The sequence below is a fragment of the uncultured Methanobrevibacter sp. genome (assembly GCF_900314615.1).
Classification (GTDB): domain Archaea; phylum Methanobacteriota; class Methanobacteria; order Methanobacteriales; family Methanobacteriaceae; genus Methanocatella.
This window is the reverse complement of sequence record NZ_OMWA01000017.1, coordinates 1-45,579: the sequence shown is the minus strand read 5'-3', so window position 1 is coordinate 45,579 and position 45,579 is coordinate 1. Positions and strand designations below refer to the sequence as shown.

Annotated in this window: 48 protein-coding genes and 2 tRNA genes; 30 read left to right on the top strand and 20 right to left on the bottom strand. The window is 33.9% G+C overall.

The genetic code is table 11. From position 1 onward, the window contains the following. The first annotated feature begins 85 nt into the window (after positions 1-85). From mer to QZN33_RS06620, 4 genes are all read left to right on the top strand, one after another. Complete coding sequence (gene mer, locus QZN33_RS06635; protein ID WP_296790183.1) at positions 86-1,048, top strand: 5,10-methylenetetrahydromethanopterin reductase; 963 nt, start codon at positions 86-88, stop codon at positions 1,046-1,048. A 141-nt stretch (positions 1,049-1,189) separates the two neighbouring features. After that, the gene (locus tag QZN33_RS06630; protein WP_296790181.1) at positions 1,190-2,272 is read left to right on the top strand and encodes an archaeosine biosynthesis radical SAM protein RaSEA; all 1,083 of its coding nucleotides are present in this window, start codon (positions 1,190-1,192) and stop codon (positions 2,270-2,272) included. Positions 2,273-2,303: 31 nt separating this feature from the next. Continuing rightward, complete coding sequence (locus tag QZN33_RS06625) at positions 2,304-2,786, top strand: DUF308 domain-containing protein (protein WP_296790165.1); 483 nt, start codon at positions 2,304-2,306, stop codon at positions 2,784-2,786. 23 nt (positions 2,787-2,809) lie between these two features. Beyond that, a complete protein-coding gene (locus QZN33_RS06620) occupies positions 2,810-4,078 on the top strand; it encodes an adenylyltransferase/cytidyltransferase family protein (protein WP_296790164.1) in 1,269 nt (422 codons plus the stop codon). On the opposite strand, the gene QZN33_RS06615 is transcribed toward QZN33_RS06620, so the two are convergent. From QZN33_RS06615 to QZN33_RS06590, 6 genes are read right to left on the bottom strand one after another with little or no spacing between them, the layout of a single operon-like run. Next, positions 4,068-4,802, bottom strand: coding sequence for an NAD(P)-binding domain-containing protein (locus QZN33_RS06615; protein ID WP_296790163.1), 735 nt, complete (start codon positions 4,800-4,802; stop codon positions 4,068-4,070). The two genes, QZN33_RS06620 and QZN33_RS06615, sit on opposite strands and share 11 nt — an antisense overlap. A 12-nt stretch (positions 4,803-4,814) precedes the next feature. Next, positions 4,815-5,675, bottom strand: a complete 861-nt coding sequence (locus tag QZN33_RS06610; protein ID WP_296790162.1) for a DUF89 domain-containing protein — start codon at positions 5,673-5,675, stop codon at positions 4,815-4,817. Beyond that, positions 5,676-5,879: a MoaD/ThiS family protein gene (locus QZN33_RS06605; RefSeq protein ID WP_296790161.1), complete on the bottom strand. Its 204-nt coding sequence runs from the start codon at positions 5,877-5,879 to the stop codon at positions 5,676-5,678. A 4-nt stretch (positions 5,880-5,883) separates the two neighbouring features. Next, positions 5,884-6,801: a TIGR00269 family protein gene (locus QZN33_RS06600; RefSeq protein ID WP_296790160.1), complete on the bottom strand. Its 918-nt coding sequence runs from the start codon at positions 6,799-6,801 to the stop codon at positions 5,884-5,886. Positions 6,802-6,810: 9 nt separating this feature from the next. Then, the gene (locus QZN33_RS06595; protein ID WP_296790159.1) at positions 6,811-7,965 is read right to left on the bottom strand and encodes a VWA domain-containing protein; all 1,155 of its coding nucleotides are present in this window, start codon (positions 7,963-7,965) and stop codon (positions 6,811-6,813) included. A 1-nt stretch (position 7,966) separates the two neighbouring features. Then, positions 7,967-8,821, bottom strand: coding sequence for a MoxR family ATPase (locus QZN33_RS06590; RefSeq protein WP_296790158.1), 855 nt, complete (start codon positions 8,819-8,821; stop codon positions 7,967-7,969). Positions 8,822-8,935: 114 nt separating this feature from the next. Between QZN33_RS06590 and QZN33_RS06585 the strand changes: the two genes are divergently transcribed. After that, positions 8,936-9,328 (top strand): hypothetical protein, encoded by a 393-nt coding sequence (locus QZN33_RS06585; protein ID WP_296790157.1) that lies wholly within the window; start codon positions 8,936-8,938, stop codon positions 9,326-9,328. A 2-nt stretch (positions 9,329-9,330) separates the two neighbouring features. Here QZN33_RS06585 and QZN33_RS06580 read toward each other — a convergent pair whose 3' ends face one another. After that, positions 9,331-10,935: a dihydropteroate synthase-like protein gene (locus tag QZN33_RS06580; RefSeq protein WP_296790156.1), complete on the bottom strand. Its 1,605-nt coding sequence runs from the start codon at positions 10,933-10,935 to the stop codon at positions 9,331-9,333. Positions 10,936-11,220: 285 nt separating this feature from the next. On the opposite strand from QZN33_RS06580, the gene QZN33_RS06575 reads away from it, so the two are divergent. The 7 genes from QZN33_RS06575 to QZN33_RS06545 are packed head-to-tail and all read left to right on the top strand — an operon-like array spanning position 11,221 to position 15,681. Further along, the gene (locus QZN33_RS06575) at positions 11,221-11,742 is read left to right on the top strand and encodes a pyruvate ferredoxin oxidoreductase subunit gamma (protein ID WP_296790155.1); all 522 of its coding nucleotides are present in this window, start codon (positions 11,221-11,223) and stop codon (positions 11,740-11,742) included. 12 nt (positions 11,743-11,754) lie between these two features. Next, entirely contained in the window at positions 11,755-11,997 is a 243-nt protein-coding gene (porD, locus tag QZN33_RS06570) for a pyruvate synthase subunit PorD (RefSeq protein WP_292746633.1), read from the top strand. A gap of 13 nt (positions 11,998-12,010) precedes the next feature. Further along, the gene (porA, locus tag QZN33_RS06565; protein ID WP_296790154.1) at positions 12,011-13,159 is read left to right on the top strand and encodes a pyruvate synthase subunit PorA; all 1,149 of its coding nucleotides are present in this window, start codon (positions 12,011-12,013) and stop codon (positions 13,157-13,159) included. 2 nt (positions 13,160-13,161) lie between these two features. Next, entirely contained in the window at positions 13,162-14,031 is an 870-nt protein-coding gene (gene porB / locus QZN33_RS06560; RefSeq protein WP_394347051.1) for a pyruvate synthase subunit PorB, read from the top strand. A gap of 9 nt (positions 14,032-14,040) precedes the next feature. Continuing rightward, a complete protein-coding gene (locus QZN33_RS06555) occupies positions 14,041-14,541 on the top strand; it encodes a 4Fe-4S dicluster domain-containing protein (RefSeq protein WP_296790153.1) in 501 nt (166 codons plus the stop codon). Positions 14,542-14,548: 7 nt separating this feature from the next. Beyond that, positions 14,549-14,788, top strand: a complete 240-nt coding sequence (locus QZN33_RS06550; RefSeq protein ID WP_296790152.1) for a 4Fe-4S dicluster domain-containing protein — start codon at positions 14,549-14,551, stop codon at positions 14,786-14,788. Between the two features lie 50 nt (positions 14,789-14,838). Further along, on the top strand, positions 14,839-15,681 hold the full coding sequence (locus QZN33_RS06545; protein ID WP_296790151.1) for a fumarate hydratase: 843 nt from the start codon (positions 14,839-14,841) through the stop codon (positions 15,679-15,681). A 32-nt stretch (positions 15,682-15,713) separates the two neighbouring features. Here QZN33_RS06545 and QZN33_RS06540 read toward each other — a convergent pair whose 3' ends face one another. The 5 genes from QZN33_RS06540 to QZN33_RS06520 all read right to left on the bottom strand — a co-directional run bounded on the left by QZN33_RS06540 (position 15,714) and on the right by QZN33_RS06520 (position 18,453). Continuing rightward, a complete protein-coding gene (locus tag QZN33_RS06540) occupies positions 15,714-16,598 on the bottom strand; it encodes a PhoU domain-containing protein (protein WP_296790150.1) in 885 nt (294 codons plus the stop codon). An 8-nt stretch (positions 16,599-16,606) separates the two neighbouring features. Further along, positions 16,607-17,506 (bottom strand): hypothetical protein, encoded by a 900-nt coding sequence (locus QZN33_RS06535; protein ID WP_296790149.1) that lies wholly within the window; start codon positions 17,504-17,506, stop codon positions 16,607-16,609. A gap of 354 nt (positions 17,507-17,860) precedes the next feature. Next, positions 17,861-17,933: transfer RNA gene (locus QZN33_RS06530), tRNA-Thr, on the bottom strand. A 26-nt stretch (positions 17,934-17,959) separates the two neighbouring features. Then, positions 17,960-18,042: transfer RNA gene (locus QZN33_RS06525), tRNA-Leu, on the bottom strand. A 57-nt stretch (positions 18,043-18,099) separates the two neighbouring features. Continuing rightward, entirely contained in the window at positions 18,100-18,453 is a 354-nt protein-coding gene (locus QZN33_RS06520) for a hypothetical protein (RefSeq protein ID WP_296790148.1), read from the bottom strand. A gap of 140 nt (positions 18,454-18,593) precedes the next feature. Between QZN33_RS06520 and QZN33_RS06515 the strand changes: the two genes are divergently transcribed. From QZN33_RS06515 to QZN33_RS06485, 7 genes are all read left to right on the top strand, one after another. Further along, complete coding sequence (locus QZN33_RS06515; protein ID WP_342764142.1) at positions 18,594-18,761, top strand: 4Fe-4S binding protein; 168 nt, start codon at positions 18,594-18,596, stop codon at positions 18,759-18,761. A gap of 8 nt (positions 18,762-18,769) precedes the next feature. After that, positions 18,770-19,537 carry an adhesin gene (locus QZN33_RS06510; protein ID WP_296790147.1) on the top strand — a complete coding sequence of 256 codons (768 nt, stop codon included), beginning with the start codon at positions 18,770-18,772 and terminating at the stop codon, positions 19,535-19,537. Positions 19,538-19,549: 12 nt separating this feature from the next. Beyond that, complete coding sequence (locus QZN33_RS06505; RefSeq protein WP_296790146.1) at positions 19,550-20,830, top strand: oligosaccharide repeat unit polymerase family protein; 1,281 nt, start codon at positions 19,550-19,552, stop codon at positions 20,828-20,830. A 259-nt stretch (positions 20,831-21,089) separates the two neighbouring features. Continuing rightward, the gene (cbiM, locus tag QZN33_RS06500; RefSeq protein WP_296790145.1) at positions 21,090-21,722 is read left to right on the top strand and encodes a cobalt transporter CbiM; all 633 of its coding nucleotides are present in this window, start codon (positions 21,090-21,092) and stop codon (positions 21,720-21,722) included. Further along, positions 21,715-22,029 carry a PDGLE domain-containing protein gene (locus tag QZN33_RS06495; protein WP_296790144.1) on the top strand — a complete coding sequence of 105 codons (315 nt, stop codon included), beginning with the start codon at positions 21,715-21,717 and terminating at the stop codon, positions 22,027-22,029. The genes cbiM and QZN33_RS06495 overlap by 8 nt, the downstream gene beginning before the upstream one ends. A gap of 112 nt (positions 22,030-22,141) precedes the next feature. After that, positions 22,142-22,972, top strand: coding sequence for a cobalt ECF transporter T component CbiQ (gene cbiQ, locus QZN33_RS06490; RefSeq protein ID WP_296790143.1), 831 nt, complete (start codon positions 22,142-22,144; stop codon positions 22,970-22,972). Between the two features lie 9 nt (positions 22,973-22,981). Beyond that, positions 22,982-23,821 (top strand): energy-coupling factor ABC transporter ATP-binding protein, encoded by an 840-nt coding sequence (locus QZN33_RS06485; RefSeq protein ID WP_296790142.1) that lies wholly within the window; start codon positions 22,982-22,984, stop codon positions 23,819-23,821. Here QZN33_RS06485 and QZN33_RS06480 read toward each other — a convergent pair. The 3 genes from QZN33_RS06480 to feoB all read right to left on the bottom strand — a co-directional run bounded on the left by QZN33_RS06480 (position 23,818) and on the right by feoB (position 26,453). Continuing rightward, positions 23,818-24,021, bottom strand: coding sequence for a hypothetical protein (locus QZN33_RS06480; protein WP_296790141.1), 204 nt, complete (start codon positions 24,019-24,021; stop codon positions 23,818-23,820). The two genes, QZN33_RS06485 and QZN33_RS06480, sit on opposite strands and share 4 nt — an antisense overlap. Positions 24,022-24,075: 54 nt before the next feature. Next, on the bottom strand, positions 24,076-24,306 hold the full coding sequence (locus QZN33_RS06475; protein WP_342764141.1) for a FeoA family protein: 231 nt from the start codon (positions 24,304-24,306) through the stop codon (positions 24,076-24,078). 128 nt (positions 24,307-24,434) lie between these two features. After that, positions 24,435-26,453: a ferrous iron transport protein B gene (feoB, locus tag QZN33_RS06470; RefSeq protein ID WP_296790139.1), complete on the bottom strand. Its 2,019-nt coding sequence runs from the start codon at positions 26,451-26,453 to the stop codon at positions 24,435-24,437. Positions 26,454-26,700: 247 nt separating this feature from the next. Here feoB and QZN33_RS06465 point away from each other — a divergent pair, with 247 nt between their 5' ends. After that, on the top strand, positions 26,701-27,711 hold the full coding sequence (locus tag QZN33_RS06465) for a lipopolysaccharide assembly protein LapB (protein WP_296790138.1): 1,011 nt from the start codon (positions 26,701-26,703) through the stop codon (positions 27,709-27,711). A 719-nt stretch (positions 27,712-28,430) separates the two neighbouring features. Here QZN33_RS06465 and QZN33_RS06460 read toward each other — a convergent pair. After that, positions 28,431-28,928 carry a hypothetical protein gene (locus tag QZN33_RS06460; RefSeq protein WP_296790137.1) on the bottom strand — a complete coding sequence of 166 codons (498 nt, stop codon included), beginning with the start codon at positions 28,926-28,928 and terminating at the stop codon, positions 28,431-28,433. 74 nt (positions 28,929-29,002) lie between these two features. Here QZN33_RS06460 and QZN33_RS06455 point away from each other — a divergent pair, with 74 nt between their 5' ends. Next, on the top strand, positions 29,003-29,464 hold the full coding sequence (locus QZN33_RS06455; protein WP_296790136.1) for a MarR family winged helix-turn-helix transcriptional regulator: 462 nt from the start codon (positions 29,003-29,005) through the stop codon (positions 29,462-29,464). Here the strand turns inward: QZN33_RS06455 and QZN33_RS06450 are convergent. Then, positions 29,461-30,165 carry a hypothetical protein gene (locus QZN33_RS06450; RefSeq protein WP_296790135.1) on the bottom strand — a complete coding sequence of 235 codons (705 nt, stop codon included), beginning with the start codon at positions 30,163-30,165 and terminating at the stop codon, positions 29,461-29,463. The two genes, QZN33_RS06455 and QZN33_RS06450, sit on opposite strands and share 4 nt — an antisense overlap. A gap of 142 nt (positions 30,166-30,307) precedes the next feature. Between QZN33_RS06450 and QZN33_RS06445 the strand changes: the two genes are divergently transcribed. The 3 genes from QZN33_RS06445 to QZN33_RS06435 are packed head-to-tail and all read left to right on the top strand — an operon-like array spanning position 30,308 to position 32,600. After that, positions 30,308-31,561 carry a tripartite tricarboxylate transporter permease gene (locus QZN33_RS06445; RefSeq protein WP_296790134.1) on the top strand — a complete coding sequence of 418 codons (1,254 nt, stop codon included), beginning with the start codon at positions 30,308-30,310 and terminating at the stop codon, positions 31,559-31,561. Positions 31,562-31,570: 9 nt separating this feature from the next. Continuing rightward, positions 31,571-32,338 (top strand): ATP-binding protein, encoded by a 768-nt coding sequence (locus QZN33_RS06440; protein WP_296790133.1) that lies wholly within the window; start codon positions 31,571-31,573, stop codon positions 32,336-32,338. Beyond that, positions 32,331-32,600: an STAS-like domain-containing protein gene (locus QZN33_RS06435; RefSeq protein ID WP_296790132.1), complete on the top strand. Its 270-nt coding sequence runs from the start codon at positions 32,331-32,333 to the stop codon at positions 32,598-32,600. The genes QZN33_RS06440 and QZN33_RS06435 overlap by 8 nt, the downstream gene beginning before the upstream one ends. A gap of 1 nt (position 32,601) precedes the next feature. Here the strand turns inward: QZN33_RS06435 and QZN33_RS06430 are convergent, their stop codons facing one another. Continuing rightward, positions 32,602-33,375 (bottom strand): methyltransferase, encoded by a 774-nt coding sequence (locus QZN33_RS06430; RefSeq protein WP_296790131.1) that lies wholly within the window; start codon positions 33,373-33,375, stop codon positions 32,602-32,604. 257 nt (positions 33,376-33,632) lie between these two features. Here QZN33_RS06430 and QZN33_RS06425 point away from each other — a divergent pair, with 257 nt between their 5' ends. Beyond that, entirely contained in the window at positions 33,633-35,060 is a 1,428-nt protein-coding gene (locus tag QZN33_RS06425) for a CpaF family protein (protein WP_296790130.1), read from the top strand. 4 nt (positions 35,061-35,064) lie between these two features. After that, a complete protein-coding gene (locus QZN33_RS06420; protein WP_296790129.1) occupies positions 35,065-35,979 on the top strand; it encodes a type II secretion system F family protein in 915 nt (304 codons plus the stop codon). A 10-nt stretch (positions 35,980-35,989) separates the two neighbouring features. Here QZN33_RS06420 and QZN33_RS06415 read toward each other — a convergent pair whose 3' ends face one another. Continuing rightward, positions 35,990-36,709 carry a DUF4012 domain-containing protein gene (locus tag QZN33_RS06415; RefSeq protein ID WP_296790128.1) on the bottom strand — a complete coding sequence of 240 codons (720 nt, stop codon included), beginning with the start codon at positions 36,707-36,709 and terminating at the stop codon, positions 35,990-35,992. 905 nt (positions 36,710-37,614) lie between these two features. On the opposite strand from QZN33_RS06415, the gene QZN33_RS06410 reads away from it, so the two are divergent. From QZN33_RS06410 to QZN33_RS06400, 3 genes are read left to right on the top strand one after another with little or no spacing between them, the layout of a single operon-like run. Then, positions 37,615-38,382: a TFIIB-type zinc finger domain-containing protein gene (locus QZN33_RS06410; RefSeq protein ID WP_296790127.1), complete on the top strand. Its 768-nt coding sequence runs from the start codon at positions 37,615-37,617 to the stop codon at positions 38,380-38,382. Positions 38,383-38,401: 19 nt separating this feature from the next. Beyond that, on the top strand, positions 38,402-39,523 hold the full coding sequence (locus QZN33_RS06405; RefSeq protein WP_296790126.1) for an SPFH domain-containing protein: 1,122 nt from the start codon (positions 38,402-38,404) through the stop codon (positions 39,521-39,523). Between the two features lie 27 nt (positions 39,524-39,550). Beyond that, a complete protein-coding gene (locus tag QZN33_RS06400; RefSeq protein ID WP_296790125.1) occupies positions 39,551-40,816 on the top strand; it encodes a hypothetical protein in 1,266 nt (421 codons plus the stop codon). A gap of 408 nt (positions 40,817-41,224) precedes the next feature. Here the strand turns inward: QZN33_RS06400 and QZN33_RS06395 are convergent, their stop codons facing one another. After that, complete coding sequence (locus QZN33_RS06395; RefSeq protein ID WP_296790124.1) at positions 41,225-44,761, bottom strand: C1 family peptidase; 3,537 nt, start codon at positions 44,759-44,761, stop codon at positions 41,225-41,227. A 456-nt stretch (positions 44,762-45,217) separates the two neighbouring features. On the opposite strand from QZN33_RS06395, the gene QZN33_RS06390 reads away from it, so the two are divergent. Next, a partial coding sequence (locus QZN33_RS06390; protein ID WP_296790123.1) for a transposase occupies positions 45,218-45,579 on the top strand: 362 nt, incomplete at its 3' end.

Here is a 45,579-nt window from a genome sequence, read left to right as displayed (position 1 = left end):
CCTATTTAATATATAAATCTTTCTATATTTTTTAAATAACAAATACTTTATAAGCTAGACAACATAATAAAAATTGGTGATAAATATGAAGTTCGGTATCGAATTTGTTCCAAATCAACCTTTGGAGGAAATTGTAAAATTAGTAAAATTAGCAGAAGACGTCGGTTTTGAATACGCATGGATCACTGACCACTACAACAACAAAAACGTATACGAAACCTTAGCATTACTTGCAGCAAACACTGAAACCATTAAAATGGGTCCTGGTGTAACCAACCCATACGTAAGAAGCCCTGCAATTTCTGCTTCTGCAATCGCAACCATTGACGAAATCTCAGAAGGAAGAGCAACCTTCGGTATTGGTCCTGGTGACAAAGCAACTTTCGATGCTTTAGGAATCGCTTGGGAAAAACCAGTATCCACAATTAAAGCAGCAATCGCTGACATTAACACTTTATTATCCGGTGGAAAAACCGAAGCTGGTGCAGCATTAGGTGGAGCAAAAGCTGTTCAAGAACACATCCCTATTTACATGGGTGCTCAAGGACCTAAAATGTTAGAAACCGCTGGAGAAATCGCAGATGGTGTATTAATTAACGCTTCTAACCCTAAAGATTACGAAGCAGCTATGCCTATGATCAAAAAAGGTATCGAAGCAGCTGGTGGAGACAAAGCATTTGACGTAGGTGCATACACTGCAACTTCCATTGGTGCTGACTCTGACGCAGCTAAAAACGCTGCAAAAATCGTTGTTGCTTTCATTGCAGCAGGTTCCCCTGCTCCAGTTATCGAAAGACACGGATTACCTGAAGGATTCAACGAACAAATGGGTGCTTTCTTAGCTAAAGGTGACTTCGGTGGAGCTATTGGTGCTGTAACCGATGAAGCACTTGACGCATTTTCCGTATGTGGTACTCCTGATGAGTTCATCCCTAAAATTGAAGGCTTAGCTGAAATGGGTGTAACTCAATACGTAGCAGGATCCCCTGTTGGTAAAAACGTAGAAGAATCCATCAAATTATTAGGAGACGTAATTGCAAGTTTCTAAACTTGCTTTCTCTTTTCTTTTTTTATTTTTTTAAACCATTACACACAACTTAATAACCAACTATTTTTATGAATAAAAATTTTTAATTATAAAAAAATCTTAATAATATAATATTACATTTATTATATTGTAGGTATTATAATGGAAATTGAAAAGTTAACTAAAGATATAAGACAATATGCTTTTGAGCGAAAAGATCCGAAAACTCCAGAACAGGTTGGTGCAAGCTGGTACAATGATGATTTAACTTATGATGGTGTTGCAAAAACATTATTTATCATACTGCCGACACCAGGTTGTGCATGGGCACTTGGAGACAGCGGAGGATGTACAATGTGCAGCTATGTTTCAGACTGTACACTTGAACCGATTGATACTGACACTATCCTTAAGATATTTCACGAACATCTCGAAAGACATCCGATAGCTGAAGAGGAAAAAATTTCAGTGAAACTATTTGCATCAGGAAGTTTTCTAAATCCCTATGAACTTCCAAAAGATGCACGTGATGAAATTTTAAAAACTTTAATTGACTTGGGCAATGTTACAGAAATCATTGTTGAGTCAAGACCTGAATATGTTAAAGAAGAAGTTCTGGATGAAATATTTGAGATAATTGGAGATACATTATTTGAAGTAAGTATCGGTCTTGAAACATCAAACGATTACACCCGACTTAAAAAAATCAATAAGGGTTTTACACGTCAGGACTTTGAAGATGCACATAATTTAATGCAAAATCTAAAGAAAACAAAAGGATACAATTTAAAAACAAAAGCATATATCTTCGTTAAACCTATTTTAGTATCTGAAGCTCAGGCAATAACCGAAGCAATAGAAACAGCAAGATACTGCAATTCAATTGGAGTCAACAGACTGTCATTCTGTCCTGCAACAATACACAGCGGAACTGTGATTGAAAGGTTCTGGAGAAAAGGTGCTTATCAGCCTCCATGGATCTGGTCATGTGTTGAAATAATCAATACCGTCCGTGATGAATTAGATATACCTGCACTTTTGGACACTTCCGGATTCGGCTCAAGGCGTGGACCTTATAACTGTAAGAAATGCAATAAAGATTTGAAACATATGATAATAGCCAACAATCTTACACAGACAAAGATTGAATATGACTGTGAATGTAAAAGTGAATGGTTAGCTGAAGTCAATAATTCAGATATGAACTCATCTACTGTTGAGATTAAACATATCCCATTATATTAAATAATAACTATAATAATATTAGGAGGCAATTATGAAAAGGACATTTATCAGTTTACTAGCTATAATTTTCGGATTAATAATAATCATTTTTCCAGTAATGGGACTAATCGGAGTTAGTTCATTGATTGGTTTATCCGTATTGCTGATGTCAATTTACCTGTTCGTTTTAGGCGTATCCATAATTGACTACAACACTTCAGGAGCAATACTTGATTTGATACTTGCAATATTGCTGCTATTCCTAAGTTTCGGATTAATTTTCAATCCGGCATTGCTTGGATTTTTAACTGAAATTACAATGTATATTGCAGGAATTATGTTAATAATAGTTGCAGTGGCATCCTTAATTAACAACCGCAGTTCAAGATACGGATTTTACGTCGGAATTTTTGGAATTGTTTTAGGTTTGCTCTACATTGTAATCGGAACTTATCTTTCAAACCCTATCGTTTTAGGTGCATTAATCGGAATATGGTTAGTGATAAGTGGTGTTTTAAATTTCGTGGATAATTAAAATTATCCTATTTTCTTTTTTTGGTGTTAATATTGATTGGAATTAGTGCAGATTTTGACCCTGTTCATAAAGGTCATGAAAAATTAATAAAAGAAGCTCGTAAACTTGCAGATAAGCAAAACAAGAAAGTGGTCGTATACCTGAATAAAGGATTCAGTGCAAACCATGCACCCTTTTTCACAGATTTTGATGCCCGCAGTGAAATGGCACTGGCATTGGGTGCTGATGAAATAAGGTCCTTTGAAGGGCTTCATCACAGACTGGTTCTCTCTTACAGCGTTCCCATCAGACTTAAACAGATGATTGATGACGGCGTGACTGACTACATTACCTCTGCAAGCATTTCTCTGGATGAAATCAAAGCAAAAGCGCAGCCGTTTATTGATGAAGGCAATTTTGTTGGAATGCCGAAAAGCTACACCAACAGAAATGAAATCAGATGGTATGCGATAAATGAGTTTCTAGGATCCAAACTCAACTACCATATTGTAAAGGAATTCAACAAGGATAAATATTCCGGAAGACTAATCAGGCAGTCAATCATAGACAATGATATGACAATAACTGATGACATAAAAAACCTGCTTCCAAAAACTACTGTTGAGATTCTTGAAAGGGAAATTGAAGCTGGAAATGTTCCCGGCGAGAGAAACTGGAAAGACATCTACAAGAGAATGAATACCTACTCCAGAGGAAATCTCGAAAAAATAGCTTACCTTAACGGAAATACAATTAACGAGATAATTAAAAGAAGAGTGTATAGGGACCCTGAATCAATATGGGCAGTTTTCAGAAGATCAGACTACGGACCTGTGATGACCAGACTGGCCGTAAGTGCAATTGAGATGGAAGTTACCAAAAAAGAAGTTATGGATTTGATGAAAAGCTATGAATCACAGGGAGTGATTCCAGACAATCAGAAAGTTCAAAGAGTCATCGACAGAGCGTGGTTTGTTGCAAGCAGCAATCTGGACGGTCGTGAAGCAAATGAGAAATTCAGAAGTGAAAACATCGAGGTTGATGCTCCTTTAACTCTTGAAGCCGGACTTAATCTGACAAAATTTGAAACTAAAATTACCAAAGAGGGAATAAATACCGATTTGTACGTTGACAAAAACGGTAAAATCTCTGTCCAGTTCAAAAGTGAAGGCAAAAAGATAAAGACAAATTTGAGACTTCCTGCTGTTGAAGTGACATATCTCAGATATATTATGGATTCCCATTTTATTCCTGTGAGCGGAAGTATAAAAAAAGCTAAAAAAGGTTTTAAGGTTAATGTAGTTATCGGCTGAGCTTTTCAAGTGCTGCTTTAACCATTACCAAATCATTTTTATTGAAAAATTCTATAATCTCTTCCAGTTCTTCGGATTTTCTTTTTGAACTGTTTAATGTATTGCTGATTCTTGAAAGTGATTTTTGCCTGAACTCATCACCTTCAGTCAGTGCCAGTATATCAAAAAATTCATCTTCAAGACCATATGTCTTGGAGATTTCAAAAGATTCTATAAGCAATGCGGATAAGCTTTTGGTGTATGTGCTTCTAAGCATTTTAAGAATGCTCACATCACCGACATTGTCACTGATTTTTTTAACAGTTATGAATTCATTTAAAAACAACAGTTCATCTGCTTTTTTACCTGAAATATACATTACAGGATTATCCGAATCTATTTTTCCGATGATAGCTCCGTCGACCAGATTTTTTACAGTTTTGCCGATTTCATCAGTTGTGTCAGGAGATATGTTATTTAAATCAAGGTATATTCCCTGAGCATACCTGCCGTATTTTAGAGCTACATCCGGTGCTGATTTCGGTGATGTTGCTGAAATTAGAATATCTGATTTAATAGCCACTTGCTTAAAAGTGTCTAAAACTTCAATATTTTCATTTTTAATGCTGTTTTGAGTTTCAGCGGATCGGCCTTCCATTGATGTGATAAATTTTACATCCTTCGAAGATATTAATTTTAAGAGAGTTCTGGAAACCTTGCCAAATCCGATGAAACCGATTATCATGAAAATCACAGTTTATTTTTTAAAAAGCAGCATGTCATGGAGATTGACTCCAATGTCTTTTGATATTGTATTGCATTTTGCACATAACAAGAAAAAGAGCTCCTTATCATCCAGATTAATTTCAGTCAGACCTTCATAATTTCCCATGCCTTTGGAAATAATGAATTTGTGATTGTTGAAAATTTCTCTAAACTCCTCTGAAATTTCACTGTCCACATAACCTACAGTGCCGGCACCTATCTCTACAATTTCGCCGTATTTGTCAAGGCCTGCTTCAAGAGCTTCTTTCATGCAGGCATCATTCAGTATAGGTTCTGATTTGACTGCAATAGTAATGTCCAAATCATATTCTTTGATTTTTGAAAGCAGTAACTTGTCAAAAACTATTTCACCAGTGTTGTCTACAAGATACAATACTTTATCATTTGTTTTAAGAGATTCTTCAAACTCTTCAATATCTTTTATGACAAGGTCTTTTTCAAGGGATTCCTTTATTACGCCTTCAATATCATCATCCAATGTGAATGCCCCAAAATCAAGAATATTTCCAATAATAGCTATTTTAACATAGTTTTCAAGGCTGTCATCCTCTTCAAGTATCTTTTTAACATCAGGCAGATATTTTAATGCTATTTCATTGCCTTCAATTTTTTCCCTGTAATAAGGATCCCTGCAGCAGGTTTTCTGTTTTATCATGTTATGCATTTTAGAACCGGTACTGTTTGAGTTAGCACCCAGTTTGAAATTATCATTTAAAAACTTGAAGATTTCTTCCATTATCTCCATTTTAAGCATTTCATCATCTGTGGATAAATCCATAGCTTCTTTTGCCTGTCTTAAAAAACAGGGCCCGCATTCATAACTTATCTTCACTTAACCACCATAGATAATTTGAACCAGTTGTATTTCATCATCGTTTTCAATTACAGTATCCTCAATGACCAGTTCACCGTTCTGTTTGGATACAATTGTCTGAGGTGACAATTCCATATCATCAAGTAAATCTTTGATAGTGTAATTTTCATTAGGGATTTCCCTTTTTTCATTTAAATTCTTATAAATTAATGTAAACGCCATATTATCACAATCCAAATTCTTCTAAAAATGAACATGCTTTGCATAATTCATTAGCTGAAGGCTCACCGCAGCGTGCACATCTTTTCTGAGGATATTCCTTTTTAAATTCATCTTTTAAAACATTTTTAATTTTATCATAACCTCGTAGAGTGGAATATTTTATAGTAGGATGCTTTTCTGCAAGCTGATTAATAACCTCTGAAACTTCCCCTCTAAATGACTGCATTGCATACGGACAGCTGTCAAAGTGAACTTCAAGTTCCTTTGCAACTACATACAATCCGATTTCCCTTTCGGGAATTTCACGCAGAGGCTTGATTTTAGGTGTGAATTCCTTGGCTTTGGATTCACTTTTAGCACCGAGCTTGGTGAGATTATCCATATTTCCTTCAAGATAGTTCATCATGATTGCCTGAACTTCATCATCAAGATTATGTCCTGTGGCGATTTTTGTAGCCCCCATTTCACGGGCGGCTTTATTGATGATTGTTCTTCTGAATACTCCGCAGTATGTGCATGAGCCTTTATGATTGTCTTTCTGCATTATTTCATCAAGAGTAATGCCGTAATCCTCCTTTAAAGAGACTACCTTATGTTCAATTCCAAGTCTTTCAGCATGTCTTTTTGCAATATCCACACCTTCCTGGCGGTAATTTGCAATGCCTTCATCGACAGTTACTGCACAGATATCAATAATGTGCATTTCACGAAAGCTGTTTAGGATTTCCAGTGTTGTTACACTATCCTTTCCTCCGGAAAGTGCAACCAGAACTTTATCTCCTTTATCAAGCAGTTTTTCCTTTCTTACTGTTTTGATAACTTTGCTTTCTATTGATTCAATAAAACAATCCTTGCACAGTAACTGACCGGATTGCGGTTTTTTAATAATGACTTTAGGATTTCCACATTTACTACATTGCATATTAACTACCTACATCTGTTCTACGAACTTGGCCAGCTGGTTTAATGTATTTACTTCAAAAACATGTGCGCCGGCTTCCTCATACAGTGACACGCAGCTGTCCACTACATCCCATTTGTTCTTATCTTCAGGATTCAGGATTACGACCTTTTTAGAATCCCTGACTATTTCTTCCAAAACTCCTACACTTGCAGGAATTCCGTTGACTTTCGGTCCTGACCAGTCCCTACAGTCAGATAAAATAATTACATAAGACTTGTTATTTATATTTGCCATGTCCTGAAACTTGGTAAAAGCCGAATACATGTCAGAGGTTCCGTGAACCATCATGTTCTTTACTCTCATGTCTTTAACCTTAACGAATGAATCTATGAGATATTCCTCTTTCAGAGCTTTTGTAGTTTCAATTACTTTGTTGTCAAATTCGAAGGTTCTAGATCTTTTAAATGCAGTTTGGGCTGAAAACATTAGCATGAAAAACCAGCTGCTGATCCATTCACATGACCCGCTGATATCATTTAAAAACAAATGTTCATTTTTATGAGGCCTTGGCTTTGCCTTTACAAGCTCAACAGGGACTCCGCCATACTTCAGGTTGGCTCTTATTGTTTTTCTCATGTCGATTCTGTTGGAACTGGATTTGACTTTACGTCTTGAACGCTTATTGGCTATTCTTTTACCCAACCTCTGACAGATTTCAAGCATCCTCGGGTCGAATCTGTTGAGTTTGGTCAAATCCTTGTTCATCAGCTCACCGTCCCTTTCAAGCTGTTTAACTTCTTCAAGGAGGGGCTGGCCGGAAAGCATCCTCAACTTTTCATTGTTTATTTTTTCCTTTTGAAGTTTCTGGAATGCGGTATTCTGCTTTTTGATAATGTATTTATTGGATTTCGGACCTGCTCCTCTGTAAGCCTTGCTGTGTTCAAGCGGATCAGATGCTTTATTCTGGACTTCCTCTTTGAAAATCTTTTCAAAAATCTTGTTGAATTTAGGAATGTCATATCTGTCCTTAACATATACCGCCATGAGAGCTGTTTTTAAAAGTAACCTGTCATCCTGACCTAAATCCTGATAGATTTGTACGGCAGATTGAGTGCTTCTGATACTTACAGGCAATCCTTCATCCCTTAACTGTGCAGACAGATTAGCAATTTTGGCAATCATTTTATCTTTTATGTAAAACGTCTTTGATAACTCTTTTCTTGTCACTTTCTGTTTTGATAGCAACGCCTATGCTGCTTTCAAGTGATTCATCGAGATTTTTAGTTCCAAGATTTGAAACTGATTTGACCCAGTCAACAGTTCCCCTTACAGAAGGCTTTTTCATCAGATTTAAATTACGGATGTTTTGAACCAGTTTTACAACAGTTGAAACAACCTCTTCATCTGCTTCAGGTATTTTGGATTTGACAATTTCTATTTCCCTTTCAACTGTAGGGTATGGAATGTATAAGAACAGACATCTGTCTTTGGTTTCATCAAGAAGTGACCTTTGGGAGTTGGATGTCAGTATAACTATCAAATCGTTTTGAAGCTGGAAGGTTCCCAAATCATTGATTGTGATTTCCCTCTCACCTAATGCCTGAAGCAGGAAACTTTCAACTTCTTCATCGGCTTTATCGATTTCATCAATAAGCAATACTGAATCTTTTTGGTTCATGAATGCGTTGAGAAGAGGTCTTTGTATGAAATATTCCTCATCAAAAATCTTTTCTTCACTGTTCTTGTCGTTTCTGGCAGCTTCAAGATGGAGCAGTTGTTTTTGATAATTCCACTCACCGACAATCTGTTCAAATGTTATTCCCTCATAACACTGAATCCTGAAAAAATCCCTTTCAAATGATTTTGCAATTACTTTAGCAAGTTCTGTTTTACCTACACCTGGTGGCCCTTCAATAAGCATTGGCTTTCCAAGTAAAAATGACAAATATACTGTTGTTGAAATCTCATTGTTTGAAACATAATCAGATTCCAGAAGCAGTTTATCAATATCTTTAATTGTAATATTTTCAGTCTGCAAAATTTAACCTTCTTAATTTTTATTATAAAGTAAATATATAATTATAAAATCATATAAAGTTATGTAATTAATTATATATTAACCTACATTAAATATTATAAACGGAGGTAAAATATGGATAAAGGCAATGCAATAATTATAATACTATTAATTTTTATTGTTATTAGTGCAGGCGCATATTTGGTTATTACAGGTGTTGGAATATCACTTAACCACAATAATCAAACTGAGCCTACTGTAAATACAACCCATACAAATACAACAAATACAAGTCTTAATACAAGCAGCAGTTCCCAGGACACCGCTAGAGATACAGGAATTTATGCTCCGGATTCATCTCAGAGCAGCAGTTCATCCAGTAGCAGCAGTAGTGTCAGCAGTGACAGCGGATACAGTTCCCAGTCATCCAGCAGTCAATCTTACACCCCAAGTTCTGACAGCAGTGCTTCTTCAAGCCAGCAGGCGGGACAGTCTGAAGGAAGCGCCAGTTCAGGAGACTTTGATTAAGACTAATTTTTAAACTCGTCAGGATTTTTGAACAATTCAAAATCCTGAACATATTCTTTTCCAGTAATCATCGCTATTTCTGCTTTTTGAAGTTCGGAACCTAAATATGCCGCATGTTCCATTCTTGTTACAAGTTCTTTTGAGATAATTTCTTCATAAACTTCTTTTGCAGAGTGACCGACAATAACCAGGTCGGCTTCGTTTTTCTTAAAATGAGTAGCAGTAATTCTGCTTTCAGCAACTGTTGTGCCGTAATCAACATTGATTTTAAAGCTTCCGGCTTTATCTCTAATGAATTTTAACGGACGTTCCTGTTTAATTTCTTCAACTCCGTCCAGTTCATTTAAAATTATATCGTTTCTTTTATGCTTGTCTTTAAATGCAACCAGATTAATTCCCAAATCTTTCGGAATGGATTTTCTGTGCTTTGCAAGAAACATCATTTTTGAAGCGGTGGCAAGTTCATACACACTTCCTCTTGTTTTTCCGCTTTCTTCCGGAGTAAAAAGAATGCTTACTCCAAGTTCCATTCCGATTCCTGCCAGAAGAACATTGACACCGCCGGAATCGGCATCCATAAGTTCAGTAACATTACCGACACCGAAAAACATCGGCGCAGGATTTGTTTTATGAAATTCATTGCATGCTATGATGGATTCCACTATACTTGAACTGTTTACCGGATCCAAAATCAGATCTGCAACATAGCGTAATCCTTCAGTATCCTTAATCAGCTGATGCATTGCCTCAACACGTTCAGCCGGAGATTTAGGTGATTTGCCCTGTGAAAAATTAGTTGGAAGCAATACTGCAGGAATATCCTTTTCCTTTAAAATTTCCTGAACTTCACTGTTGTTTCCCAAATCAAGGCTTAAAACAAAATCGATTCCATTTTCAGCAGCGACCTGTATTTCTTTAGGATTTAATGTGTCTATACTCAGTGGCCTGTCACCAACAATAGGTCTTAAAGTTTTTATCAAATCAGGGATTTTATCTGAGAAATCCTCTCCTGCAGCCATTCCGATATCAATCATGTCTGCTCCGGAATCTACAAAGTACTGGCATTTGTTGATTAATGCTTCTTTTGATAAAAATGGCGCATTAGCTATTTCAGAGAGAACCCTCATCGGAAAATCCTCACCGACAGGAAGATTTCTGATTTTGATGTTGTTTGGCTTTTGGAGAAGTTTTTCAATGTTTTCAGCATCATTTTCAAATTCTTCAATGAATTTGAAAGCTTCTTTACGTTTTTCCTCTTCAATCAACTTATCAGCAGGTTTATCTTCTGACAAATCAATGCTTCCCACCAGATTCAGCACCATTGCAAGATCTGCACCATCTGTGGAGCCCTTGAATGTTGGAATTCCAAGTTCCTTTGTGATTTCTTTTGTTCCTTTTTTAATCAGACCAGGAACTAGAATCATGTCTATTTCCTCCAGATGGTCAGAAAAACAGTTTTTGACTTCTTTAATAATTTGTCTTGGAGTCAGAAACGCTGCCACTTGAGTATTATCTGCAATATGGACAATAATATCTTCTTTTGAACCTGAAACTACTTCCTTAATCAAAGGATATGCCAACTCACCAGTAATTATTAAAACTTTCATATAACTCCAACCAAATTTTTTATAATAATTATTAGATTACTCTATTATATTAATATTATTTAATTTTATATTTCTCAAAAATTATCATCATATCTAAAAAGATTATAAAAATTCTATTAAAAAAGAATGAAAATGATAAAGCCATTATTAAATTTATAAACAAAAATCAAATGATTAAAACAAAAAAAATTAAACAAATTTATTCAAAAATTAAATTTAACATAAGATTTATATATTTTTAAATTTATAATGATTATACATGATAAATAATATGGAGGAGAATTAATGATTGAAATTCGTTTTCATGGTAGAGGCGGACAAGGTTCTGTAACTGCTGCTGAAATTTTAGCAAAAGCGGCTTTCAAAGACGGAAAATTTGTTCAGGCTTTCCCATTTTTTGGAGTTGAACGTAGAGGAGCTCCAGTTATGGCTTTCACAAGAATTGATGATAAGCCTATCGACTTAAGATATCAAATCTACAACCCAGACTATGTATTAGTTCTTGATGATGGATTATTAAATGTAGTCGACGTATTTGCTGGAATTAAAGACAATACTGAAGTAATTATAAACACCCAAGACTTTGAAGGTAGTGGAGAACACGTTGTCCACAGCATCGATGCAACCGGTATTGCACTTGACCTGTTAGGACGTAACATCGTGAACACAATTATTTTAGGATACTTTGCTAAAAAAACCAACTTAGTAAGTATTGAATCACTTATTGCAGTGATTAAAGAAACATTCCCTGGAAAAATTGGAGAGTTAAATGCAGATGCTACCAAAAAAGCTTACGAAATGGGATAATAAGGTGATATTATGGTAACTATAGGATGTGTAATTAAAACACCAGGAAGTAGTAAAAATAATAAAACTGGAAGTTGGAGAACTTTCAAACCTATATTAGACAAAGAAAAATGTATTGATTGCGATAACTGTATTGTATTCTGTCCAGATTCCAGCGTAAACAAACAACATGATATTGATTACGATTACTGTAAAGGATGCGGAATTTGTGCACACGAATGTCCTTCCGATGCAATCGAAATGGTAAAAGAATAAAGAGAGTGATTTAATGATAAGAGAAGTAATGACCGCAAATAAGGCTGTGGCAGAAGCTGCAAGATTAGCTAGACCTCAAGTTATTCCTGTTTATCCAATTACTCCACAAACTACAATTTCAGAGTACTTAGCACAATATGTTGCAGATGAAAAAATTGATGCTAAATATGTTAAAGTAGAATCAGAACACAGTGCAATAAGTGCTGCTGTTGGAGCTAGTTGTGCAGGAGTAAGAGTATTTACAGCAACATCCTCACAAGGATTAATGTTAATGCACGAAATTTTATTTGCTGCAGCAGGTATGAGAGCACCATTTGTTTTAGCAGATGCAAACAGAGCAATATCTGCACCTTTAAACATCTGGAATGACCAGCAAGATTCTATTGCACAAAGAGATGCAGGATGGTTGCAAATTTATGTTGAAAATGCACAGGAAGCATTAGATACCACATTAATGGCTTATAAAATTTCAGAAAACCCTAATGTACTGCTCCCATCAATGGTATGTTTAGACGGATTTATTTTAACTCACACAGTTGAACCTGTAGAAATTCCTGATCAAGAACCAGTAGATGAATTTTTACCTCCATACAAACCAGAACATTCATACCTTGATCCTAAAGACCCAATGTCTATCGGTAACTTAGCAGACCCTGATTACTATCTTGAAGCAAGACATGACATGCAGATAGCTATGGAAAACTCCATTGAAGTTATCCAAAAAACATGCGATGAATTTGCAGAAATATTCGGAAGACAATATGGTCTTGTAGAACCATACAAAACAGAAGATGCTGAAATCATCTTTGTTGCTATGGGTTCTCTCTGCAGTACCATCAGAGTTATTGTTGATCAGTTAAGAGAAAAAGGCGAAAAAGTAGGATTGCTTAAAATCAGAGCTTACAGACCATTCCCAGTTGAAGCTATTGATGAAGCTGTTAAAAATTGTGACAGATTAGCAGTTATCGATAAAAACGTTACTTTCGGAATTGGTGGAGCATTATACACTGATATTAAAGCTAAAATCCACAAAGATGCTTACGGATTTATTGCAGGTTTAGGTGGAAGAGACATTACACCTGAATCAATCTTAGAAGTATACGAAAAAACTAAAAATGTGCCTGAAAAAGAAGTCACATGGATTGGACTTAAGGAGGAATAAATATGGTGGACATACCTGATAAAAATTTATTAGCACCAGGACACAGAGGTTGTGCTGGATGTGGTGCATCAATTGCAGTTAAATTAGCTTTAAATGCATTAGGTGAAAATACCGTAGCTATTTCCGCTACAGGTTGTCTTGAAGTTATGACTACACCATACCCAGAAACAGCTTGGGAAGTTCCGTTCATTCACGTAGCATTTGAAAACTCCGGTGCTGTAGCATCTGGTGTAGAAAGTGCATTAAGAATCCAAGGAAAAGATGATGTTAATGTTATTGCTTTCGGTGGTGACGGAGGTACTGTAGATATCGGTCTTCAATCATTATCCGGAGCTATGGAAAGAGGACATAACATGACCTACATCTGTTATGATAACGAAGCATATATGAATACAGGTATTCAAAGAAGTGGAGCAACTCCATTCGGTGCAACTACAACTACCTCACCTAAAGGAAGCGCTAGTTTCGGAGAAGACAAACCTAAGAAAAATATGCCTATGATTATGGCAGCACATGGAATTCCATATGTAGCAACTGCATCCATAGCTTATCCAGAAGATTACGTTAAAAAAGTTAAAAAAGCAGCTGAAACCAAAGGACCGGCTTACATCCACTTACAGCAACCTTGTACTACAGGTTGGGGATTCGGTTCCGATAAAACTATCGAAATGGGCAGATTAGCTGTTGAAACCGGATCTTGGATTTTATATGAAATCGAAAACGGTGAATTTGAAATTACCTACAGGCCTGAAGAAAGAAAACCTGTAAAAGAATACTTAGCACCGCAAAAAAGATTCAGACACTTAGATGATGAACTTATTGAAAAAATCCAAAAATACGTCGATGCAGAGTGTGAAGAATTAGGATTATAAGGTGGTACAATGGAAAAAATTTCTGTAAATAGCAATTTATGTGACGGATGTATGAACTGTGAAAACATGTGCGCATCTGTTCATAAGGCTAGTAGAATAAAAATAGTAGAATACCATTCTTCTTTTTATTCCATTGTATGTCAACACTGTGAAAATGCACCATGTATTACAATCTGTCCGACAGAAGCTATTTCAGATGACGGCGTCGATATTACAAAATGTATCGGATGCGGATTATGTGTAATGGCATGTCCATTTGGTGCAATGACATTTGAAGCAAATATTGCTGAAAAATGTGACCTCTGTGCTGACAGAGAAGAAGGACCAGCATGTATCAAAGCATGTACTAAAAGAGCTATTAGTATTCTTGATCCTGCCAAAGTCAAATCCAAAAATCAGGAAAAATTCCTGGCTAAAATGGCTGGATTATATGAACCTAATACCAGAAAAAGTGGCTTTGTCCATGTGTTAACAAGTCAAGCAAGAGCAAGACTTGTTCTAGAAGAATAATAAAATTATGTTTAATACAGGAAATTGTACTGACTGTACAACCTGCGGAAGCTGTCAACAAACACCAAATGTTGACACTCCATCTTTATTTTGTATGCACTGCCAACCATCAGAAGCGCCATGTATGAAAGTCTGTAGTGAAAATGCTGTTGAAGTACTGGGCGGAGCCATAACCATCAACGGTGAAAAATGCACAAAATGCCGAGATTGTGTTGAAGTTTGCCCGATTAATGTAATTAAAATATAAATATTTCAAAAACCAAAAATAACATTAATTAATTTTAAAAGGTTTTTATTTTGATTACTAAAGAGATTATTAAAGATACTGTTTATGAACTTTACAGGCAAGCTGCTATCGTTCTTGGTGACGATGTAAAAAAATCACTTGAAGATGCTCTTAAAATAGAAGAACATGAACTTGCCAGGCTAAATATTGAAGCTATTTTAAAAAATATTGAACTTGCAAAAGAAAAAGGTATTCCGATGTGCCAGGATACAGGTCTGCCAGTAGTTTTTGTCAAGTTAGGTAATGTTGAAGTTGAAAATTTACGTGAAGGAATCGAAGAGGGAATTAAAAAAGCCACAAAAGAGATTCCGATAAGGCCGAATATTGTTGATCCTCTGACACGTGAAAATACAAACATCAACATCGGAGACTACATTCCTCCAATCGATATCGAACTGGTTGACGAAGATTATCTTGAAATAACAATATTGCCTAAAGGATTCGGTTCTGAAAACAACAATGCACTGAAAATGGCACTTCCTGCAGAAGGAATTGAAGGAATTAAAGAGTTTGTTGTTGAGTCAGTCCTTAAAGCAAAAGGAAAACCATGCCCTCCAACAGTAATCGGTGTTGGAATCGGAGGAACATCAGATTTATGTTTAAAATTAGGTAAAAAAGCATTGCTTGGAAAAGTCGGTGAGAGAAATCCTGACCCTGAACTTGCAAAACTTGAAAAAGAAATTTTAGATGAAATCAATGCATCAGGAATCGGACCTATGGGCCTTGGAGGTAAGACCACTGCATTGGATGTTAAAATATTAAAAGCCCACACCCATACTGCAGGCCTTCCTGTCGGAGTATGTGTACAGTGCTGGGCAGACAGGCATGCTACAAAAAGAATATACGATAATTAATTAACCAAAAAAACCATCGCCAGATATTTTTTTTATCTAAATGACCTTGGAGTGATTGGTCTTGGAATATTTTCATGAAATTCAATGGCTACATCCATCATTTCAACGGAAATATCTCCAATTCTTTCAAAGGCTTTGATAACCCTAAATAAATATATAAAATAGTTTGAACGCTCTTTTTCATCAAATGAAAGTTCAGCCATCTGGGTTGCGATAAGGTTTATGGATTTTGACTGAAGGATATGAATTGAATCTTCCAGCTCCATCAGGTCATCCCTGATGACAGTATCTCCTTCAATGAAAGCCTTCATAGCCAGACGAATCATTTTTTGAGCTGTCTTGTACATCTTTTTCAGTTTTCTCAAGACATTTTCATCAATTTCATAAACATCATTGATTACGAATTTGGCAATATGGCCGCAATAGTCTCCAATACGCTCCAAATCAGATGCGATTTCAGTGTAAAGCATTGATTTTGAAAACTCGGAATGCTGATTAATGCTTACAATAGTTTCAACAGAGGTCCTGACTTTTTCAACTAAATTGTTTGTAGTATAGTCCATCTCCAAAGCCTTATTTGCCTTTTCCACATCATGGTCAACAATGGATTCAAAGGATGCCTCAAGCTGAGAGTGGACATGACGTGCCATGTTGGCCAGCATGTCATTGATTAAAACATTACCGGGACTATTTTTTGGACTGGAATACTCTTCAAATGTTTCAGAGAATTTTTCATAGCTTTTCAAATCAATCATGTATGCCCTTTTTATAGTTCCGTCCTTAACAAGCGGCTGGAGAAGTTGGGTTACATATCTGCGGGAGATGCCCAGCTTTTCAGCTATCTCGTCCTGTGTTGAGGGATTTTCATACAAAATCAAATCCAGTATCTCTTTTAGTGTTTTGTCCCGTTTACTCATAGTCACCACTATTTTTTATAGTCATCCAACAAGTCATTTGATTCAAAATGAATCTTATCTGAAGATTTATTAACACCGCTTTGAGGTTTTTGATTGGATACCTGATTGTTTTCACGGATATTCCTGTTGAATTTAACATTTGCTGATTGCTGCGGCCTGTTATGTGAATGTCTTACAGTGCGTTTAGGATATTGTTTTTTTACTGTCCTTTGATTGTTAGCGTAATCAGTTTGAGCTGCTTTGTGATGAACATGCTTTGGAGCATCATGAAAAACAGTTTTATTTATCGGATTATGCTGTACAGGTTGAGCGTCATTATCAGAGTTTCCTGCCAGATTCAAAATTCTCAGTATTACAACTGAAAGCAATATGAATGCAATGATAGCTATAGGCAAATCAAAGTATCTGAATACTACATCATAGAGATTTGTTATAACATTGCCCGCATCAACAAATCCTCTAGCTAAAAATATCAGCCCTACAAAGACCAATATAATACCATGTTCCTTTTTAACAAATTCAGGTTTCAATACTAAAGGATATGCACTGATAACCAGTAATGCAAGACCTAAAATCCTATATAAGTTATTATTTACTAAATTCTGAATAATCATATAGAAATTTACAAATCCATAAGGTAACAGTCCACTCTCTGCAAGTAAAGCGAAAATTAATAATAGCTGAATTATTGCAATGACGACCAGAGGGAACACATATGCAACTTCCCATTCAAAGCTAGGTTTGAATGATGCATTTGAAACAGGATGTTCAAGCGCTTCGGAAAGCATATTATATAGAACAGATGAAATTACTGATCCTATAACAGTACCTGCAACTCCTAAAATAGAGGTCAAAATTGCAACAAATGCAGAAATACAACCAACTAAAATAAGTTTTTTATAATTCATAATTTTCACCTTAATAAATTTTAATAATTAATATAATTTTTAACCAATTTAAAGTTTAAGATTAATGAATAATTTAAATTTTTTGATTTTGGTTGAAAAATAATAAGCTCAGAATATTGACGAATGTCTAAAAATAAGTAGGTGTGATGGGATTCGAACCCACGAAGCACTAAGCAATAGGCCCTGAACCTATCTCATTTGACCACTCTGACACACACCTATACGATTGATTTTAAGTCTCATAATACTGAATCATAATCATTCCTGATTTGAAATGATTCAATTGAATACTATAAATTTGATTTGAATAAAACATTGTAATAAATTCAAAAATAGTATTAAAAACAAAATGAGAGCTTTAGGGGGGATTCGAACCCCCGACTTCCACCTTACCAAGGTGGCGCTCTACCGGCTGAGCCACTAAAGCAATATCGAGAAAAATAATATAAATAGTGCAAGGGAAGGGATTCGAACCCTCGAAGGCCTATACCAGAGGATCTTAAGTCCTCCCCCTTTGGCCGCTCGGGCACCCTTGCATACAATATTGATATTGTACCCCATAGTATATAAACGTTACGGTAAAACCATGAAATTTAAACTAATCCATTATTGAAGGAATATAACCATAACGAAACAGAAGTTAAAATTAAAATCACAATGAGCCATACAACAATAAATACTTTCTTAGGATCTGATTCGCCCTTTGTAATATATTTTTCACCCTTTACATCGCTTGATCTCTCACGAGTATTCTTGTAGAAATCATCATTTCTAAGATAGTTGTAAAATACTCTTGTAATGAGATAGAAGAAAAAAAACATTGCAATGCCTATGATTGGGAGCAAACCACCATTGAGAAACATGACAGAAACTGCTGAAAATAAAAGTCCCAGAAATATAAAAAACAGGGCTGAGAGAATCATTGAAATAGTCTTGTTGAAAATCATATGTTCACCATATAACACATTGGCGTTCATATCTAATAAAAGTTTAGGAATGCCTAATTAAATTATTACTAAAAAACTATATAAATCTTAAGATAATATATTTAATTATATTTTTTTAAAAATTTTTAATGGTGTATCAATTGAAAGTAGATATGGAAGAATGCGGAGTTTGTGAAGATTGTATTGATGTATGTATGGAAGAAGCTATCACTAGAAGAGCTTACACCATAATTATTGACCCTGACAAATGTGATAACTGCGGAGAATGCGTGGATGTCTGCCCAGTTGGCGCAATATATGAAGAATAACGATTTTTATGAAAATTAAATTTACATTAATTGATTATTTAATAATCATACTGGTAATATGTGCTGTGATATTTGCATTTATACATATTACAACAGACGACTCATCAGACATTAAAAAAACTGCTTTTGATGCATCGACAATGAATAAACTACCTGAAACCTACCTGAATTATTATAAAGACGGATATATTGTAAAATCCAACGTTAAAGGTTCCAATTCAACAAATGGAGAAAAAGTATCCCTGAACGGTACAGTGAAATGGGTAGATGAAGGATCATCCGTTAAAGTTTTAATTGAATCAGATAATGGCACTTACATTACAGGACTGTATAAAAACGTTCCGGAAGCAGACATTTACATAGATTCAATATCCCTTGAAACTGACGGCAGCGTTTATGACAATTTAACCGAGTTCAAAGTTAAATCACAAAACATTACTTCTTTAAATGATTTGAGAAAGAATCTGACCAATGACCATTATGATATTTCCACAACAGTTGCACTGGATTCACTTGACAGCGCAAAAATGCAGGAACTTGAAAATGCCCTCGCAGAACACAGCAAAAGATTTGCAATTAAGACTACAACTTCAGAATATGATAATCAGCTTATTATAACAAAAGCAGATAAACAGACTTTGGATGATGGAAATTCAATCTTAGGTAATGTAAACGGCATGACTAGTGAAATTTTCATTAGAATTTACAATTGCAGTGACAAAGACATAGAAAACATTAAAAATAACTATGATGTAATCAATATTCGAAATTTTTAAGTTGTGTAAACTATGAGTGTGATTTATTCTACTTTAACATCCTTAATAAATAAAATAAGTGATGAATTTCACAAATCTTTTTTATTTACCGCAATATTTACTATTTTAGGATTTATAGAAAATCAATGGATCAACAGCTTTTTTAAAAAACTCTATCCTAGTGAAAACTTTCTGAATTTTTTAAATAAGAATCAGATTCTGAAAAATCACATTTTCAATCCGCTTATTGTGCTTTTTGTCTTTGCAGTATTTCTATTGCTGGCACTGAATTCCGTTTCCGGAAGTTTAGCCATTACATTAATGCTGGCCTTTGCAGGTTTTTTTATTGGATGCGCCATACTTCCAAGATATTTCCTAAATGGAAATACGGAAAAAATTTTGCAATTTAAAAGAAAAGACATGTATTCAATCGGATTCTGTCTGATATTGGTCAGTATCGTATTTTTCTTTATAAGCGTTGCTTCAGTTGGAGGAATCCCTCTTTTAAAACCTTCAATTAGATATTTATTAAAACCAATCTTTACAATGCCCGTATTTTTAATTATACCCGGAACCTGCCTTGTTGCAAGTGCATATCTGAAGGATTATCAGGACAATGAAATCACCCGTTCACAGGCAAGATTCAGATTCCTATTTTTACTCGCTATTGACTGTGCATTTTTATTGCTTCTAGGTTATAGGACACCACTACTTGCAGCATTTCTCATCATAATTATCATAGGTTTCTATGGAAATATTGTTTCTCTTTGGGAAGTTGTAATTGGAGCACTGCTTGGTATAGGTGCAATCATTGGGATTGGTTATTTTCGTTCACTTGGAGAGATGACAATAACATCATCAACAAGTCCAATATATTCTCTTCAGTCAAGAGCAGACTTTACCCTGCATGTTTTAAACCTACTTGATTTTATTGGAGGCAACTTCGGACTTACACATGGCAAAATGTTGGCCAGTTCAATTCCAGGCAGCGATCTTGGACCAAGAATGATGGTGGGAAAACTTATTGCATGGAGAACTGAAGTAACAGTAACCCCAACACTTATAGGCCAGATGGTGGTTGACTTCGGTAAAGCTGGTGTCCTTATAGAGATGGGCATTTTAGGTTTCGTATTGGGCATAGGATTTAAAATTATGAGAAAAACTAAAAATTATTTTTATATAGGAATTTACTCTTTAATTTTAACATACTCCATTTTAGGCATTGAAACCGGAATTCTGGACATTCAAGTCCTGATATATTTCATAATTGCAATTCTAATTTATTTAATTAACATCGTAAAAACTAAAAACTAATCTTTTTTTGAACTTTGAAGTAATACATTCATTAAAAAATAATACTAAAAAGTATTACTTTAATAATCTTTATATACCAAAATAAAATTAAAATATTAAATGTCAAGCAGAAAAAAGGGTTTTTTAACCATTATACTTAATAAAACTCAAAATTAACTTGATATTACTAAAAAGATTAAAAAATAATACTATTGAGTAATACTTATTTATAAATAAAAATTTTAAAAAGTATTACTCACATAAAATGGAGGAAATTAATATGCATATACCTGACGGATTTATACCTATTGCACAATGTCTCGTATACTACGTAATACTTATTGTTGCATTATACTTCTCTGTGAAATGGGCAAGATCCAATTTAGATGAAAAACGTATACCTCTCCTGGCAGTTCTTGCAGCAGGTATTTTTGCTATCATGTCCATGAATATGCCAATTCCATTCGGTACAAGCGGACATATGGTAGGTGGAGCTTTAGTTGCTATCGTATTTTTAGCTCCAGAAGCTGCAGTATTAGTATTTACAGTGGTTTTACTCATCCAAGCATTAATATTTGGAGATGGAGGAATTACAGCCCTAGGAGCAAACGTACTAAACATGGCCATCATTGGAGGTTTTGTAGGATTATACACCTTCAAAGGATTGAACGGAGCTATTGGAAAATATCCTGCTTCAGCTGTCGCAGCATGGCTTGCAACAGTTGTTGCAGCATTGGCATGCGCTATTGAAATGGGAATTGCAGGAACATTCCCAATGAATATCGGTATTCCATCAATGGTATTATACCACTTATTTATTGGAATAATCGAAGCAGTATTGACTGTGATTGTTCTTGCAGCATTAGACAAATTCAGACCGGATTTACTTGCATGGAACAAAGGAGATGCGTAAAATGGATAAAAAAGACAAAACATTAATAGCAGTCGCAGTTGTAATTTGCATTGTGATTTGTGTCCTCTCACCATTCTTAGCATCTGGTGATCCCGACGGACTTGAAAAATCAGCTGAAGATTCAGGACTTGCAGAAGACTTTTCAGTTGAAGAAATTAAAGGAATTCCAGAAGCGGCTTTCCCAGATTATGCATTTGCAGATAATCCTGATAACCAAGGATTACAAATTGTAGCCCTGGTTATAGGAGTTATAATAACTCTAGTAGTAGGATTTGGAGTTGCATACGTAGTGAAAAGTAGAAATTAAACTTAATTTCTATCTTTTTTCTTTTTTTTAAACAGCAATTGAAAATTACTAAAAATTACATAACAAAATAATAATATATTATAAATTTTTAATATTATACTAGTGAATAAATATGGTCGATATAACACAAATAATGAGATTTGATGATTTGGCATCAAAAAACAGTCCCATACACAATTTAGAGGGAAGGATAAAATTAATCTCAACAATTTTCATCATATTAGTCTGTGTTATTTCAAAAGAGTTATTTATTCCAATAATGCTTGAAATATTTTTACTAATCATACTTAAGTTAGCCACATTATCCTATTGGGATTCTGCAAGAAGACTGTTAATGTTACTGCCATTTGGAGGAGCAATTATAATTTTTCAGCCTTTTATTCAGCCGGGAAACATAATATGGAGCTACTCATGGTTACATATCACTGATTTTGGACTCAACTGGGCAATTTTATTATTAGTCCGTATGATTGTATCCTTAACTACAATCATCATATACTCATCAACAACACCGCTTCAGGAAATGGCAAGTTCTTTTAGGAAACTAAAAATGCCCAGAGACCTGGCAATGATTTTATCAATTATGGTGAGATTTCTGTTCTTATTTGTTGATGAACTTGCAGCAATACGCAAAAGCCAAAAATCAAGAAACTTTAACATTCATTCTAAAAACACACCATATAAATGGAGAGTAAAACAGGTAGGATACACCATAGGAATGATGTTTCTAAAAGCATATGAACAGGGAGAGAGAGTTCACAAAAGTATGGTAAGCAGAGGATTTTCAGATACCTCAGAAATGTTTGATGAAAAGAAATCTCCTGAAAGAAGCGATTATTTATTCTTACTTTCAATAATCATTATAGTAATTGCTCTGGAAATCATTATCTTTAACTTTTCAGGACAGTTAGGTTACTTTGGTCAAAATTTAGCAATCAATTAGGTGGCGAATATGGAACAAATTCATTTAGAGACAAAAAATTTATCTTTTACATATCCTGATGGGACACAAGCTTTAAAAAATGTTAATATTCAGATTAAAAAAGGTGAAAAGATAGCCATTATGGGACCTAACGGTGCTGGTAAATCAACACTTTTTTCTCACTTTAACGGTTTAAGCGAACCTACATCAGGCCATGTTGAAGTTGATGGTGAAAAGATTATTTTTGAGCGTGATGAACTGCTTAAAGTAAGGCAAAAAGTAGGAATTGTATTCCAAGATCCCAATGACCAGCTGTTTGCACCGACAGTTAAGGAAGATGTTGCTTTCGGACCGATGAATTTGGGCCTTGACTATGACAAAGTTAATGCTAGAATTAAAGAAGCTTTAGAAATGGTCGGCATGAGCGGATTTGAAGATAAAACACCACACCACTTAAGCGGAGGCCAGCAGAAAAGAGTAGCCATTGCCGGAATTATTGCAATGAGACCTGAAATAATGATACTTGATGAGCCAACAGCAGGACTTGACCCTGAAGGTGTCGATAAAGTACTGGACATTTTAAATAATTTAAATAAGGAAGGAATAAGTATTGTAATCTCATCACACGATATAGAGATGGTAAATCATTTTGCAGATAAAATCTTTGTCCTATATGGCGGAGAAATAATAGCTCAAGGAGATAAACATCAAATATTTTCAGATAAAGAATTACTAAAAAAAGCTCACCTAAAAGCGCCGATTACGACTGAAATATTATATAAACTAAAAGAAAATGGATTCAATGTAGATACCAAAAAAATAAGCATTGATGAAACTGTTGAAGAAATATTAAAAATGAAAAAAGTTTAATTTGTTGACTTTTTTCTATTTTTAAATCTATTTTTTAATTTTGTGATGAATTCGAATTCTTCATCAAGTTCTGGATGATTTCCAAATCCGCAGTTAGGACAGTGAACCTGATTGCAGTTGTCATGTTTTCCACAACTGGAGCATCCACGATTTTCCAGTTCATTTTCATCGAACTCGAAACCGCACATTCTACATTTCATATATAACACCTGTTAAAAAAAAATAGTTAAAAAAAATAAATGAAAAATTGAAGTTTATTCTACTTCAATATTTTCAGCTTCTTCTTTACGAAGACAAACATCATATCCTTTTACACTCATTTCGATAGGATCTCCTAAGGTAGCTACTTTTTTAACTTTGATTTTAGCCCCTTTAATAAAACCCATACCTAACAAGTGTCTTCTTAAACCTACATCACCAGTTTCGTGGTATTTTACCAAAGTCACTGTTTCGCCAGGTTTTACATCTTTTAATGTTTTCATCATATCACCAATTAATAAATAATATAAATTTTTAGGTATACTTAACTTTGTTCTACCTGATATATAAATATTTAGTTATGACTAAAAATTTAAAGACAGGATGATATAATCATCATCCTTTAAGTTCAACCTTATCCGAATCCTGCTAATAAACCTACATTGTAGATTAAGAAGGAAACGATATACGCAGTTACTAAGGTAATACCTGCCATTGTTAACGGCCATTTCCAGCTGTTGGTTTCCTGTTTGATTGCACCGATTGTAGCAAAACAAGGTACATACAGCAGACAGAATGCCATGAATGAATATGCAGACAGTGGTGTGAAAATTTCCTGAACCACTGACATAGTACCTTCTTCATCATCTTCTTCAAGTCCATTAAGTGTAGCGAAAGTAGATACAACAACTTCTTTAGCAACTAAACCTGTGAGGACCGCAATACCAGCCTGCCAGGTTCCGAAACCAAGAGGGATTAATATTGGTGAAATTATACTACCAATCATACCAAGAATACTTTCCTGTGATCCGTATTCAACACCAAATGGTAAGGAGCTTAAAATCCAGATGATAATTGCGGAACCAAGAATAATAGTACCTGCTTTTCTGAGGAATCCTTTGGTTTTCTCCCAGGTGTGTAATAATACACCTTTTACGGAAGGGATTTTATATGTAGGAAGTTCCATTACAAATGGAGCGGATATTCCTTTAAACATTGTTCTTTTAAGAATACCTGCAACAATAAGTGCAACAACAATACCTAAAAGATAGATTGAAAGTAAGATTAAACCTTCATGTGCAGTGAAGAATGCACCGACAAAAATACCATAAATTGGTAATCTTGCACTACATGACATGAATGGGATAAGCATCATTGCAAGTAAACGGTCAGATTCATTTTCCATGGTTCTGGTTGCCATAACTGCTGGAACTCCACAACCAAATCCTAAAATCATAGGAATGAAAGCTTTACCGTGAAGACCAACAACAACATGCATAATTCTATCTAAAGTGAAAGCAGCTCTTGCTAAATAACCGCTGTCTTCTAATATACTTAAGAATAAGAACATAAGAATAATTTGCGGCAAGAACACAAGTACTCCACCTACACCCCCGATAATACCTTTTTCTAAGAAGGAACCGAGAACTTCATTTCCAACGGCACCTGCCAGGTATTCACCTAACCATGCAAAACCTGCGTCTATTAACTCACAGAACGGAGTTGCAATTGTAAATGTCAAGTGGAATAATAAGAACATTATAACAATAAATATGATTGGAGCCAGTACTCTGTTAGTTACATATTTATCTATTTTATCAGTAGTGGATTCTTTTTCAACAGCAGGTCTTTTAACAGCTTCAGCCATTAACCCGCCAATATATGCATATCTTGCGTTTGCAACAACTTCTTCTGCACCTTCATCATAAAGGTCATGAAGGTGGCCTGCAACTTTGTCTACTTCTTTCATTATTGCAGAGCTTTGAGAAGATCCTTGAACTTTTTGTATAACAATTGAGTCTCTTTCCAATAATTTGATTGCAGTCCATATTGAAGGAACATCCAATAAATTATTGTCTTTTTCGATTAATGCCTGAAGATCACCCAAGTGTTCTCTTAATTCATCACCATATGCCAGTTTCGCACTGGAGTCAACTGGATTTTTAGACTGTTTTTCAACAGTTGTTAACAATTCCTCAAATCCGTCGCCGTTTTTAGCATTGATTTCTACAACTGGGAATCCTAAAAGTTCACTCATCAGTTTAATATCGATAATGTGATCTTTTTTCTTAGCAAAATCGTTCATGTTAAGTGCCATTACTAAGTTAGCACCTAATTCCATCATTTGAACTGTTAAATATAAATTACGTTCCAAATTAGCAGCATCAACCACGTTAACAATAACATCAGAATCATCATCTACGATGAAATCTCTTGATACGATTTCTTCCATAGAATGAGCACTTAATGCATAGTTACCCGGCAAGTCAATAACATCATATTTGTAACTGCCGTGTGAAAAGCTACCTTCAGCTCTTTCAACAGTTTTTCCAGGCCAGTTACCTACATGCTGACGCATACCGGTTAACCTATTGAATACAGTAGTTTTACCCACATTCGGGTTTCCTGCCAATCCAATAATTAAATCTGTCATTAACCATTCTCCCGTTTTTATTAACTTTTTTGAATAATATTTTACGTTTTAAAATATTATTCCTTACTAAAAAAATTTTTTTAGTTTAAGTTTATAAACCCTAACAAAAAATTAGGTTAACCTAAACATATTAATATTTGATTTTATGTTATTTAAATATTTAGGCATGCCAAAGAAAAAAATAAAATATTTATATTAAAAAGTAATTATACATATTACAAAAAACGATTTTTACTAGGTTGATATAATGAGTAATGCTGTTGAACAAGCCCAAAAATATATTGAAAATGAAGAATATAAACAGGCACTTAAACTTGCTCGGAAAAGACATGGAAAAGACGATATTGATGAATATCTGACAATTTTAGATATGTTAAACGATGCAGGTTACATATTAGCCCTCGAAGAAAAAGGATTATATTATCAATATTATGATGAAAACCATGACAACGGAGATTACGGTGAAAAATACTTCAATGCATACCTGGAAAAACAACCTAGATCAATCAATGTAATCTGTGACAAGGCACTGTCACGATTCAATAAGGGAAAAATCGATGAATCAATTGAATTGATGGATAACGCTTATGACAAATACAAATCATATTCCAAAATCGAAAAACCAAGAATCAGCAAAAATGAAGTGCTGATGGGAAAAATCGAATTGCTGATTCAGGCAAAAAGATATAATGACGCTCTTTTATACCTCAACAAATATGAAACCCTCACTAACGGAGATGAAAAATCCGATTTATATAAAGGCGTGGCACTGCAGAAAATGGGAAAAAACAGTGAAGCTATTGAATATCTGGACAAATCCCTGCAGAATGAAGACACCCTTATGGCTTTAAACTCAAAAGGAGATGCACTGTTTGAACTTAAACAGTATAAAGATGCTTTAAAGGCATATGATATGTGTATCCAAAAGGAAAGTGCAGTAAAAGAGGATTTGGAAATGATTACAAATTTCAATTATAAGGCAGCTTACTGCTGTGTCAATCAGGGAAACGATGGTGAAGCTATAAAATACCTAAATAAGACCATTAACTTTTTAAACGAAAAAGGCAGACTTCCAAACGATATAGAAAAAATTTATCAGAAATGTTCCTTTGAAAAGGAAAGAATCATGAAAACAGGACAGGTCAAGGATCAGGAATTTAAGAAAACAAGATTCATGCCTATGAAAACCTCCCTCATCATATTAGCAGTAATTCTAGTATTATATGTCATATTAAGATTGCTCGGATACGGAAACTGAGATTACCTTAAATCACCATTATTTTTTTAATTTTAATTTTAAAATCAAAACTTTTATATAGTAAAAATAACTATTGTTATATAACATAAGTTATTTTTTATGTTGAGTTTTCCAGGTTAAAAATTTAGGCATGCCTAAAAATTTAGAAACATTTATATACTAGGAAAACAAACTTTAATACAAGTGACATAAATTTAGGTACGCCTAAATTTTCACTTAAACAAAACATATTATCAGTCGATAATAATACAATCTCCAAAATAAATATTTGATATTGAATTGGCTTTTCACAATTTTCTAATTCAATATCGGGAAAATTTATCTGCCAAATTTTCCTAAAAAAACAATTGGTGTTTATAACTCTCCTCAACCAAATAAACACCAACTACTCTATTTTTAAGATTTGAAATTTTTCAAGTTAATCCCACTGAGTATTCTCCATCCAATTCATTAAAAGTATGATTATAGTCTTTTACTTAATGTTTTTACCATTTTTTGTAAAATTATTCTTGGGCAGTTATAAACTATTGTTTATAAGATTAATCAAGCTATCTCCCGTTGACTGACGGGTTCACAAATGTTTTTTAATTAACAAGTTTTAATAAAATTTACAAAATAAATATTTGATATTGAATTGGCTTTTCATAATTTTCCAAAAAAAATAGCTGGTGTTTATTACTCTTCAAAAATAAACACCATTATTATCTTATTAACGAATTTTAAGGCCCTTCACCATCGTAGGTTGCAGCATCATCATAGATTTCTTCATCCCAGTAGTTATACTCAATGTAGTCATCAATTTCCTGGTTTAATCCCCAGTTGTGATTGTCATAATAAGTATATGCGTCAAAGCCGGAACTGGTGGATGTGACAGCAACATCCTGAGTTTTTGAAACGGATTTATATTTTTTATCTCCATCGAATTTTACTTTAACATTGTATGTTCCTGGATCATATTTAAGACGAAGAAACTTGCTGTAGGGCGCATACGCCCATTTATAATTACCGTTTGAATCAGTAATGATGTAGTGAAGTTTACCTGAGCTTTTAATCTCCTTTCCATGGCTATCAACAAGCTTGATTATGATTACTCCCTTGCCGTTCAGCCACTTGTCAGTGGAGATTTTTACGTTTACATTTTCCTTTGCAAAAGCTGGAGTGAGCAATACAGCAGCAACCCCAATTATTGCCAAAATGATGATGATTTTTCTGTTCATAATAATCACTGTGACTATATTGTTACAAATAGTATTTAAACATTGATTTTAATATATATTATAAGTGATTTTTTATGATTGAATATGATGATATTATTAAAGGTTCTCCATTTTTTGTCAACCATTTGATTTCTCTAAGCAAGACACATGATTTTTACATAAATAAACACATTAAAAATGGAACTGATATTCTACCTAGCCAATATTACATGTTACTGTTCCTATATTATGAAATGGGACACACCCAGTCAGATATTGCAAAGGCATGTCTTATGGACAGAAGCGGAGTTTCAAGAGCATTCAAGGACTTTGAAGAAAAAGGACTGATTATTAGAGAAGTTGATGAAAACAACAAAAGAGCTTATAAAATCACTTTAACACCAAAAGGAATTGAAACTGCAGAGTTCATAATAAAAAAGGAAAAGGAATGGGATGAAATGATTTGTGAAGATCTTGACATTTCCCATGAAGACCTTCTGAAGTTACTGTCAAAAATATCCTTGAAATCACTGGAATTCAACAGAAATCAATTTTAATCATATCCCTCAGACTCCAGATAATCATCAATATCATAATTGTCACCATACTCATAATGGTCATAATATGCACCGGGATCTGTTCTTGGCAAAGTATACCTGTCAGGTACAACAGTATGATAATGTCCTCCATCACCAGATGAGCTGACACTATAATTTGGAGTGCCTCCAGAATATACCAGAGGAAATTCCGTTTTGTTCAATCCCAGAATTCCATGCATCAGCCATGATTCCGTGAATTGAGGGTCGTCACCTACAATAACTATTCCGTAGACACACTTGTTTTGATAGGAATATTCAATGAAACATTTGCCTGGCCTGTCAGTGAGATAATCAGAAATATACTGATTTACGCTTTCATTTGTTAAAAATCCATATTTATCAGGAGTTGTCTTCCAGACCACCATATATTCATTTTTCCCAGAATAAGTTAGAAACGATATGTTTTTTGCACCGTACCACCCATATACTCCTTTAGATGCCGTAAAATTAGCATCAGGAATGGACTCTTCACCCATCTTTCTTGAATGATTCAGAGTGGCAACTAAAAAATTATCTCCCCCGATATCTTCCACAACCTGGTCGGAAAATGAAGCAGTAGGAGATATGAAATCCACAACAGTCCCTACGACTACAAAGCGGATTGCCATTAAAATGATTATGGCAAAAATGATTGCCATGACTTTTTTTGCATCAACCATATATAATATTATCAAAGTAAACACATTTATAACTATTGAAGGAGAACAATTTTGTTAAACAACCGCAATTTTAATAAATAAGAACAATTAAGCGAAATAGCTTCAACAAAGTTTAAATTATAGATTAAACAATGAAATAAGCATGATAGAATTAGTTATTGCTTGTTTCATAGGTATTTTAATAGGAACGACTACAGGAATGATACCTGGAATACATGTCAACACGGCCGGAGCAATTTTATTTGCCTCCTCAACATTTCTTCTGACGTTCCTCTCACCGGAGTTTTTATGCGTTTTGATGGTTTCGATGTCAATAGCACATGCTTTGATAGAATTTGTTCCATCTATGCTTTTGGGAGTTCCCGAGGAAGGAACAGCTACCTCAATTCTTCCAGGCCACAGAATGGTATTGCAGGGAAGATCAAAGGAAGTGATTAGAATAGTTTCAGTCGGAGGTTTTGGAGCAATTATCGTTACAATCCTCATGCTTCCAGTCTTTGCAGTGATTCTTCCGATTTTACATGACGTCTCAAAGCCGTTTACATGGGCGATATTGCTTTTTGCATCAATTTATCTGACTTACAGTCTGACAAGTTCAAGAAGGGATTTCCTATGGTCTCTGCTTTTGTTTGTGCTTTCAGGAATACTTGGATGGATTACATTTCAGACTCCCATTTCATCGGGAGTGTCTTTGATGTGCACATTTTCAGGCCTTTTCGGGATAAGCACCATTTTATTCAGCCTGAACGAATCATCAACCATACCACACCAGAATCCTTTTTATGAACTTGAACTTGATTTCAACAAGTACAAAAGTATTTTTGCCGGAGGAATTACGGGTGCAATTTTAGGATTCCTTCCGGGATTTGGACCTGCACAGGGAACTGTGATAGCACAGGCTGCAAGTGGAGCCAGTGACAATGACGATGACGATACTGTAAACTTTTTGCTTGCAACATCCGGGCTCAACGTTTCAGACTGTCTGTTTTCGCTTATTGCAATTTATATCATCGGGAATCCGAGAAGCGGAATAGCCGTTTACATGTCTTATCTTATCTCAGAGATGAATCTGAACCATCTTGTGATTTTCATATTCGCATCACTGATTGCAGTTTCCGTTTCACTTGTTCTGGCTCTTAAATTAGGTGATTCTTTTTCAAGACTTATGAGTCGTGTTGATTATAAAAAACTCTCAATTGGAGTGATTATACTTCAGATTGTGATTTTATACATTTTCGTATTTTATTATCAGGCCCCGGTCGGATATATGACATTGGCCCTGATTACTTCAACTGCAATGGGAATGCTTCCTCACTTTCTTGGAGTTGGAAAATCACATCTTATGGGAGTTCTGATTATTCCGGCAATAGTAATTTATATGCAGATGTTTATCTGAGGTGAAAAAATGGAAAAAATCAAAGAAATAAATAACATCATTACAAAAATTAAAAACAATAGAGAATTTGAATTGAATTTGATTATAACTCTACCAGTATTATGTTTTATCAAGTCCAATAACTTAATTTCAAACGAGGAGTTCAATATGATTATCAGTGACGAATCTTTAAAAATCAAAGAATTAAAACATTACAGTTTTAATGATTTTAACAAAGTTTCAGAAAAAATAGATGAATATCTATCAACATTCACTAATCAAATACTGAAATTTCTTCCAAAGGATGCTGACATTCAAAGTATTGATTTTATGTTATATGAATTACTGGTTAACATATACAAACATTCAAAGTTTGAAAATGCTTATATTCAAATAATTAATGAAAGTGATGAAGACATTAATATTTGCATTTTTGATAACGGAATTGGAATTCCAAAAAGTTTTGAAGATGCATCAATACCATCTGAAAATGATTGTGAAGCATTATTTGATTCAATTAACGGAAAAACCAGTGATAAAGAAAAATACAGTCTTCGAGGAAGAGGTCTTAATTCAACTGCAAGAATAACAACATTAGGTTTATGCGGTAATATGACAATAGCATCCGGAAGTGGAGTTTGCACAGTTACAAAAAATGGGGCGAAAACCTACTTTAACGACCATAATATTAATGGAACATTTGTTATTTTAAAAATCAAAAACAAAAAAGTTGATAATATCTATAAATATTTAAAATTTAAAAACATAAATAAAATTGAAGATGATAACAATGCCTGAATTTGAATTAAAACTTGATGAAAAATGTCCCAAAAAACTAGGAACAGCACCAACTGCAAAAAAAATCTTTGATTATATAAATAAAGAGAACATCACAGTCATAAATTTCGAAAATATTGAATTTATGAGCCGCTCATTTGCCCAGGAATATGTTTTTCAAATGTACAATTCAAAATCTAAAATTACCGAAATAAATATGAATAATTCAATAAAACAGCTTTTGGAAGTAGTTCAGGAAGATTTTGAAAGAAGCTGTTTATAGCTTAGATAATCAGCACATTATCAGCTATTTTCTCTGCTTTTTCAGTAATTTCAGAGATATCTGCTCCAGGATATGCATCAATTACACATAAATCTACATAATCAGAATCCAAATCTTCAAAAGCTCCAGTATGAATTTCATATCCTTGAGAAATTTCATTTATCTCAAGGTTATTTTTCAATGCCTCAATCATTTCAGGATTTATGTCATTGAATATTACCTTTTCAAAACCGTATTTTAAAAGATAAATTCCCAAAGCCCCTAAACCGCACATGGCATCAATAGCCACTCCTTTTTTAATATTGTTATTGTTTAGATAATTATGCAGCCTTAAAAGTTTCTGCTCTGTTGTTACAGCAACTTCTATATGGTGCTTTGACTGATGCTTGACAATGATTACTTTTTCTTTTAGAAGTGTTCTCATGACATTTATCTGAGTATCGTCACCTTCGAGAATTTCAAAGTGATTTATTTGTGAATCCCTGTCGAATTGCCCTGCAAGATTTTGCGGACTTCCCTTTAAAACACATTTCACTTCAGGCACTTCTTCAATTAATTTTGATGCAACTTCAGAGGTAAAATCAGGATGAAGAAGTATTAAAGTATTTTTTTGAATAAATTGCGGATTTAAACTGCTGTAGTAAAAATCACATAAAGGAACTGGGGAATTTCGTCTCAATGTTGCTTTTGGAGGAACTATTTCCGATTCAATCATGATTTTTAAGATATGGCTCATGACAATATCCAAAGGCCTTTTTCCGCAAACGCATCTCATGTAATCCCCATCATAATCTTCAAAGTTTATCAAATCCCTTAACGGGGAAAACTTTTTGATTTGGACATCACAGCATTTTTCACATTCATCAAGTGAGCGAATTTTTTCATCAATATCTAAGATAAAATCACCTCTAAATTGCTTTCATAATATTGAATTGATTTTAATCAGTTATAATGCTTTCGATTCAAATAGAAACTTTATAAATAATGACTGTTAATCTTATAATGTGATTAAAATTCTTTATAGGTGAAAATATGAACAATAATGAGATTATACCGCAATATAACACAGTCAAACAAAATTACAGTGACAAGGAAAAAATTATCTTAGGAGAACTTCGTGAAAATTTAGTTGACCTAGCCATATCATCCGGTGAAAACTTCCAGCCAAATGAATCAAGACTGTTAAATGACATCAAGCACTTTTTATTTCAAAGGCTTTCCAACAACGGTGAAAATACTGACATCTCAAATGAATATTTGGACAGGTTAGCAAACAAGCTCCTCAGAGATATTGTCGGATATGGTGAAATTGACCCGTTAATCCAGGATGATGATCTGGAAGAGATTATGATTAACGGAATCGACAAGCCTGTTTTTGTCTATCACAGACAGTACGGAATGATGAAAACCAATATCCAGTTCAGCGATGAAAAGGAACTGACTGATTTAATCGATTCAATTGCAAGACAAATCAACAGAAGAATTGACCAGGAATCTCCTATTTTAGATGGCAGATTACTTGACGGATCAAGAATCAATGCTACAATCCCTCCGGTATCTCCCGACGGGCCTTCACTTACAATCAGGAAATTCAAAAAGGATCCTCTGACCATAATTGATTTGATTAAATCAAAAACCCTTTCCATTGAACTGGCCGCTTTTTTATGGCTGTGCATTGACGGGCTTGGAGTAAAATCAGCAAATGCAATCATTTCCGGAGGAACCAGTTCGGGAAAAACAACAACACTGAATGCACTTGCATCATTTATAAATCCAAAGGAGAGAATCATTACAATAGAAGACACTCTAGAACTTCAGATTCCCCACGAGCATGTAATCAGGATGGAGACAAGACCTGCAAATGTCGAAAACAAGGGAGAACTTACAATGAACGACCTTGTTAAAAACGCATTAAGGCAGCGTCCGGACAGAATCATTGTAGGAGAAGTAAGAGCCGACGAAGCGATAACACTGTTTACAGCATTGAATACCGGACATTCAGGATTTGGAACATTGCATGCAAACGATGCAAGAGAAACTATAACAAGACTTACCAACGACCCCATGAAAGTTCCCGAAATCATGATTCAAGCAATTGACTTTATCATAATGCAGAACAGGATTTATACTTCTTCAGGAGTTTCATACAGAAGAATCAGTGAAGTTGCAGAAATTGTCGGAATGGAAGAAGGTGTAATTCAGCTGAATAAGATATTTCAATGGAATCCTGAAACAGACACCATCGATAATGTGAGCGTTTCAAGTAAAACTTTATCACAGATTGCAGCTTTAAGCGGAAAATCCATAACTGAACTTCACAAGGAAATCGAAAAAAGAGAACTCGTACTGAAACATATGGTAAAACAAGACATTCGTTCAGTAGAAGAAGTTAAAAACGTCCTGGATTTGTATTTCAAAAACGGCGACAATGTTCTTGAGAGAATTATTTTAAACAGGTGATATGATGCTCAACAGATTTTTTATCCTGATTGGTGATTTAGCATTGTCAAGCATATCATCAATCAAAAATTTTTCTTTTAAAAACACTGATAAGGAAAATCAGGAGAAAAACAATGAAAAAATCCATAACATATTTTCCAGACTCAATCTTGAGGTTGAAAGCAAGACCTCCTCTCAGGACGTGACTTTTTTGGATAAATTAAGAGAAATTCTAATGAAATTAATGCTTAAAAAGTCCACATTGATTCTTCTGGCAGTGCTGATTGTAATTTTACTTATCGTTTCTCCTTTGGAAGTTGCAGGAATATTTCTCACAATAACTGCAATGACCTACATTTTTATTTTGTATTATCCTCAAATGAAAAATCAGAGAAATTATTCCGATTTGAATCAGGACTTACCGTATGCTTTGAGGCATATGAGCATAGAATTAAAGTCCGGAAAAGGACTTCATGATACATTGATAACAATTAGAAATGCAGATTACGGAACATTTTCAAAGGAACTGAACAGGGTTCTCGAAGAGGTGAAATTTGGAAAATCAACAGAAGATTCGCTTTTGGAAATGTCAAAAAGAGTAAAATCCGAAGGCTTGACAAGAGCCGTCCAGCAGCTCGTAGGTACCTTAAGAGTCGGAGGAAATCTGGCCAACAGTCTGGAAGTGATAGCTGAGGATATTTCTTTTGACATGCAGATAAAGTTAAAGGAATATTCTCAGAAATTAAATTCATTTATTCTGATTTATACATTTATAGCTATTTTAGCACCAGTTATCAGCCTGATAATGCTGATGGCGGGTTCAACTGTAATGGGAGATATAATTCCATCCAATATAGTGATGTTAATTTATACAGTTATTTTTCCGATGATTGTGATGTTTATGGGAGTTTTTATAAAAAAATTAGAACCAAAAATTTAAAAAAAAGGAATTAACCGAAGATGGTTTCAATTCCTTTTGATGCAAGTAATCCTACAAATTCATTTTGATTATCCATGACGATATTTCCTTTAGAAAACTGGTCAAGTGCGGCATTAACCATTGCAGACTTTACATCAGGATTCTTAGCTGCATTCGCTGCTGCTTTAACAATGTCAAGAACTGCCTGTCCTCTGGAAACGCCCTGACCCCAGTCTTCTTCACGGATTATATCAATACCACTAGCTGTAGTGTTTTTACCATTGATTTCCAATGTGCCTGCTTCTTTAAGAATAGCATCAAGTGCTTCGCTGTTTACGGCTACAACAGAATCAATTTCCTTGTGAGTGTTGTATTCTACAATTTCTTTTGCAAGCTGCATGGATTTAGCGTTGTCAGCATCCCAAAATGCATCGTGAAGGAGCAATTTAGATCCCGCACCCTGTGACTGAGCTTCAGCAGGTTCAGCTGCAGTCGGATGTGTCAGTCCTCCAGGATAAACAGCAGTATAATTTTTTAGAGTACCATTATTCAATGTTACAATGAAACACATGTCACAAGCACCCATTCCCGGCCTAGATTCACTTTCATCAATTGCACAAACCAATATGTTTTTGTTTCCTTTTGAAAGTTCGGAATTTTTGCCGATGAACAGTGCCCCACCAATTATTGCTACAAGCAAAATGAGAACAACAATCAAGATAGCAATAATTATTTTTCTTGTTCTATCCATAATATTACCTACTTTAATTAAGTTATATTTTAGTTTCTTAATTATTGTACTTAAATATTACCTAATAAACTGTTAATTAATTAAAAAAAGTGTTTAAAAGAATAAGATAGGTGAAATTAAATATGGGCTCCCATATTTAATTTCTTGAGAGTAGTTATATGCTTTTACTAAATTAGAAAGAGAGTGTAAACTAATTTAGCAATTAATCGGAGTGTATTAATATGGTCTTTAACCAAAAAAAACACTAGCAATTAAAATTAGATTTTTAGGCATACCTAATTTTTTATCACTAAAATTAGATTGTGCAAGATAGTATTTAAATGTTTCTATTTTTTAGGTATACCTAAATTTTATAAAAATTAAAATAAAAAATGATCAAAAAAAATATGGAGTGGGAAACAGCGGAATTTCGCCGCCATTTCAAAAGAGAGTATAATGAATTTAAGATGTTTATTAATGGAGAGTTAAAACATCGAATTCGTTTGGAAAATTTCGGCAGATTAAAATTTTCCCGAATATTAAATTAGAAAATTGTGAAAAGCTAATTTAATATTTAATTTTGGAGATTTTATATTATTGACTAATAATATGTTTTGTTTAAAGTGAAAATTTAGGTTAACCTAAATTCATGTCACTTGTATAAAAGTTGGTTGACCTAGTATATAAATGTTTCTATATTTTTAGGCATACCAAAATTTGAGAACATTTAATCCAAGAGTGCCAGCAAGTAACTTCGAAATATTCCTCATCTTTAATCAAATGATTATCATATTTTTGAGTCTAAATGAACTGAAGCAGATATTATGAAAAACAACAACTGATTAATTGAAGCCTCCAATAATTAAAAAAAATTAAAATACCCCTATAAACAAAATAATATACATATAAATTAAAAGGTAGTTTATATGAACGAATTAATGTGTGAAATGTGCGGAAGCAACATGGTTACAAGAGAAGGTGGATTTTATATCTGCCAGGCTTGCGGAACTAAATTTCCAGCAAATGATGCTCCGACAGGAGAAAGTCAACAGCAATACTCAGAAGAATTTTCTTCAGAATTAGATAACTTATATCAACTTGCAAGAAGAGCCCGTGATAACGGAGACAGTGAATTTGGACATAAATATTACAGTGAAATATTAATCAAAGAACCATTTGATTGGGAAGCCCAATTCTATGCCGGATACTTTAGAGCGTTTTTATATGATTTTTTAGATGAAAGAGCAATTGATGAATTTTACAGTTCAACAGCCTCTGCAGTATCAATAGTTGAAGGCCTAGAAGATGTAGAAGAGAAAAATGAAGCAATAAACCTGTTCACAGATGAAACAATAAGACTAGTTGAAAGTTATTATGGACCCTATTTTGAAGAAATGGAATACGAACATCCTGATGGAGAGTATTTTGCATGGTATGCAAATGTTCTTTTGGAATTAAGTTACCTGCTAAATAATTATGGAGATTTAGTCGAAAATATAACTGATGACACCTACCAAGATGCAGTGGACTGCTGGATTTACTCAATTGACATTCACACACCGATGTACAAGTACATAAGCTTTTTCGATAAAGGAGAGCATGACAAATATATTGACGCATATGTTGAAAAGATACATGAATACAATTCAGAATATGAAAAACCTAAACCTAAAAAGATCTTTGGAATAATATAATCCAAATGGAGGAAATGAAATGGTTGAACTTTTAAAAGTAATTAAATTTGAAGGAGACAAAGACACATTAGTCTGGAAACATCCTGCAGAAGATTTTAACACACATTCAAAATTAATTGTCCATGAATCACAAGTTGCCATATTTTATAAGGATGGAAAAGCACTGGATGAATTCGGTCCGGGAAAGTACACCCTCGAAACTGGAAACATTCCTATTTTGAGAAACTTAATTAACATTCCTACCGAAGGCGTAAGCCAGTTCCATTGTGAAGTGTATTTCATCAATAAAGCAACTTCATTAAATGTGGTTTGGGGAACAAGCAGCCGTTTTCCGGTTATTGAACCCACATTCCAGATACCAATAAATGTTGGAGCATCCGGAGTAATGGACATTGTTATTGATGATGCAAAAAAATTCATGACCAACGTGGTGGGAACACAAACTTTCAACACTATCGATCAGGTTACAGACTATTTCAAAGGCAAAATCACAACTAAAGTTAAAAACTACTTGTCAAAAATAATGTCTGAAGTAAGTTATTACAACATTACCCAGCATTTGGAGGACATTTCTCAGGCTTTGCATGAAAAGTTAAAAGAGGATTTCCAGGAATATGGTGTAAATCTTGTTACATTTTACATATCCAACATTATTGTGCCTAAAGAAGAAACCGAAAAGCTTGAAAACGTATTGAACAAAAAAATGGAATACGGAGCACTTGGATTTAATTGGGCTGACGAACAGATGGCTGATGTTGCTAAAAAATATGCTGAAAACCCTGGAAACAAAGGAGGAGTTGACGGAATGGTAGCCGGTTTTCCTATGGCAATGGCATTCGGCCAGATGCTTGGAAACAACGTAGGCGGAAACATGGCCGGAGGATTATTTGCAGGCGGTCAGAACTTTGGCACCAACCAGCAACAGGCAAACCAGGCACCTCCACAACAGCCAGCAAATGACCAGCCACAAGGAGATGCAGCGTTCTGTACAAAATGCGGTAACAAATTAGCACCCGATGCGATGTTCTGCTCCAAATGCGGAAACAAAGTACAGCAGGAACTGAAATGCAGTAACTGCGGACGATCACTTGAACCTGGGGACATGTTCTGTTCAGGATGCGGCCATCCAGTAAATGAGTAGATGAAAATTTTAAAAAAAAGGTAAATTATGAAATTAAAAAATTATTTAACAATATTTATCATATTCATGATATTCTTATGCGGCGTAAGTGCAATCAGTGCAACATCTGACGATACCATGAATATGACTATGTACGAACAAGATTCCGATATGGAGTCTATTTCAGTGAATGAGGCAGATACTTTAAAATCCGCTTCTGACAATGAAGTTATCAGCAGTGCTGAAGATGCAAACGATATTTTAACTGTTTCTAAGGAAAATACCTTACAAAAAAGCAGCGATAAATCAAAAAGTACCGGAACATTTACAGATTTGAAAAAACTTATTGACGGTGCAAAAGACAAATTAACATTAACAAAAAATTATACTTATAATCCTACTGTAGATAAAGACTTATCAAGCGGCATATTGATATCCAAAAGTCTTGAACTCAACGGTAACGGAATGACAATTAACGGAAATAAAGAAGCAAGAATATTCCAAATAGATGGAGATGACGTGAAAATAACTGGACTTACTCTGATTAATGCATATATTGATACCTTTGGTGGAGCTATCTATTGGGACGGTAAAGATGGAAGCATAGAAAACTCAACCTTTATCAACAATAGAGGACAATCCGGAGCAGCAATTATGGTCAGAAATGGTAAAATTACCATTGAAGGAAATAGATTTGAAAACAATATTGCAGAAAAACGTGCTGGGGCAATAATGGTGGTTGGATTCCATGCCCGCATTAACAACAATATTTTCAAGAACAATCATGCAAGGTATGGTGAAAGTGATGATGCATCAGTTTACTCTAAATACCCATCCATGATTGACAGTTTCAAAAACAATACATTCATAAACAATACAAAAATTGATCCGGTAAAACAAAGTAAGTTACCTAAAAAAGGAAGTTCCAAAGCGATTTCTGACGACAGTTCCAGTCAGGAAACATATTCCAGAAATTACTATAGCAACAATAATGATGAAGAAAGTTCATCATACAACAGCCAGGAATACTCAACAATGATTGTAAGTAGTAACAATGAAGAAATACCAATCTATAACAATCAGATTACATTAGATACACTGAATAAACTCTTTAATTTTGATTTTACAAATGGAGTTCTTCTAGTATATCTTGATGGAAAACTGATCTTCAACGGAACAACCAAAAATGATTTAACCCAGATAATATATGACATGTTGAAACTTCTCAGTGACCAGCATGAATTATCCGTAGAGTTCACCGATGAAAACGGTAAAACAAACACTTATAAAGAAAATATAACCTTCAGGGAATAAGTTTTTTAACTTTTCCCCATTTCTATTTTTTAAGGACACATAACACCCTAACTTTTTTATTATCATCCAAACTATTTTTTTACAATATTTAAAAACAGCACATGCTGTAAAAACATGCATTAACGACGGAAAAAATCCTTGTTGCGATGTTTTTGATGATTTGGATGAAATTATATAACTGCATGTTTCTAAAGAAAAAGAAAAAGTCCATAAAAAGACAGTCATTACAGAATATTCAATGAAGCTTCAATTAAAATACTGCCAACGTACAATTGAACTATTTTAATGCATGACTATTTAAAGATAATGCAACGAAAATATTGGCAAATAAACAGAAATTATTTCACAGCACATGTAAACTGTAAAGAAAAATGAATTAAAAAAAAATAGAAGTTAGAGAGGGAATCTCTAACGTTTAACTTTTAAAGTGCTTTTAACAGTGTCTTTAAGATAGGTAACTTTCATAGTATATTTTTTACCTACTTTAAGAGTTTTGATAATGTTCTTGTTAATGGTAAACTGAGCAACTCCTTTTTTGTTTGTTTTTGCTTTTAATGTTTTACCTTTAACTTTTAAGGTTACTTTTTTGTATTTGAGAACTTTTTTGCCTTTTAAAGTTACTTTATAAACAAGTTTTTTAGCGGATTTTTTAACAGTTACAGTCTTTTTAGCTTTAATGACCTGTTTTACTTTAACTGTTTTTGTAACAGTTTCACCAGCATATTTAACTTTAATTTTGTATGTTCCAGGTGTAACCACATTAGGTATCTTAAATGAAGCATATCCTTTTGAATCAGTGTATCTTGCATAATTTTTACCTTTAATGTTAAAAATTACTTTTGTACCTTTTTTCACAGGCAATACAGCATCATCATATACTCTTACTTTAAATGCAGTTCCATCATAGTAATACAATGAAATATTTTTAGCACCGGAGAATCTTGAAGCTACTTTAACATTTACGAAAGCCTCTTCATCTGTTACATTATTGACCACAACAATCTTATGAATACCTGTTTTTAATTTCAAATCAGCAGGGGAAATAATCAAAGATCCGTTTCCATCAGTAGTGCCTAAAGTGACTTGTTTACCATCAACAAATCCGGTTACATTAGTATTATTTAAATATGTGCCGTTATCATCCATTAAAGTAATTTCAATTGGATATTTTGAATTGTAGGTAACATTAAATTCATCAGATACGATAATAGTAGGCAATACTTCAAAAGTGGATATAATTTCAGTATTGTTAATTGTAGTGGAAATAGTATAATTTCCAGGTTTAAATGTAGTGTTGAATACTGCTTCTCCATTGTTAACAGTAGCCCAACCTAAAGTTTTACCTAATTCAGAAATTACAAGTACCGCACCATCGACTGCATATTTCACAACTGTGGCGCTTTTTGAGAAGAATGATTTTGTGCCTGCAACATTATTTACATTGTTTAAAGTGTATATTTTAACAACGGCAGTTCTGGCCTTTTCAGCTAAATCTGCATAACCATTTTCAGTATTTACAATTGAATTTCCTTTTTCGAAGTATAATCTGGAATCTCCAACATAAGGAACTATATTTGTATTGACTTCAAATTCGGCAGAAATTCTATCTCCCTTATTAACTGCTATAGTCTTATCGAGCTTGATTGTATGGAAACCAGTGTATAATGATTTTCCGTTCTGAGAGTAAACAATATTTCCATTAACGTAAATATTGATTGTATATTCTGTTTTATCATTATCGAAGTAAGTTCCAACAGCTGCGATTAAATCATTTCCGGAAGATATGTAGCTATTAACGTAAGAAAGGTGATCAACACTACTGTATCGTAAAAATCCGTCATAACTTGGAATATCATATTGGTAAACTTTATTGTAAACATCAGTGTTATTGATAATGTAACCTATAGCCCTTGCACCATTAAATGGAGCATCAGCATAGGAAAGATAGAAGTATCCTCCATCCCCCCAGCCAGATCCCCAACTGTTTTTACAAATCCATGCACCATCAACTCCAGGGTTTATTTTGAAATTGGACGCACTGTAAGTATCATTCCAACCGACTAATGTAACAAAGTGATTACCTAAAGATGAATCGTTACAGTATAATGCGGCAGTTTTAGGATTATAGAACGGAGTGTTAGGATCAGCCCCATTAACATGAATAGTTAATCCTCCGTATTTAATTAATGCCTCTTTAACTGCATTTTTATCTTTATTATTCACCCTAATAGCATCTGTAATATGATAAGAGTTATCAGCGAAAATTACAGGAGATATTTTACCAAGTTCATCATAACTATCATATTCAGCATTAACAATTCCTAACCAGCTTAAAACATATCCTAAACCACTGGTAAGGTATCCTCCTTCAGTTATAGAAGGTTTACCATAGTAGGAATATCTTAACCCAGAATTTTGAATATTATCTTCAGAAATATCCAATTCGATACCAGTAGCCATTTTAAATGCGGACTCGATTGCACCTGCAGTACCAAACGCCCAGCAAGCACCCATAGACCCCTGGTTTTTAACAGGAGTTACAGCATTGAAATCACGTAAGTCAAAGGATTCATCACTTGCACTTCCATTAATTTTAATAGGATTTAAAACAATCTGTTTTCCTTCATGATTAACATAAAATTGATAGTAGACGTCGTCTAAATTATATTTATCATCATTTTCACAATCTGCGAAATGTGAACCTTTTCCAGCGAAATAAGCGTGAATGAATTCTCCGTTATTGTGAGAAGTAGTATTGGTAACTTTAAATGTAGAATCCATTAAACAGATAGCTCCACCTACAGCAGCCTTATTATTTGTGAACTCACACCATTCAATTTCAACATCATTAGTATAATCTAAATATATAGCTCCCCCTTCAGTATAACTATATCCCTGATTATTGGTGAAATTATCTCTTCCAGCATAGAAAGTAGCATTTGATGCATAGATTGCACCACCATTATAATCCACATCATTGCCAATGAAATCAGAGAAAATAACAATTAAAGATCCGCCTAATTGTAAAATTGCACCACCATATCCGGACTTACAGTTTATAAATTTAGTGGCATTAACTAAAGTAGTTCCTTTTAAATTTTCGCTGTCAGCATTAATATCAGCAAAAATAGCACCACCATTTTTAACAGAACGGATATTTTCAAATTCACAGTTTTTCACAGTAAGGTTAGTCATCCTTTTAGAGGCAATAGCACCTGCAGTAACACTTGCTGATAAATTGTTAAATCTAGAATTGAAAATATTTACATTAGAAGTATCCGCATATAGCGCTGTTGCATATTTGGAAGTAGCATTTTCAAAAAGACATTGCTGAGCATTAACTTTTGACCTTACAGCATAAACTAAAGACCAGTCAACAGGATTTTTATTTGTAAATGTAGATTTTATAGTTTCCAAATCACCTCTTGAAACATATATTGCACCACCTTTAGGAGCATAGTTATCTGAAAAGAGACAATTGTTTGCAGTTACTGCTCCATAATCACAGAAAATCGCAGCTCCAGACTCACTATCATTGTTATCCATAAAGTATACATTATTTAAAACTAAAGTAGAATTAGATACAATAATGGAAGAGATTGCAGAATTCTTAAAAACTAAATCCTTAATAGTTACGGTAGCATTGGAAATTTTTAAAGCACCAGCTTTACCATTTCCATCAATAACATGATTATTACCATTTATTACAATCTCTTTGCCCGGACTTCCTATTATTTCAACTTGCTTATACTTATCTTTTGTTTCATCAAAAGTATAATTCGCTGCTAAATTTACCGCTCCAGACACACCACTTGGAAATTCATTCTGTAAATCTCCATAATTAGATGATCCACCATCAGAAATAACTGTATCATTAGTTACCCCGAAAGTAGAATCAGCCTGGTTTGCATCTTCAGCAAAAGCAAATCCAACAGAGAAAATCATTATCATTAAAATAAATAAACTAATTTTATAAATTTTCAAGATTATCTTCTCCAAATTTTATACAGTTAATTATTTGTAAAAACAATATATTATAATTTTGCAAATATATGAACTAATTGAGTGTTGGCAGAAATTATTAAGCTTTAAATTTAATTCAATTTAACCTATTTTTTCTATTTTTATTAAATTTTGTTCAATTTTAATTTGTGCAAATTTTTTTCCATAAATACTCTCTATTTTTTAAATTAATCCTCTTGTTGGAGGTAATTTATTCTAATTATTTTTTAAAATTACTAATATTTAATTTTAATACTTTATTACTAATTATTCTAATTATAAGTTATTTAAATCTATTTATATTAGAAATAACAAATATATAATTAATTGTAGTTAAATCTATAATTATTTAATTCAATATAGGAGTTTTTAATTGATATGATTTTGAATAACTATATTTTGAGCGATAAAAGCAAGGAAATAGAAGAAATGGAAGATGAATTTCAACTAATGTATCTTGCATCAACAATCGTTGATGGTACTTTTAATTTCTTTAAAATCAAACGAAAAATTTCCAATGTTGGAAAACCACCTTTTGACCTCAAAGATATGATAAAACTAATTTTTTATGGATATATAAATAAAATCACAAGTACAGTGAAACTGGCTTATAATGCAAAGTACAATCGCTTGTATAATTTAATTTCACATGCCATAGAACCAAGTGACAGAACAATACGTGATTATTGTAAGTATTTTCAATCAATTTACCAATTAATTATGAGTTTTATCCTAATTGTGGCCAATAGAATTGGATTAAC

Bases quoted from the DNA above. Each gene is read 5' to 3' on its own strand.
- QZN33_RS06555 (WP_296790153.1), top strand. From the start codon at position 14,041: ATGGAAAAAATTTCTGTAAATAGCAATTTATGTGACGGATGTATGAAC.
- QZN33_RS06520 (WP_296790148.1), bottom strand. From the start codon at position 18,453: ATGATTTTCAACAAGACTATTTCAATGATTCTCTCAGCCCTGTTTTTT.
- QZN33_RS06625 (WP_296790165.1), top strand. From the start codon at position 2,304: ATGAAAAGGACATTTATCAGTTTACTAGCTATAATTTTCGGATTAATA.
- QZN33_RS06485 (WP_296790142.1), top strand. From the start codon at position 22,982: ATGGAACAAATTCATTTAGAGACAAAAAATTTATCTTTTACATATCCT.
- QZN33_RS06435 (WP_296790132.1), top strand. From the start codon at position 32,331: ATGCCTGAATTTGAATTAAAACTTGATGAAAAATGTCCCAAAAAACTA.
- QZN33_RS06405 (WP_296790126.1), top strand. From the start codon at position 38,402: ATGGTTGAACTTTTAAAAGTAATTAAATTTGAAGGAGACAAAGACACA.
- QZN33_RS06505 (WP_296790146.1), top strand. From the start codon at position 19,550: ATGAGTGTGATTTATTCTACTTTAACATCCTTAATAAATAAAATAAGT.
- QZN33_RS06585 (WP_296790157.1), top strand. From the start codon at position 8,936: ATGGATAAAGGCAATGCAATAATTATAATACTATTAATTTTTATTGTT.
- mer (WP_296790183.1), top strand. From the start codon at position 86: ATGAAGTTCGGTATCGAATTTGTTCCAAATCAACCTTTGGAGGAAATT.
- QZN33_RS06400 (WP_296790125.1), top strand. From the start codon at position 39,551: ATGAAATTAAAAAATTATTTAACAATATTTATCATATTCATGATATTC.
- QZN33_RS06615 (WP_296790163.1), bottom strand. From the start codon at position 4,802: ATGATAATCGGTTTCATCGGATTTGGCAAGGTTTCCAGAACTCTCTTA.
- cbiM (WP_296790145.1), top strand. From the start codon at position 21,090: ATGCATATACCTGACGGATTTATACCTATTGCACAATGTCTCGTATAC.
- QZN33_RS06395 (WP_296790124.1), bottom strand. From the start codon at position 44,761: ATGATTTTCTCTGTTGGATTTGCTTTTGCTGAAGATGCAAACCAGGCT.
- QZN33_RS06455 (WP_296790136.1), top strand. From the start codon at position 29,003: ATGATTGAATATGATGATATTATTAAAGGTTCTCCATTTTTTGTCAAC.
- QZN33_RS06605 (WP_296790161.1), bottom strand. From the start codon at position 5,879: ATGGCGTTTACATTAATTTATAAGAATTTAAATGAAAAAAGGGAAATC.
- QZN33_RS06550 (WP_296790152.1), top strand. From the start codon at position 14,549: ATGTTTAATACAGGAAATTGTACTGACTGTACAACCTGCGGAAGCTGT.
- porB (WP_394347051.1), top strand. From the start codon at position 13,162: ATGGTGGACATACCTGATAAAAATTTATTAGCACCAGGACACAGAGGT.
- QZN33_RS06425 (WP_296790130.1), top strand. From the start codon at position 33,633: ATGAACAATAATGAGATTATACCGCAATATAACACAGTCAAACAAAAT.
- QZN33_RS06495 (WP_296790144.1), top strand. From the start codon at position 21,715: ATGCGTAAAATGGATAAAAAAGACAAAACATTAATAGCAGTCGCAGTT.
- QZN33_RS06410 (WP_296790127.1), top strand. From the start codon at position 37,615: ATGAACGAATTAATGTGTGAAATGTGCGGAAGCAACATGGTTACAAGA.
- QZN33_RS06600 (WP_296790160.1), bottom strand. From the start codon at position 6,801: ATGCAATGTAGTAAATGTGGAAATCCTAAAGTCATTATTAAAAAACCG.
- QZN33_RS06440 (WP_296790133.1), top strand. From the start codon at position 31,571: ATGGAAAAAATCAAAGAAATAAATAACATCATTACAAAAATTAAAAAC.
- porD (WP_292746633.1), top strand. From the start codon at position 11,755: ATGGTAACTATAGGATGTGTAATTAAAACACCAGGAAGTAGTAAAAAT.
- QZN33_RS06415 (WP_296790128.1), bottom strand. From the start codon at position 36,709: ATGGATAGAACAAGAAAAATAATTATTGCTATCTTGATTGTTGTTCTC.
- QZN33_RS06575 (WP_296790155.1), top strand. From the start codon at position 11,221: ATGATTGAAATTCGTTTTCATGGTAGAGGCGGACAAGGTTCTGTAACT.
- QZN33_RS06475 (WP_342764141.1), bottom strand. From the start codon at position 24,306: ATGATGAAAACATTAAAAGATGTAAAACCTGGCGAAACAGTGACTTTG.
- QZN33_RS06465 (WP_296790138.1), top strand. From the start codon at position 26,701: ATGAGTAATGCTGTTGAACAAGCCCAAAAATATATTGAAAATGAAGAA.
- QZN33_RS06445 (WP_296790134.1), top strand. From the start codon at position 30,308: ATGATAGAATTAGTTATTGCTTGTTTCATAGGTATTTTAATAGGAACG.
- QZN33_RS06450 (WP_296790135.1), bottom strand. From the start codon at position 30,165: ATGGTTGATGCAAAAAAAGTCATGGCAATCATTTTTGCCATAATCATT.
- QZN33_RS06510 (WP_296790147.1), top strand. From the start codon at position 18,770: ATGAAAATTAAATTTACATTAATTGATTATTTAATAATCATACTGGTA.
- porA (WP_296790154.1), top strand. From the start codon at position 12,011: ATGATAAGAGAAGTAATGACCGCAAATAAGGCTGTGGCAGAAGCTGCA.
- QZN33_RS06630 (WP_296790181.1), top strand. From the start codon at position 1,190: ATGGAAATTGAAAAGTTAACTAAAGATATAAGACAATATGCTTTTGAG.
- QZN33_RS06480 (WP_296790141.1), bottom strand. From the start codon at position 24,021: ATGAAATGTAGAATGTGCGGTTTCGAGTTCGATGAAAATGAACTGGAA.
- QZN33_RS06460 (WP_296790137.1), bottom strand. From the start codon at position 28,928: ATGAACAGAAAAATCATCATCATTTTGGCAATAATTGGGGTTGCTGCT.
- QZN33_RS06420 (WP_296790129.1), top strand. From the start codon at position 35,065: ATGCTCAACAGATTTTTTATCCTGATTGGTGATTTAGCATTGTCAAGC.
- QZN33_RS06595 (WP_296790159.1), bottom strand. From the start codon at position 7,965: ATGATTGCCAAAATTGCTAATCTGTCTGCACAGTTAAGGGATGAAGGA.
- QZN33_RS06535 (WP_296790149.1), bottom strand. From the start codon at position 17,506: ATGAATTATAAAAAACTTATTTTAGTTGGTTGTATTTCTGCATTTGTT.
- feoB (WP_296790139.1), bottom strand. From the start codon at position 26,453: ATGACAGATTTAATTATTGGATTGGCAGGAAACCCGAATGTGGGTAAA.
- QZN33_RS06430 (WP_296790131.1), bottom strand. From the start codon at position 33,375: ATGAGATGCGTTTGCGGAAAAAGGCCTTTGGATATTGTCATGAGCCAT.
- cbiQ (WP_296790143.1), top strand. From the start codon at position 22,142: ATGGTCGATATAACACAAATAATGAGATTTGATGATTTGGCATCAAAA.
- QZN33_RS06540 (WP_296790150.1), bottom strand. From the start codon at position 16,598: ATGAGTAAACGGGACAAAACACTAAAAGAGATACTGGATTTGATTTTG.
- QZN33_RS06580 (WP_296790156.1), bottom strand. From the start codon at position 10,935: ATGAAAGTTTTAATAATTACTGGTGAGTTGGCATATCCTTTGATTAAG.